Below are 54,461 nucleotides of genomic sequence, written 5' to 3'. Positions count from 1 at the left end.
GCGCCACCTGCAGACGGACCTCGTCGGTCTCCCGCGTACCGCCCCGAGTGCAGGCCCCCTACCCTTCGATCCGGCGGGCCTGGGCCAGGATGCGGTTGACGGCCTTCATGGTGGCCCGGACCACGGCCTCGTGCGGGTCGGCGGTGAACAGCGCGGAACCTAGCAGGTAGTGGGGACCGCCGCCCGGGCGTGCGGCCACCAGCAGGATGTGCACCGCCTCGCCCTGGTCCAGCGGCGTGCGGGAGATCTCCTCCACCGCCACCTCCCACTGCGGAGGCAGCCACTGCCGGGCGGCCGTCACCGTGGCGTCCACCAGCAGGCGCAGGCCGGCGGTGCCCAGGGCGGGCCCGGCGGCCTGCCCGGTGGCGCGGTGGCCATCCCACTCCAGCTCCACCGTGGCGGTCCCCCGCCCCTCCTCCACCCCCAGGTCGATCCGCCGGATCGCCGCCCGCCGCGTCGGACCCGGCCCCGGATGCGGGGCGGCCGGGGGAATCTGCGCCCCGTGGAGGATGCGCTCTTCGGTGCGCTTGGCCAGGGTGGACGCCCGGCTGGCCAGCGTGAGCAGGTCGTCCACGGTGGCTTCGTAGTGGATGTCGTGCCGCTCGGCGGTGCGCTTGCCCCCGGCGATTCCCACCGACGCGCTGATGCTGCCCGGGGGCGCTCCCGGCACGTCCAGCTCGACAATCGCCTCCCGCAGGCGGCGGGCCAGGGCGGTGGCCTCGGCGGCACTGCGGGTGGAGACGATGGCAAACTCGTCGCCGGCGTACCGGCAGACGCTGTCCCGGGCGGGATCGGTATGATCTCGCACCAGGGCCGCCACCGCCTGGATCACCCGGTCTCCGACCACGTGCCCGTACAGTTTGTTCACCAGGCCGAAGTCGTCCAGGTCGATGAACAGCACGGTGATCTCCCGTCCGGCCTTCAGCAGGTCGGCCGCCTGCTGGCGCAGGGTGCCAGACCAGGGCAGGCCCGTGAGGGGGTCGGTGAGGCGGCCCAGCTCGTGGAGCAGGTCTCCCCGGGTCACCACCCCCACCACCCGCCCGGCTTCGTCCACCACCGGCAGCCGCCCCACCCCGTGGCGCTTCATCAGGTCGTAGGCGTCGGTAATCCGCTCCCCCGGCGAGACGGTAATCACCTGGCGGGTCATCACCTCGCGAACCGGCCGGTAGGGAGGCTGGCCCACCAGGTCCCGGAGGGTGACGATGCCCACGATCCGGCCCTCCGGATCCACCACCGGCGCGCCGCCGATCCGGTGCTCCGCCAGCCGCCGGGCGACCGCCGCGACCGTCTCCTCGGGCGAGGCGGTGATCACGGCGCGGGCCATGAATGCGGCGACGGTCCTCACCGTTCACCCTCCCCGGCTTCCCGCAGCACGGCGGCAAACGCCTCGGCCAGGCGGCGGCGGGTGTCCTCCAGGTGCTCGGGAATCACCTTCACATCGCCCAGGACGGGCATGAAGTTGGTGTCGCCCACCCACCGCGGCACCACGTGCACGTGCAGGTGGTCCTCGATGCCCGCCCCGGCGGCCCGGCCCAGGTTCAGGCCGATGTTGTACCCCTCCGGGCGCAGGGCGCGCTCGGCGGCCCGGACGGAGTAGTCGGTATACCGGATCAGTTCAGTCGCCTCGGCATCCTCCAGGTCCGCCAGCCGGCTGCAGTGGCGGTAGGGCACCACCATCACGTGGCCGCTGTTGTAGGGAAAGCGGTTCAGCAGCACGAAGCAGCGCCGCCCCCGGGCCACCACCAGCGCCGCGCGATCGTCGGATCCTTCGGCCGCCGCGCAGAAGATGCACGCTCCCGGCGTTCCCTGTCGGATATACTCCACCCGCCACGGCGCCCACAGCTGTCTCATCGGTGCCCCCGTCCGTGGCGGCGCCGCCGCCGGCGGCGGCCCCCGGAGACCGCCCCGGCCGGTGCCTGGTCGCCGGCCGGGGCGGCCGGGACCTCCTCCGCGGGCTCGGGAGTTCGCTCCCGCAGCGTCAGGCGGCGGAGGGCGTCCCGGGCCGCCGCCTGCTCCGCCTGTTTCTTGCTGGGGCCGCGTCCCTCGCCCAGGATGCGCCCACCGGCCTCCACCGTGGCCACAAAGACCCGGGCGTGGTCCGGGCCTTCCTGGCCCCGGATGCGGTAGCGGGGGATGCGGCGCTCGCGCTGCTGCAGCAACTCCTGCAGCTCGCTCTTGTAGTCTTCGCTGGGCTCCTCCAGGGCGTCGAAGGCGTCCTGCAGCAGCCGGGTGGCCACGGCGTGAGCCACCCCGTAGCCCGAGTCCACGTACACGGCGCCCAGGATCGCCTCCAGCACGTCGGCCAGCAGGGCCGGCCGGGCACGCCCGCCGGCCTTTTCCTCTCCCTTGCCCAGCAGGATGTACCGGCCCAGGTCCAGGGACGAGGCGACGCGGGCCAGCCACGGCTCGCTGACGATGCGGGCCCGCAGCTTGGCCAGGTCCCCCTCGGAGGCTTCCGGATAGCGGTGGTAGAGGTGGTCGCAGACCACCAGGTTGAGGACCGCGTCGCCCAGCAGCTCGAGCCGCTCGTAGCTCTGCCGGGGCTCGCCGGGCACCACGGGACCGTACGACCCGTGGCGCAGGGCCAGGTCCAGCAACCGCCGGTCCCGGAAGCGTACGTCCAGCCGGGCCTCCAGCTCGGCCAGCCGGGCGTCCCGATCGGGGGGCACGGCGGTGGGCGTCGGCGCGGCCGTGTGCTCAGCGCCCGTCATACCGACGGACCACCAGGGTGGCGTTGTGCCCGCCGAACCCGAACGCATTGGACATGGCCACCCGCACCTCGGCGGGCCGCGCCCGGTTGGGCACGTAGTCCAGGTCGCAGTCCGGATCCGGCACCTCGTAGTTGATGGTGGGCGGCAGGATCTGGCGCTCGATGGCCAGCGCGCACGCGATCAGCTCCACACCTCCCGCGGCGCCCAGCAGGTGACCCGTCATGGACTTGGTGGAACTCACCGCCACCCGCCGGGCGTGGGGACCCAGCACCCGCTTGATGGCCAGGGTCTCGGTGCGGTCGTTGTAAGGGGTGCTGGTGCCGTGGGCGTTGATGTAGTCCACCTCTGCGGGATCGATGCCGGCATCCCGGAGGGCGTTGGCCATGCTGCGGGTCGCGCCCTCGGCCTCCGGATCCGGCTGGGTGATGTGGTAGGCGTCGGCGCTCATCCCGTACCCCACCAGTTCGCAGTAGATGCGGGCCTCCCGCCGCAGGGCGTGCCCCAGGTCCTCCAGCAGGACCACCCCCGCCCCCTCCCCCATCACAAACCCGTCCCTCCCGGCGTCGAAGGGGCGGCAGGCCCGGTGGGGCTCGTCGTTGCGGGTGGACATCGCCTTCATGGAGCAGAAGCCGGCGACGCTGAGGGGGGTGATGGCCGCCTCCGTCCCCCCGGCCAGCATCGCCGTCGCCTCGCCCCGCTGGATGATGCGCATCGCGTCCCCGATGGCGTGGCCGCCGGTGGCGCAGGCGGTGACCACCGCGCTATTGGGTCCCCGGGCGCCGGTGAGGATGCTCACGATCCCCGAGGCCATGTTGATGATGATCATGGGGATGAAGAAGGGGCTCACCCGGCCGGGCCCGCGCTCCAGCAGGGTCTGGTGCTGGTTTTCCCACGTCTCCGCCCCGCCGATGCCCGACCCGATGAGGACCCCCACCTCGCCGGCATTGCGGGGGGTGATGGTGAATCCCGCGTCGTCCAGAGCCATCCGCGCCGCGGCATAGGCAAACTGGACGAAGCGGTCGTTGCGGCGGACGTCCTTGCGGTCCATGAAGGCGGTGGGGTCGAAGTCCAGGACTTCGGCGGCGATCTGGGTGTCGAACGCCGACGGGTCGAACCGGCTGATGCGGCGCACGCCGCTGCGCCCGGCCACCAGCGACGCCCAGAAGGCCTCCTTCCCGATGCCGATGGGGGTCACCACCCCCACCCCGGTCACCACCACCCGCCTCTGGGCCATCCCCCGCTCCCCGCCAGCCTACTCGGTGGCGTGCTCGCTCAGGTGGGCCTCGATGTACTTGACGGCCTCCCCCACGGTGGCGATCTTCTCGGCCTCCTCGTCGGGGATCTCCACCCCGAACTCCTCTTCCAGGGCCATCACCAGCTCCACCACGTCCAGGGAGTCCGCCCCCAGGTCGTCGACGAACGACGACTCGGGGGACACCTCGTCGGCCGACACGCCCAGCTGCTCCACCACGATGTTCTTGACGCGCTCAAACACCGTTGCCATCGGATGCCCCACCCCCATCTAGTGTACCTGCCCCGGTCGGCCCCGCCAGCCCCAGGCCGCGGGTCACCGCATGACCAGCCCCCCGTCCACGTTGAGGACCTGGCCGGTGATGTAGGCGGCGTCGTCCGAGGCCAGAAAGACCACAGCCGCGGCCACTTCCTCAGGTTTCCCTGCCCTCCCCAGGGGAACCTGCTCCAGGAGGGCCGCCATCTGCTCCTCGCGCAGGGATTCGGTCATCCCCGCCTGGATGTACCCGGGGGCCACGGCGTTTACCGTGATGCCCCGGGAGGCCACCTCCCGGGCCACGGCCTTGGTCAGGCCGATGAGGCCGGCCTTGGCCGCCACGTAGTTGGCCTGCCCGGGATTGCCCACCTCGGCGACCACCGAGGCGATGTTGATGATCCGCCCCCGGTGCTGGCGAACGAACTCCCGCAGCACGGCCTTGGTGCACAAGAACGCCCCGGTGAGGTTGACGTCCAGGACCGAGCGCCAGTCCTCCTCGCTCATCCGCAGGACCAGGGTATCCCGCAGAGCGCCGGCGTTGTTGACCAGGATGTCCACCCGGCCGAACTCCCGCAGGGCCGCGGCCACCACCGCCCGCGCGCCTTCCGCCGTGGCGACGTCGGCCTGCACCACCACCGCGCGCCCGCCCCGGGAGACGATCGCCTCCCGCACGGCCTCGGCGCTGCCCCGGCGGGTGGCGTAGTGCACCACCACCGCCGCCCCCGCCTCGGCCAGCGCCAGGGCGATGGCCCGCCCGATGCCGCCCGACGCGCCGGTGACGATGGCCACCCGCCCGTCCAGCCTACCCATGAGGGCCTCCCTCGGCCGCCGGCTCCCGGGCCAGGGCCGCGAGCGCCTCCTCCAGGGAGGCCGGATCTTCCACGTGCAGGGTCCGGGCGTGGGGAACCGTCTTCCGCACCATGCCCGACAGGCTCGTGCCCGGCCCGACTTCCACGAAAGTGGTCACCCCCGCGTGGGCCAGGGTCCGCACCGACATCTCCCACCGCACGGGGGACGCCACCTGCTCCACCAGCAGGCGGCGGATCTCCTCGGCCCGCCGGACGGGCGCCGCCGTCACGTTGCTCACCACCAGGATGCGGGGATCCCGCAGAGGGATGCCCGCCAGGACCTCGGCCAGCCGGTGGGCCGCCGGCCGCATCAGGCTGGTATGGAACGGCGCGCTGACGGCCAGCCGTACCGCCCGCCGGGCGCCGGCCGCCCGGGCCCGGGCGATCCCCTCCTCCACGGCCTGGTCATCGCCGGCGATGACCACCTGCCCGGGGCTGTTGAAGTTGGCCGGCTCCACCACCCCGCGCACCGAGGCCTCAGCGCACACCCGCTCCACCGCCGCCGGGTCCAGTCCCAGGATGGCGGCCATGGCCGTCTGCCGCCCCGCAGCCGCCTCCTGCATGAAGATCCCCCGCAGCCGGACCACCCGCAGGGCGTCCTCGGGATCCAGGACGCCGGCGGACACCAGGGCGGCGTACTCCCCCAGGCTGAGGCCCGCCGCGGCCTGGGGCCTGATCCCCCGGGCCTGCAGGACGGCCAGGCACGCCAGGCTGGTCGCCAGGATGGCCGGCTGGGTGTTGGGGGTCAGGCCCAGGTCCTCCTCCGGACCCTCCCAGCACAGGCGCGACAGGTCAAAGCCCAGGACGGCGTCGGCGCGGGCGAAGATCTCGCGGGCTTCGGGAAAGGCGTCGGCCATCGCCCGTCCCATGCCGGCGTACTGGGCACCCTGACCCGGAAAGACGAATGCGATCATCGGCGCGCCGATCCGGCCTACCCCCGGGCCGCCCCCATCGTCCACCGCAGCGCGCACGACGCCCAGGTCAGGCCGCCCCCGAACGCCACCAGGACCGCCACGTCGCCGGGCCGGATCCGCCCCTCCCGCACGGCCTCATAGAGGGCCACCGGCACCGAGGCCGAGGAGGTATTGCCGTAGCGATCGACGTTGATGAAGAACTTCTCCCGGGGCTGGCCCAGGCGCTCGGCGGCGGCGTCGATGATCCGGATGTTGGCCTGGTGGGGAATGAACCAGGTCACGTCCTCCAGCCGCAGGCCCGCCCGCTGCACCGCCTCCTCAATCGCCCGGGGGATGCAGCGGACGGCAAACTTGAACACCTCCCGGCCGTTCATCTGCAGGTAGTGCAGGTTGCGCTCCACCGACTCGAAACTGCTGGGGATGCGGGACCCGCCGGCCGGCAGCTGGATCAGCGGCCCTCCGGAGCCGTCGGCGCCCAGGTAGAAGGACAGAAACCCCTGCCCCGGCGGACAGGGCTGCATCACCACCGCCCCGGCCGAGTCGCCGAACAGGACGCAGGTGTTCCGGTCCTTCCAGTTGGTGATCTTGGAGAGGGTCTCCGACCCGACCACCAGCACGGTGTCGGCCAGCCCGCTGGCGATGTATCCGTGGGCCACCGCCGCCGCGTACACCCAGCTGCTGCAGGCCGCCGACAGGTCAAAGGCTCCGGCCCGGCGCGCCCCCAGGCGATCCTGGAGGATGCAGGCGGTGGCGGGAAACAGCATGTCGGGCGTGGCCGTGCCGACGATGATCAGGTCCACCTGCTCGGGCCGCACCCCGGCCGCGGCCAGCGCCTCCCGGGACGCCTCCAGGGCCAGGTCGGAGGTGGCCTCCTCGGGGGCCGCGATGCGGCGCTCCCGGATCCCGGTCCGGGTGACGATCCACTCGTCGGTGGTGTCCACCATGGCCTCCAGGTCCTTGTTGGTCAGGACCCGGGCGGGAACGTAGCGGCCGATACCGGTGATGGTGGATCCGCGCATGGAGCCTCCTACGAGTCGCGCGAGCGCGCGCCGTCCCCGCCCGGCGGCGACACCGGCGCCATCAGCTGGGGCAGCTGGGCCTGCAGGGTGTCGGTGACCCGCGACGCCACCGCCTCGGCCGCCACCCGGATGGCATTGCGGATGGCGCGGGCGTTGCTGCTGCCGTGGGCGACGATGCACACACCGGCGATGCCCAGCAGCGGCGCGCCGCCGTACTCCCGGTAGTCGATGCGCCGGTACATGCGCCGCACCCGGCCCGCCAGGGGGGCCAGGTAGGCTCGCAGGAGCGCGCCCCGCAGGCCGCGCAGCTCGGCCTTGACGATGTCGCGGATGGCCAGGGCCAGACCCTCGCCGAACTTCAGGACCACGTTGCCCACAAAACCGTCGCAGACCACCACGTGGGCCACGCCCGACAAGACGTCGCGGGATTCCACGTTGCCCACAAAGGGCAGCCCGGACGCCCGCAGCAGGGACGCCGTCCGCAGGGTGAGCTCGGATCCCTTGCTCTCCTCGGTGCCGTTGCTGAGCACGCCCACCCGCGGCTCGCCCACGCCCAGGACCTGCCGGGCGTACACGCTGCCCATCAGCGCGAACTGCACCAGGTGGTGCGGCCGGCAGTCCACATTCGCGCCCACGTCCAGGAGGACCACCGGGTGAGCGGCCAGGGTGGGCAGGACCGCGGCGAGGGCTGGCCGGTCCACCCCCGGGACCCGCCCCAGGCGCAGCAGGGCCGCCCCCATGACGGCGCCGGTGTGGCCGGCGCTGACCATCCCGTCCGCGTACCCCTCGCGCACCTGCTCTACCGCCACCACGATGGACGACCGCCGCTTGCGCCGGACCGCCAGCGCCGGGGACTCATGCATTTCCACCACTTCGGGGGCGTCCACGACGTGCACCCCGGGCGGCAGCGGCCGGTGCCGCGCCAGTTCCGCCTCCACCACCGCCTGGGGTCCCACCAGCGTGACCTCCACCCCGAGGTCGCGGCAGGCCGCCACCGCGCCGGCGACCGCGGCCGCCGGCGCATGGTCGCCCCCCATGGCGTCCACCGCGATCCGCACGGGGGATCCGGCCCCGGGCACCCTACTCCGCCTCCGCTTCCCGGACGGGGCGCACCTGCCGCCCGGCGTAGGTGCCGCACGACGGGCAGACCCGGTGCGGACGCATCGGCTGGCGGCATGTGGGGCACGGCACCAGGCTGACGGCGCGCACTGTCCAGTGCGCCCGCCGCTGCCGCCCGTGCATCCGGGACCGGCGTCGTTTCTGAATCCCCACGGCTGTTCCTCCCCTCGCGTCGCTGACCCGCCGGCGCGCGTCAGGGCGGCAGGACCACGTCATCCGCCTCCGGCGCGCACCCGCAGGTCCCCTCATTCCGATTGGCCCCGCAGCGCGGGCACAGCCCGCGACAGTCGGGGCGGCACAGCGGCACCATGGGCAACGCCAGCAGCAGGTACTGGCGCACCACATCGGTCACGTCCAGGATCATGTCCGGACCCAGGGGGAACTGGAAGTCCTCCGGCCCCAGCTCCCCGCCGGTGCGCACGGTGCCTCCGATCAGGAACTCCTCGTCCACCGTCGCCCGCAGCTCGGACCGGAAGGTCGTCAGGCACCGGCCGCACACCATCGGGGCGGTGGTGCGCACCTCTCCGCGCAAGTGCACCGTGCGCGAGGTGCGCTCCACCTCCACCTCGCCCACCACGGGCTCGTCGAACACCACGTCGTCGGCGCGGCTGTCCACCCGTTCGTGGAACGCCGCCCGCAGGACCTGCCCCCGCTCCAGCTCTGCGACGTTGACGCGCATGCCACGCCGCCCGCCTCGTGGCGGGCGGGACGAAGACTCTTTGAAGTATAGGCCTACCCGCCCGGCTCTTTCAATAAGCCCTCGCCGGCTCCGCGGCGGCCGAATCGGGCCCGCAGGCGGTCCTCCACAGCGGGGGGCACGAGCCCGCTCACGGCGCCGCCCAGCCGCGCCACCTCCCGGATGAGGGTGGAGCTGAGAAAGTAATAGGGTGGCGCCGTCATGAAGAACACGGTGTCCAGCTCCGGCGCCAGGCGCTGATTCATCGCCGCCTGCTTGAGTTCGTACTCGAAGTCCACCACCGCCCGCAGACCCTTCACCAGCACGTGGGCGCCCACGGTGCGGGCGAAGGCCACCGTCAGCCCCTCGAAGCTGTCCACCCGCACGTTGGGAAGGTGGGCGGTGGCCGCCCGCAGCATCTCCACCCGCTCGGCCACCGGGAACAGCGGAGCCTTGTCGGCACTGTGGGCCACCGCCACCACCACCTGGTCGAACACCCGTGCCGCGCGGGCAATCACGTCCAGGTGACCGTTGTGGACGGGATCAAAGCTTCCCGGATACACCGCCACCGTCATCGCCGCCACCCTCCGCCTGCCGGAAGTACCAGACCCGGGTCTCCCCGTACCGGGCCTCCCGGGTGCACCGCAGGCCGCGCACCTCGGCCGGCCGGTCCCGCCAGTGGCCTTCGGCCACCACCACGCCGCCCGGCGCCAGGATCCCCGCCTCCGCCACCGCCTGGAGCGTCGGCTGCAGCAGGCCGCGGCCGTAGGGCGGGTCCATCACCACCACCTCGAACCGTTCGCCGCGGTCGCCCAGACGGCGGACGGCCGCCACCGCGTCGGCCTGCCACACCTCCGCCCGCGACTGCCACCCTTCCTGGCGGATCCGCCGCCGCAGCCGGGCCGCCAGGCGGCGGTCACGCTCCACCAGGACCGCCCGGGACGCCCCGCGGCTCAACGCCCCCAGGCCCAGCGCACCGCTGCCGGCATACAGGTCCAGCACCCGGGCGCCGGGCAGGAGCGGGGCCAGGGCGTTGAACAGCGCGTCCCGCACCCGGGCCAGGGTCGGGCGCACGGCAGAGCGCGCGGCACCCCGGCGGGAGCGGCCGCCCGGGCCACCCACCGACTACTCCACTCCTGCGGGGGCTGCCGCACACATCCGACGTACCTGCTCGGCCAGCGCGGCGTGGGCGGGGGCCTGGAGGTCGGGATCGGCCTGCAGGATCGCCTGGGCCTCCGCGCGCGCCATTTCCAGGATGTCCTCGTCGGTGAGCAGGTCGGCCATCTTCAGATCGGGCAGCCCGTGCTGGCGGGTCCCCAGCACCTCCCCGGGCCCCCGCAGTTCCAGGTCCCGGCGGGCGATCTCGAAGCCGTCCCGCGTCTGCTCCATGATCTGCAGCCGCGCTGCCGCCGCCGGCGAGGGGGAACCGGCCAGCAGAATGCAGTAGGACGTCTCGCCGCCCCGGCCCACCCGGCCCCGCAACTGGTGCAGTTGAGCCAGCCCGAAGCGGTCGGCGTCCTCCACGACCATGATGGTGGCCCGGGGCACGTCCACCCCCACCTCGATCACCGGGGTGGCGACCAGCACCGCCACCTCGCCCCGGCGGAACCGGTCCATCACCTCCTCCTTCTCCTCCGGACGCATCCGGCCGTGCAGCACGCCCACCACCCGGTCGGTGAACACCTCCTGCTGCAGCCGGGCGGCCAGGCGCACCGCCGCCTCGGCCTGCAGGCTGTCGGACTCCTCGATCAGGGGGCAGACCACGTAGGCCTGGCGGCCGGCCCGGACCTGGTCGCGCACCCAGGCATACACCTGGGCCCGCCTGTCCGGCCCGCGCACGTAGGTGCGCACCTCCCCGCGCCCGGGCGGGAGTTCGTCGAGGATCGAGACGTCCAGGTCCCCGTAGACGGTCAGGGACAGGGTCCGCGGAATCGGGGTGGCGGTCATCACCAGGACGTCCACCGCCGGCCCCTTGCCCCGCAGCGCCGCCCGCTGGGCCACGCCGAACTTGTGCTGCTCGTCCACCACCACCAGCGCCAGGCGGGCGAAGACCACGTCCTCCTCCAGGAGGGCGTGGGTGCCCACGGCCACCTGGGCGTCTCCGCGGGCCAGCAGCTCGCGCACGGCGGCCCGCTCCCGGCCCGAGGCGGCGCCGGTGACCAGGACGACCCGCACCCCCAGGGGGTCCAGCAGCCTCCGCAGGGTCCGGAAGTGCTGCTCGGCCAGGATCTCGGTGGGAGCCATCAGCGCGCCCTGGAAACCTCCGGCGGCGCACAGCCACAGGGCCGCGGCGGCCACCACGGTCTTGCCGGACCCCACGTCCCCCTGCAGCAGCCGGTGCATCGGCACGGGCCGGCGCAGGTCGGCGGCGATCTCCTCGATGGCGCGGCGCTGGGCGGCCGTGAGGGGAAACGGGAGGGCGGCCACAAAGCGGTCCAGCAGGCCCGGGTCGGCGTAGCGCGCTTTCGCATCCGCCCCCCGCCGCGCCCGCCGCCGCAGCAACACCCCCAGCTGCAGAACCAGCAGCTCGTCAAACGCGAGACGCCGGCGCGCCGCCTCGGCGTCGGCCAGGGAGGCGGGAAAGTGCAGCGCGCGCACCGCCCAGCGGCGGTCCGGCAGTCCGAGGCGCCGGCGGATCTCCTCGGGCACCAGCTCGGGCACGTCGTCCAGATACTGAGCCAGGGCGCGGTCCACGATGGTCCGGAGGGCTCGCGGGCTCAGGCCCTCGGTGGCGGGGTGCACGGGCACGATCCGGCCGGTGTGCAGCGTGTCCTCCTCGTCGCCGGTGAGGACCTCGAAGTCGTCCACCACCATCTGGAGGCCGCCCGCCCGCTCCACGCGGCCGTAGACGATCACACGCATTCCCCGTCGGATCGTCCGCCGCAGGTGGCGCTGGCCGAACCAGATGGCCCGCAGCACCCCCGTGTCGTCGGCGAGGGCGGCCATGAACTGGTAGGTACCGCGCCGCTTCTCACTCAGCGCCAGCACCACCCCCTGGGTGGTCTGGCGCTGACCGGGGATGAGGTCGGCGATGCGCGCCAGACGGCTGCGGTCCTCGTACCGGTGGGGCCGGTGGAACAGGACGTCCTCGACCGTCCGCAGCCCCCGTCGGGCCAGCAGGGCGGCGCGGGCGGGGCCGACACCCTTGATGTATTGGGCCGGCGCATCCAGGCGGGAAGGAGACACCGCAGGTGAGGGCGGATCCGCGGCGGCAGGCGGGCGCATCGCAACCATTCGCCGCTGTGTTCTACGCCCTCCCGGGGTTTCCTTGCCCCGGGGGACGTGGTACAATCCCCCTCGGCCCGGAGGCCCGGCCTCCGGGCGCGTCCTGGTGGAGGGATCTATGGCCCGGCAGTGCGCCATCTGCGGGAAGCGACCGGCATTCGGCCACTCGGTCAGTCACTCCGAGCACCGGACCCGGCGGGTATTCGCGCCAAACCTGCAGCGGGTGCGCGTGCTGGTCGACGGCACGCCCCGCCGCCTGCGGGTCTGCACCACCTGCCTGGCCTCCGGGCGGGTCCGCCGGCCTCCCCAGGGACGGCAGAGCACCCCGCCAGCCTAGAGCGCCCTGCCGACGCCGCCCGGAGTCGTCTTCCCGGCCAGCGGAAGCTCGGTTCATTCCGCCGCCCGGCGGTCAGGCAGGTCGGCTCCGGCCCGGGGCGGGGCGCCGGGCCGGAGCCGGATCAGGTCCTCCACATCGTCCTCGTCGAACAGGTAGCGGGCTCCGCAGAAGTGGCACCGCACCTCCACGTGACCCCGCTCGGCCACAAGGTCGCGCAGGTCGTCGGGAGCGAGGCTGGCCAGAACGTGGCGCACCCGCGCCCGGGAGCACCGGCACCTGAAGCGCACCACGCCCCGCTCCACCACCCGGGCGGCCAGGTCGCCCAGGGCCACCCGCACCATCTCCTCCGGCGTGCGCCCCCGGGAGATCATGGACGTCACCGCCGGCAGGACGCGCGCCCGCTCTTCCAGGTAGGAGATCACCCGGTCGTCGGCGCCGGGCAGGACCTGGACGATCAGGCCGCCGGCGGCCACCACCCGCCCCGTGGGTGAGACCATCACCCCCAGGGCGACCACTGACGGGATCTGGTGCGAGATGACCAGGTAGGACGCCAGGTCCTCGGCGATCTCCCCGGAGACCAGCGGCACGCTGCCGTGGTAGGGCATCCGCAGGCCGAGGTCCAGGGTGACGTGCAGGGTTCCCCGCCCCACCGCTCCGCCCACGTCCAGCTTGCCGGTGGGGGTCAGGGGCAGGTGCACGTCCGGATTGCCCACGTACCCCCGCACGGCGCCCGCCCAGTCGCCCGCCGCCAGGACCCCGCCCAGGGGGCCGTCCCCCAGGATGCGCACCATCACGGTCTGGCCGGTCCGCAGGGCGACCCCCAGCAGCCCGGCGGCGGTGAGGGCGCGCCCCAGGGCGGCCGTGGCTGTGGGGGCGGTGCCGTGGCGGCGGCGGGCGGTTTCCACGGTGGCGGTGGTGACCGCCGCCATGGCGCGCACGCTGCCGTCGTCGGTCACCGAGCGGATCCAGTAGTCGGTCTGCCGCGCGGCGGCCATCGTGCCCTCATTATACACGGGAGCCCGCAGACGCCCTCCCGGCATCCGCCGGCCGGCGCCGGTGCGTGACGACCACCAGCAGCCGTCCCCGCCGCACCGTCACCGCGGCCGGGGGCCGCACCACCACGTTGCTGACTCCCCGCGTGGACCCGGCAGACAGGCGGCCGCCCCGCAATCCGTACCGCAGGCCGCGGGTGGTGATTCCCGACGCGGGGCCGAACAGCGGGAGCAGCGACACGAGGTCGCCGGCCCGCCCGGGGATCGGGGTGGCGCCCCGGGCCAGGAACACCTCCGTCCGCTCCCGCACCAGTCGGGCGCGACAGCGGCGGCGGGCGGCCACCAGGAGCAGGCCCACGTTGGCCAGCGCGTGATCCACCCGGCCGTCCAGCGCGCCGAGGATGTCCACTCGCCGCGCCCCCGCCGCCAGGGCATGCGCCAGGGCCAGCTCGGTGTCGGTGGCGTCCTTGTCCCGCGGATACCGCACCAGACGCGCTCCCCGGCGGCGGGCCCAGGCCAGGGCCCCGGAGGACGCCGAGTCGAAGTCTCCGATCACGAGGTGGGGCACGCGGCCCCGCGCGCGCGCCGCGTCCACCCCCCCATCGGCGCAGATGACCAGATCTGCGCGGTCGACCAGGGAGGGCCACCAGGCCGGGCCGTCCGGCCCGCCGGCCACCACCACCGCATACGCGGGACGGCGGGCGCGGGAACGCGGCGCGCGTTCGACGGGGTCTCCGGCACGTCGCCGCACGACCGGGGGCGCCTCAGGCTGCCGCCTGCGGGGACAGCCGGGACAGGCGCTCCCAGACCAGCAGGGTGAGCAGGATGGCCACGGCGAAGTCCGGCCCCAGGTAGGTGGCGTTGTACCCCAGCGAGTACAGCCACACCGGCTGCCCCTGCGGAGCGTACTGGGCGAAGAAGACGACCCCCGAGACCACGTGGGACGCGTAGCGCGCCAGGGCGCCCAGCGTCACCCCGAAGGCGGGGTAGCGGGGGAAGAACCCGGCCAGGGCCAGCACGCCGAACGCCAGCGGGTAGTCCAGGATCACCTGCACGGGATGGTAGAAGAACCGCCCGCCGCTGATGATCCACCCCTCCAGCAGCCCGTAGACGGCACCGGTCACGGCACCCACCACCGGGCCACGCCGCAGCGAGATGAGGAACAGGGGCACCATCGTCCCCAGAGTGATCGATCCCCCCTGGGGCATCTCCCACAGCTTCACCAGGTGCAGAACCGCAGCCAGGGCGACGGCGATTCCCATCTCCGCCACCAGCCGGGGCGACCACGTGCGACTCCCTGTCATGACCTCTCCCTCCCCGCCGGGGGAGCCCGGAAAACGATAACCGCCAGCCGAACCAGGCTGGCGGCCCGTTCTCCCTGTGTCCCCACGCCAGTATTACCTGGATCGGGTCCGACGGGTCAACGCCGGGGCCGGTCCCGCACCGTCGTCGGCCGGCGCGGACCCGGCAGGGCGTACTCTCAGCCCGGTTACCCCCGAGCTCCCCCAAGACTATGTGGTTCCGCAGTCCATGCTAGACGGCCCGGCCGTCCGGCGCAAGGGCGGCTCAGGCCCCCGCAGGAGGTTCAAAGACCCTGTAGATCTCATCGCGCTCGGGAGGCACCAGGGGCCGGGCGCGGCCGCCGCGCACCACCACCCGATCACCGTCGGTGATGACCCCCACCTCGGCGGCGGGGATGCCCTCCTCGGCCAGGGCGCGGAGCATCCCGCGGGGGTCGGAGGTGCAGATGAGCATCGCCCCGCTGCCGATCAGCGCCAGGGGGTCGAGATCCAGGGCGTGGCAGATGGCCTGGGTCTCCGGCAGGACCGGCACGTCATCCGCCCGCAGGACGATCCCCCGCCCGCTGGCCTCGGCCAGCTCCCACGCGCCCGCCAGCACTCCGCCTTCGGTCACGTCGTGCAGGGCGGAGGCTCCGGCGCGCGCGGCGATGAGGCCCTCGGGCACCACACTGATGCGCTCGATGAACGCTCGGGCCCGGGCCAGACCCTCCTCGCCCAGGACCGGGCGCAGGCGCTCGGCCAGGTCCGCGGCGAGGATGGCGGTCCCCTCGATGGCGGCGCCTTTGGTCAGGATGACCGCGTCGTGCGGCCGGGCCCCTGCTGCCAGCACCGCCCCGCGTGGGGCCCGGCCGAGTGCGGTGACCACGGCCAGGGTGCGGTCGATGCCGGGTGTCACCTCGGTGTGGCCCCCGACGATCTCCACCCCGAGAGTCGCCGCCGTCCGGCCGGCCTCGGCGACGATGGCCTCCAGATCCTCGGGCGTGGTCCCCTCGCGCAGGAGCAGGGTCAGCAGCAGGGCCACCGGCTCGGCTCCGGTGGTGGCGAGGTCGTTGCAGGCCACGTGCACCGCCAGCCGGCCCAGGTGATGGGAGGCGGCGGTGATGGGATCGCAGGTCACCACGCAGGCCGCCTCGCCGAGATCCACCGCGGCGCAGTCGCGGCCGATGCCGGCCCGCACCAGAACCTCGGGCCGGCGGGCGCCCAGGTGGGCGAAGACCACCCGTTGCAGCAGGTCGGGAGGGATCTTGCCCGGCCGCAGCGGGGCGGCGCCCGACTCCCGCCGGGCGTCGTCCGGAGGTGGAGGTGCCATCCCGAGGGGTCTCAGGGCGTGGAGGTGACCAGCCGGCGCAGGGCCACCGACACCGGCAGGGCCGCCACCAGACCGCCGACCACCTGGAAGACGTTGCCCGGGACCTCCGCGGCGGCGGCAGCGGAGCCCAGGCCCATCACATACGCCTCCGTCACGAAATACCCCGCGACCATCAGCGTCCCGCCCGCCACCACGGCGGCCGCGGCGCCGGCCAGGTCGGCGGCGGACGCCAGCCGGCCCGCCAGACGCCGGGCCAGCCAGCCCACCACCAGGCCTTCCAGGCCCTTGATGACCAGCGTGAAGGGGGCGAAGCGGACGTAGCCTCCGATCACGTCGGCCAGCGCCGAGCCCACCCCGCCGGCCAGCGCCCCCGCCAGCGGTCCGAACAGCAGGGCCGACACGTACACCATGGAGTCTCCCAGGTTGATGTAGCCCTGCGTGGCGGGCACGGGGATGCGGACGGCCAGCGTCGCGGCCGCCACCAGGGCAATGAGCAGCGCCCCACGCGCAATCTGGCGGGTGGACATCTTTTTCCCCTCCCTGGTATGGCGCCCAAATCAAAAGGACGCCCCGAACGCGGGCGTCCTGGGGGCACTCAGGCGCCGGATCCCGCAGCCTTCACCTCATACGGACTGTACCGTCGGCCCCGGAATTTCACCGGGCCACGGCGCGGCCGGAGCCGCGCCTCACGGGCTGTCACCGCCGATCGGGAATTCCCCGCCGCCGGCCAGGCCGACCGCGGAGTCACCCTGCCCCGTAAGGCTGCGGGACTTCGGTGCTTCCGCGCCCATGCTACTCCCCCGCGGCCGGGGTGTCAACGGCGCAGGAGAGGTCCCCGCGCCGTCCGAACACAGTGGCCGTGGCCGAAGTCGCCTTCCTGCTCATCGCCCTGGACCGCAGCACCCCCGCGGCGGTGGCCCGCCAGGTCCGCACCGTCCCCGGCGTGGTGGAGGCCCACGTCACCATGGGAGAGTTCGACGTGATCGCGGTGGCCGAACAGGAGGAGACCCGGGGGTTCCCTGCGGTGGCCGCGGCGGTCCAGCGGATCGAGGGCGTGCGCCGGGTGGTGACCTGCGTGGTGGTCCATCCGTAGGGGCCATGTCCCTGCCCGACGCCCCGGCGCCCGATCACCCCACCACGGCAACCCGCACCTGCCGCTGCCGAGGCCCGTCCAGTTCCACGAACAGGATGCGCTGCCAGCGCCCCAGCTGCAGCCCGCCGTCCACCGGCACACACACGCAGTGGCCCAGCAGGAGGGCCCGCAGGTGTGCGTCGGCGTTGTCGTCGATGCGGTTGTGGGCGTACTCGGCTGCGGCGGGCACCATCCGCTCCAGCCATCGCTCCAGGTCGGCCAGCAGGTGCGGTTCGGCCTCGTTCACGCAGACGGCCGCGGTGGTGTGCGGGCAGACCACCACGGCCAGACCCGACGCCCCGGCGCCGCACGCCGCGGCCACGGCCTCGGTGATGTCGATGACCTCCACCCGGCGGCGGGATCGGACGGAAACGGTGTGCCAGGTCACGGATGTGGGCGACGCGGGCCGGCAGGCCGGGACCGCCCGGCCTACACCCGGACGGGGGCGGTCACGGTGGTCATCTGGGCCAGCAGCGCCAGCGCCACCTCCAGGGCCTGCCGGCCGTCTTCGCCGGTGACCAGAGGCTGCTCCCGGCCCGCCACGCACGCCACAAAGTGCGCCAGCTCCGCGCGCAGCGGCTCCTCCCCGTGCAGCTCCTCGTGCTCCTCCACCTCGCCGGTGAACCGGTGCACGGACAGGCGCTGCCGCAGGTAGTCCAGGCGCACCACCCGGTCGGGGGTGACCACCTCGATCTCGGACGCCTTGTGGGCCGAGACCCGGCTGGCCATCAACCACACCCGGCAGCCTGAGGCCAGGGTCAGGTGGGCCACCGCCAGGTCTTCGTGGCTGTTGTGCACCCGCACGGCCAGGCCGCCCAGCTGCACGGGGCGGCTGCCGGCCAGCGCCAGGGCGATGTCGATGTCGTGAATCATCAGGTCCATGACCACGCCCACGTCCATGGTCCGGGACCGATCGTAGGGGCGGACCCGCCGGGCCTGGATGAACAGCGGCTCCCGCGCCAGGTCGGCCAGGCGGCGGACCGCGGGCTTGAAGCGTTCCACGTGGCCCACGGCCAGAAGGCGCCCCGTGCGCCGGGCCAGATCCACCAGCGCGGTGGCCTCCGGGAGGGTGCCGGTCATGGGCTTCTCGACGAGGACGTGGGCGCCCGACTCCAGAAACGCCCGCGCCACCTCGTAGTGGAGGTGGGTGGGCACCACCACGCTGACGGCGTCCACCCGGCCCAGGACGTCGCGATAGTCGGTGTAGCCGGCCGTGCGGTAGCGCTGGGCCACGGCGCGCATCTCCCCAGCGTTCACGTCCACCACGGCCGCCAGCTCCGCCTCGGGCAGCCCGGCGTAGATGCGGGCGTGGTGGCGTCCCCACTGGCCCAGCCCCACCACGGCCACCCGAATCCGACGGCTCACGCCCGGTCCCTCCTCACGGCCGCACCCCGGTCACCACCGCGATGACCCGCTCCACATCGTCGGGCTCCAGTGCCGGGTGCACCGGCAGCGACAGCACCTCGCCCGTCAGCCGCTCGGCCGCGGGGAACTCCCCGCCCAGTCCCAGCCGCCGGTAGGCCGGCGAGTGGGGGATCAGCGACGGGTAGTAGACCCGGCAGGCAATCTGGGCCGCCCGCAGGGCGTCCATCAGGCGCGGGCGGTCGCGCGGCACGCGCACCGTGTAGGTGTTATACGCGGGCACGACCTCCGGCGGCTCCGGGGGAGGCACCACCCATTCCAGGGACGCAAACGCGGCCGTGTAGCGGCGGGCGTGCTCCCGGCGGCGCGCGTTCCACGCGTCCAGGTGCTGCAGCTGCCCGATGCCCAGCGCGGCGGCGATGTCGGTCATGCGGAAGTTGTGCCCGACTTCCTCGTAGACGTAGTCGTGTCCGGGCCGCTGGCCCACGTTGACCAGCAGCCGCGCCCGGGCGGCCACCCGGGGGTCGTCGGTCACCACCATCCCGCCCTCGCCGGTGGTCATGTTCTTGCTGGGGTAGAAACTGAAGATCGCCGCGGCCCCAAAGGTTCCCACCGGGCGTCCCCGGTAGCGGGCCCCGTGGGCCTGGGCGCAGTCCTCCACCAGCAGGGCGCCATGGCGGGCGGCGACCTCCACCAGGGCGTCCATCTCGCAGGGCATCCCGTACAGGTGCACGCACAGGATGGCCCGGGCCCGGTGGCGTCGCACCGCCTCCTCCACGGCCTGAGGGTCCAGGTTGCCCGTGCAAGCGTCCACGTCCGCGAACACGGGCCGGGCGCCCGCGTGCAGGACGGCGTTGCTGGTGGCGGCAAAGGTGAAGGGGGTGGTGACCACCACGTCCCCCGGGCCGATGCCGCACGCCTGCAGCGCCACCTGCAGGGCCGCCGTGCCCGAGGAGGTGGCCACCGCCTCCCGGACCCCCAGGTAGCGGGCGAAGGCCTGCTCGAATTCGGCCACCTGGCGTCCGGCCACCAGCTGACCCGACTCCAGCACCTCCAGGACCCGACGGCGATCCTCCTCGGAGATCAGCGGGCGGGCCAGCGGGATGGTCCGGGCGCGCGTCGATGATGGCTGCATCGTATCTCCTATAGTGTCCGCCGTGAGTCCGTCGGCTTCTCCCCCGGACATTCTGCCCGCCCGCGGGCACGCAAAGGCCTTAGGGAGGGCCGCTCCCTAAGGCCTGGGCGCCGCTACCGGACGACGACCTGCCGGCCGGTGACCAGCAGCCAGATGAGGAAGATGATCAGCAGGACGACGATCACGTCCTGCCCGCGCTCGTCGCGCAGGCGAGCGCGGACAGCCGCGGCCAGTCGGTCCATCCCAGCGCGCATCATCCACCTCCCGGGGAGCGTGATGTGGGCGCCCCGCGGGCGCCTCCTTCCAGGCGGAGCCGGAGGGCCTCCAGCATGCTCTCCACGTTTTTCCGCACCAGCACCCGCAGCAGAGTGGACAGCAGCGGGCCGGCCAGGGGGAGGTCCAGTTCGAAGTCCACCGTCAGCGTGGTCTGCGTGCCCTCGGGCACGGCCGCGAACGTCCACACGCCCTCATAGCGCGTGAAATCCCCTTCCCGCTGGCGGAAGGTGCACCGGTGGGCGTCGTCATCCCAGGTATCCTCTTCCACCCACCGCACCCGCCGGCCCTGAACCGTCCCCACCCATTCGGTCACCGTCCGGGGCCCGTCCCGCTCCAGGACCCGCACCGACTGCAGGTCGGGCATGAAGGACGGGAACGCCTCCACGTCCTGGGCCTGGCGGTACACGTCGGGCAGGGGAGCCCGGATCACCGTCGTGGCCGTCACCTGCGCCACCGCCATCACCCCGCGCGCTCCGACGTACTATACCCGCGGCGGCCGCCGCTGTCAAACCCCGCACGCTGCCGTCCCGCCGGGCCATCCCGCCGCGTGCCGGGGCGTCCGGGCGGGCGGGCGGCCGCCCCGCGGGTTATCCCTTGAGGGCGCCGGCGGTCAGGCCGGCGATGAAGCGGTCGATGAACAGGTTGTAGATCACCGCCAGGGGCACGCTGGTGATCAGGCAGGCCGCCATCAGCGATCCCCAGTAGAAGACGTCGCCCCGCACCAGGGCCACGGGCACGCCCAGGCTGACGGTCATGCGGCCCACGGAACTGATGAAGGTCAGCGCGTAGACGAAGTCCTGCATCACCAGGGTGAAGGCGAAGATGATCACCGTCAGGATGCCCGACACCGCCAGGGGGAGAACCACCCGCCGGATCACGCCCGCCCGGCTGTAGCCGTCCACCATCCCCTGCTCCTCGATGTCCCGCGGCACCGACCGGAAGAACCCCATCATCAGCCAGGTACAGAAGGGGATGGTGAAGGTGGGATACACCAGGACCAGGGCCCACAGGGAGTTCTGCAGCCCCAGCACCGCGATCACCCGGCTGAAGGGGATGAACAGCAGGGTGGGCGGGATCAGGTAGGTGAGGAAGATGGCAATCCCCAGCCGCTCCCCCCACCGCCCCGACAGCCGGGCCAGGCTGTAGCCGGCCGGCACGGCGGTCACCAGGGTGATGGCCACCACCAGGCCCCCCACCAGGGCCGTGTTCTTGACCCAGATCAGGTACGGCGTCTGGGCGAGCAGCAGCCGGATGTGGTCCAGGGTCGGGCGCTCGTTGAAGATCCAGGGGATGTGGGAGAGGTCGGTGGCGCCCACGTAGAGGTCGCGGTTGGTCTTGAACGCCGTCAGGAGCATCCAGTAGAAGGGGAAAACGGCAAACACCGTGAAGGCCAGCGCCGCCCCGTACAGGGCCACCCGCTGGACCACCCGCAGCACGCGCCGGCGACGCGCCCTCATCCTCCCACCTCCGCCCGGCGGGCCACCCGCAGCATCGCCGCCGCCACCACCACCAGCACCGGCAGCAGGAACAGCGCCACGGCCGCCCCCTGTCCCAGGCTGGCGCCCAGGATTCCCCGCTGGAAGGCCAGGGTGGACAGGACGTGGGTGCTGTTGTAGGGACCTCCCCGGGTCAGCAGCCACACCACGCCCAGATCGGTGGAGGTGAACACCACACCGAACAGGACCGACACGGTCACGATGGGCAGCAGCAACGGCAGCTGGACCTGGACCAGGCGCCGGAAGAACCCGGCCCCGTCGATGACGGCCGCCTCCCGGACATCCTGGGGGATGGCGCTCATCCCGGCCAGCACCACCACGGTGGCGAAGGGGAACATGCGCCAGACGTGCACCGTGATGATGGCGATCATGGCCAGGGTGGGATCCCCGAACCAGTACAGCCAGCCGCGGAGCAGCCCGGCCACCTTCAGGGTCCAGTTGATGACGCTGAAGGTGGAGTCGAAGATCCACGTCCAGGCCATAGCCGCCAGGGAGACGGGGGCCGCCCAGGGCAGCAGGAGCAGAAAGCGCACCACCCGGCGGCCCACAAATGCCGCCTCCAGCACGTGGGCGGCGGTCACCGCCAGGACGATCACCAGGGCCTGGGAGACCAGGGTGAACACCACGGTGTTGCGCAGGGCCAGCTGGAACTGGCTGTCCCGGACCAGCTGGGAGAAGTTGCGCAGCCCCACCCAGGTGAAGGTCAGGCTGCCCGCCGTGGCCGAGGTGAAGCTCAGCAGCACGGCCAGGATCAGGGGCGCGCCCACCAGGAGGACCACGTACACCAGGGCCGGCGCCAGCATCAGCCGGGCCAGCAGGTCCTCCCGGTCTCCCGCCGTCCGGCGGCGGACGGCCACCGCCGCCGGGGGCACCGCGGCCTCCCTACGCAGGGCCATGGCGACGCAGCCCGGTGCGGGCGTCGAAGTACCGCAGGGCGGCGCGGCGGACGGCGAACTCGTAGACCTCCCCCTCGGCGATGGGGGTCGTCACCGTCACCGGCAGGTCGGCGATCACCGGCTGGTCCGACCGGGCGCGCTCCTCCAGCGTCCCGTACACCAGGCGGCTGGCGCCCAGATGCTCCACCTCCCGCACCCGCAGGCGCAGGGAGAGCACGTCCTCGTCGGGACCGAAGACCGCCCGCGGCTGGAACGATTCGGGGCGGAAGCCCAACAGCGTGTCGGTGCCCCACTCGACCAGGTTCATGGGCGGCGACCCCAGGAAGGTGGCCACGAAGGTGTCGGCCGGGTTGTCGTAGACCTCCCGGGGGGTCCCCACCTGGCGGACTTTGCCACGGTCCATGACCGCGATGCGGTCGCCCAGCCCCATGGCTTCCACCTGGTCGTGGGTCACATAGATGGTGGTGGTCCCGATCTGGCGCTGGAACTGCTTGAGCTCGAAGCGGGCGACGGCCCGCAGCTTGGCGTCCAGGTTACTGAGCGGTTCGTCGAACAGAAAGACCCGGGGGGAACGCACCACCGCCCGGGCCAGGGCCACCCGCTGGCGCTCCCCGCCCGAGAGCTGCCGCGGCCGGCGGCCCAGCAGGTGGCCGATGCCGAACATGCCGGCGGCCTTGCGCACCGCGTCGCCGATGGCCGCGGGCGGGTGGCCCAGGGCTTCCAGGGGGAAGGCGATGTTGCCGTAGGCGGTCTTGTGGGGGTACAGGGCGTAGCTCTGGAACACCATGGCCACCCCCCGGGCCCGGGGGGGGACATCGGCGTCCACCCGCTCGCCGGCGATGTAGATCTCCCCCGCGGTGGGCTGCTCCAGCCCCGCGATCATCCGCATCAGGGTGGTCTTCCCGCATCCCGAGGGCCCCAGCAGGACCAGCAGTTCCCCTTCCCGGACGGCCAGGTCCACACCGTCCACGGCGCGGACCTCGCCGAAGTGCTTGTGCAGGTTGCGCGTCTCCACGTAGCCCATCATCGTTCCTCCCCGGAGGGACGGGGGCGGGGGAACGCGGGAGTGCGCCCCGACCGGGCGCTCCCGCATCCCCCCGCCGCCCGCGGACGAGCCTGTCACTCCCTACCGGTCTCCGCTGCCTCCTCCCACCAGGCCCAGCCGGCGCCACTTGGCGAAGATGTCCTTCACCCGGCGGTGGGTCTCCTCCACCGCCTGCTTGGGCGTCATCTGTCCGGTCGCGGCCTTGGCGAACATGTCCGGGATGAGGTAGGTGTCGAAGATCTCCCCGATCGCCGGGTTGGCCGGCCCCGGGTGTCCGGGGTTGGTGGACCACTGCTCGGCGTCGGCCAGGACCGCCAGCTTGTTGCGCGGGGTGCTGCCAAACGGGTCGTTGAGGACCGCGGCGCGCACCCACTTGCGCCCCTCGTCGGGCTTCTGGGCCACCGGCACGCTGCGGGCCGCCACCGAGCCCATGAAGGACGGGAAGTTGTACAGCTTGCTGTTGAGCACCGCCTCCCGGTAGTTGTCCACCAGGTCCAGCAGGAACGCCTTGGCGTTGTCGGGGTTGCGGGCAAACCGCCAGATGACCCACACCCCCATGACGTGCTCGCTGGCCCACCGGGCCCGGGGGCCCCGCAGGGCGGGCACGAAGTGGATGTCGTCCGCCACCGGCAGCCGGTTGTCCTGGGCGGTGCGGTAGGCCGAGATGGAGTTGAGGATGTAGGCGGTCTGCCGGGCGTTGAGCGCCTGGTTGTTGCTGGCGGCGTTCCAGCTGAGCACCGCCGGGTTCATCACCTCCCGGAACAGCCGCACCCCGAACTCCACCGCCCGCACCGTCTCCTCGGAGTTGAGGACCACGTTCTCGTTGGCGTCCTGCTCCGAGGCCCCGAACGACCACAGGATGGCGTGGGTGGCCATGTTGGAGTCGATGTCCTGGGAGAACCCGATGCCGATGGGGATCTGGATTTCCGGAAACCGCCGCTTGATCTCCCGCCCGGCGGTGATCAGGTCGTCCCACGTGGACGGTCCGTTGGGAAACCCCACCGCGGTCCACACGCTCTTGAGGTAGTCGCCCGGATCGGGCACCCAGTTGTCCGAGAAGCCGAAGTACTTGCGGGTGTTGGCGTTGTAGACGCTCTTGCGCACCAGGGGCACCATGGGCCCGTAGCGGCGCTCGGCTTCCTGGTTGAGGTCGGTGAGGTCCAGGACCTGCTGCTCGAATGCCGACGGCGGGGACAGGAAGAAGAACAGGTCGTGGCCCTGCTGGGCGGCCACCTCGGCGTTCGCCCGGGGGACGATGTCCGCAAAGGAGACGTGGTCCACCGTCACCCGGATGCCCTTGCTCTGTCCCCACCGCTGGGCCCAGGGGTCGAACCACTCGTCGAACGCCGGGACGAAGTGGCTCCAGGTCAGGATCCGCAGCTCCCGCTGCTGGGCCCGGACGATGGTGGTCAGCAGGGATCCGAATCCGCTGGCAGCCAGTCCCGCCCCCGCGGCCCCCGCCGCGGTGAGCTTGAGGAACTCCCGGCGGGACATCCGCCGCCACCGGTTGTCGGCGACGCGGACCCACCGGTCCTGCCGGTCCTCTGCCATGCCTGCCACCTCCTGCCGTCGCGGCCGTTCCGTGTCGGCCGTAGCCTTATGAATGTTGGCGGCCCCGGACCCCACCTCCTCCTCGTCGCGCTGCGGGAGGGCCGCCACCAACGGGTCGGCCAGGGTCGTGTCGCCCGGCACGCGGCCCCCGGCGATGCCGGATTTAGATCAGGGCGATGCTGGCGAAGGTCACCAGGCCGCCGGCAGGGTCGGGGGCCTGCCCGTACCCCAGGACCCGTCCGCGGCAGGGAGACAGCAGGCGCAGGGCGAGGTAGACCGGCCAGACCGCATCCACCCGGCGGGGGTTCCCGTCGCGGGAGACCTCCGCCCAGAAGGCGTCGGCGTCTCCGGCGCAGATGGCCCCCAGCACCACGCGGTCTGCGGCTGCGGTCCGGACGGCCAGGGCGTGGTCCGCGGGCTCGGGATCCCCGAAGCGGGGGCCCACGTGGCTGAAGTCCACGCTGGCGAGGATCGCCAGGTCCCGGGCCCGCATCGCCTCGCGGACGGCGCCGACAAAACCCTCCACCGCGTCCAGCGCGCGGGGGGAGGAGACGTCCGTCCCCAGGGCGCACAGGACCGGCACGATGGCGGGCGGATCCGGGAACAGGTGCTGCAGGAACACCACCTGGAACTCGATGGAGTGCTCCGCCCGGTGGGCAAACTCGCCGGCGCAGAGGTCCCCCAGACGGTCTTCCAGCAGGTCGGCCAGGTCCCGGTCCACCGGCACCGTCCCGAGGGGCGTCTGGAAGGCCTTGCGGGTCAGGATGAATGGAGACGTCCCCCCGCCGTGGGCCACCCCCAGGATCAGCACCCGCCGGGGGGAAGCGGCGGCCAGGGCCCGGTGTGCCCGCCCGTAGCACCACCCGCCGCGGCTGAAGTCGATGTGGGGGGCGATGACACCCCGGGCCACCACATGCGCCAGCTCATCCGCGCGCACCGCGGCCAGGTAGCCGTCCAGCTCCGCCCGCAGGGCCTGCGGGTCGGCCGGATACGATCGGCCGGCAAAGTGCGCCGGGCGCACCGCCGATGCCCGGAACCGGGCTTCCAGGTCCTGGCGGCGGCGGCGGAAGCCTTCGGAGTCCAGCAGGCCCAGCCGGTCCAGCTCCTCCACCACCCGGACCACCTCGTCGGACAGCAGGAGCTCGCCGCCGGTGTGGCGGGCGAACGCCGCCTGCACGTCCACCACATCGGCACGCCCGTCCAGCAGGGAGGCGATGAGAAAGGCCCGGGGCGGCAGGAAGACCGGCTCGTCGAGGACGCCGTCGAGGTCCCGCAGGCAGATCAGAGGGCGGCCGTGGATGCGGACGGGATACGCCTCAGCCGGACGCAGCCGCGGCAACGGCATAACCACGCGCTGGTCGGGCCGGCCGGACTTGAACCGGCGACCTCTTCCACCCCAAGGAAGCGCGCTACCATCTGCGCCACGGCCCGACAGGATTGATTATAGCCGGGTCGGCCGGGCCGGGGAATGGGCGGATCAGGACGGAGGAAGGTGGGTGGGCGCCAGCGATCCGGAGGGCAGCCGGGCCGCCCGCAGGGCACCTTCCAGGGCCCGCTCGGCCTTCTCCCACGCCTCCGGTTCCTCGGGAGTCCAGGTGGCCATCCCCACCCGGCACGTCAACCACCGGTCCGGGCCGCCCCGGGGGCGATGCCGGAACGACCGGTCGATGCGGGCCAGGACGATGCGGGCGTCCTCTTCCCACGTTTCCGGCAGGACGACAGCGAACCGGCCGGCGGCCACCCGGCCGATGTAGTCGCTGCCGCGCAGGTTCTCCCGCAGCCACCGGGCCGCCGCCACCTCGGCGTCGGCGGGCAGCGGGCGGGCCGGGCCATCCTCGTCCCGCAGCGCCACCAGGGCCACCGAGAAGGGGACCCCGGTGCGCTCCGCGCGGAGGAGTTCGGCCTGGTACACCTCCCGCATGAAGTCCGCCGTGTAGGCGCCGGTGAGGGGGTCGCGCAGCGCGCGGTCGGACGTGCGCCGGAGCAGAATCCGGCGCAGCACGAACACGGCCACCAGCAGCAACAGAGCCGCCAGGGCCAGCAGTTGCACCCGCAGGTCGGGAATCGTCATCTCGCTCACATCCTCACCTATGCCCCTCACGCGCGCCCGCCAGTCGGCGGCCGGCCGGTCAGGGTCAGTTCGGTTCCCGCCCGCAGGCGCGCGAGGTTGGACCGGTGGCGCCACAGAGCCAGGACTGCCAGGAGGACCCCCGCGGCCAGGTGGGCGGGCGGCTCGCGGCGGGCCAGCAGGGTGACCGACGCCGCGGCCAGGGCCAGCAGGGAACCGGCAGACGCGTAGCGGGTGGCGGCCACCACCGCCGCCCACACCCCCGCGGCCACCGCCGCCGCCACGGGCGAAAGGGCCAGAAGGACCCCCACAGAGGTCGCCACGCCTTTGCCCCCGCCCAGGCGCAGGAAGATCGACCAGTCGTGGCCGACCACCGCGGCCACGCCCGCCGCCGCCTGCACCGGTGCCGGCTGTCCGGCCGCGCGGGCCGCCAGGACGACCAGCGCCCCCTTGGCCACGTCCGCGGCCAGAACCAGGGCGCCGGCCGCCGGGCCGGCCACCCGCAGGACGTTCACGGTTCCGATGTTGCCGCTGCCGGATCGGCGGACGTCGGCCCCCGTCAGCGCCCGCACCACCAGGAGGCCGGTGGGGACTGCCCCCACCACATACCCCAGCAGCACCACCGCCGCCCCGATCATCGGCGCGCCGTCGCCCGCTCCCGGGCCCGGAACACCAGGCGCAGGGGCGTACCCCGGAAGTCAAACGCCGCCCTCAGCCGGGCGTCCAGGTACCGGCGGTAGTCCTCGGTCACCAGGTCGGGGTCGTTGACGAACAGGACGATGGTGGGCGGGCGGACGGCGGGCTGCGTCGCATAGTAGATCTTCAGCTGGCGCCCGGCGCCGTCGGCGGGAGGCGGATGGGCCTCTTCGGCCTCCATGAGCACCCGGTTGAGGGGCCCCGTGGGCACCCTGCGGGCGTGGGCATCCGCCGCCTCCCCCACCCGCTCCACCAGCGCAGCGATCCCCCACCGGCGCACCGCCGAGGTCACCACCACGGGCGCGTAGGACACAAACCGCATCGCGGCCCGCACCGGCGCCAGGATCGCCTCCCGGGGCTCGGGAGACGGGCTGACCAGGTCCCACTTGGTCACCGCCAGAACCAGCGCCCGGCCGCGCTCCACGGTCAGCCGGGCGATCTCCTGGTCCTGGTCGGCCGGGGGCTGGGTGGCGTCCAGGACCAGGACGACAACGTGAGCCCGGTCCACCGCGGCCAGGGTGCGCGTCACGCTGTAGCGCTCCACCACATCGCTGACCCGGGCCCGCCGCCGCAGCCCGGCGGTATCGATGAGCACGACCCGGCGATCTCCCCACCGGAACACGGTGTCCACGGCGTCCCGCGTGGTGCCGGGAGCGGCGTCCACGATGACCCGGTCCTCCCCCAGGATCGCGTTGACCAGGGAGGACTTGCCCACATTCGGACGGCCGACCACCGCCACCGGGATGGCCGGACCCGCCTCCTCCGGCTCGCCCGCCGGCAGCATCTCCGCCACCCGGTCCAGCAGGTCGGAGATCCCCAGGCCGTGCAGGGCGGACACCGGCACGGGGTCTCCCACCCCCAGTTCGTACATCTCGTAGATCCCGGGATGGCCCGGCCGGTCGGCCTTGTTGGCGACCAGCAGCACGGGCCGGCGGCTCTCCCGCAGGCGCTGGGCGATCTCCCGGTCCTCGGGGAGGACGCCGGAGCGGACGTCCACCACCAACAGGACCAGATCGGCCTCCTCCAGCGCCCGGGCGACCTGGCGCTGAACCTGCTCCTGAAGGGGCTCGGTGGGGTGGGAGATGAGGCCCCCGGTGTCGACCACCTCAAACTCCCGGCCGCGCCAGACAACCCGGCCGTACAGGCGGTCCCGGGTGATGCCGGGGATGTCTTCGACGATGGCCGCCCGCCGGCCCACCAGGCGGTTGAAGAGGGCCGACTTGCCCACATTGGGGCGGCCGACGATCACCACGACCGGCACGGGCATGCGGGATCCGGAGGACCGGCTGACGGTCCCGCCCGCGGCTCACCCTCCACGGCGCCCCCGGGGTGTCAGGTCGCCGCGGGCGCGGGCAGGCGGGCAGCAATCTCCTCCAGCCGCGCCAGCACCTCGGAGATGATCCACTCCGGCGTGCTGGCTCCCGACATCACCCCCACCCGCCGGACGCCGGCAAACCACTCGGGGCGGAGCTCGTCGGCCACCTCGATGTGATAGGTCGGCCGGCCGTGAGCCTGCCCGATCTCCCACAGGCGGGTGGTGTTGGCGCTGTGGTGGCCTCCCACCACCACCAGGGCGTCCACCTCCTCCACCAGGCGCTCGGCCTCTTCCTGCCGGACGGTGATGGCCGGGCAGAGGGTGTTGACAACCCGCAGTTCCCGGGCGCGCAGGCTGAGGTCTCCCACGATCTGGCGGAAGTTCTCCCGGGCCTGGGTGGTCTGCGACATGACCGCCACCTTGCCGCGCAGCGGCACCCGGGCAGCCTCCTCCCGGGTGTGCACGACCGTCACCCGGTCGCCCAGCGCCTCCTTGAGGGTGACCATCTCCGGGTGGCCGTGGTCGCCCACCACGATGAGCTGGTAGCCTTCCTCCACCAGCCGCACGGCCAGCGAGTGCGCCCGGATGACGACCGGACACGTGGCGTCCACGATGCGCATCCCCCGCGCCCGGGCGGCACCGAGAACGGCCTGCTCCACCCCGTAGGCGGAGACGACGAACGCCTCGCCGGACAGCTGCTCCAGCGCGGTGGCCACCTCCACACCTTCCTGGCGCAGGCGGGAGACGACCTGGGGATTGTGGATCAGCGGACCCCAGGTGAACACGGGCCCGGTGGCGGATTCTGCGGTGGCTCGGGCCATCTCCACCGCCCGGCGCACGCCGCCGCAGAACCCCATGTGCCTGGCCACCACGATCTCCATCGCCCCTAGCATACACCGGGGCGGGGGGGTGTCAACGCCGGGGACAGGAGGACCGCAGGCGGGCGCCGTATACGGCATGCGTGTCGTCCCGCCCGCCTGCAGGGTCCGGCCGGGCCCTGGTCGTGATCAACCCGTTCGCGGCCCGGGGCCGGGCCCGCCGCACCTGGCCTCGGGTCCGCACGGTCCTGCAGCAGGCCGGATGGACGCTGGAGGAGGTCGTCACCGGCTCGCCCCAGGAGGCCGAGGCGCGGGCCCGGGCGGCCGGCGGCGCCTGGGACGTGGTGGTGGCCGTGGGGGGCGACGGCACCAGCCACTGGGTGATCAACGGGCTGCTGCGCGCCGATTCCCCTCCCCCCCTGGCCCTGATTCCCGAGGGCACCGCCAACGACTTTGCCCGCAGCCTGGGCATCCCCCTCTCCCCGATCGCGGCCGCCCGGGCTCTGGTGGGAGCCGTGCGGAGACGGGTGGACGTGGGCGAGGTCAACGGCAGGTACTACGCCACCATCTCGGGCGTGGGATTCGACGCCGAGGTGGCGCGGCGGGTCAACCGGTGGCCCCGGTGGATCCGCGGGACGGCCGTGTACGTGGCCGGCATTCTGATCACCCTGGCGACCTACCGCCCGGTGGAGGTCACGCTGGTCGTGGACGGCTCCTCCCGGCGCGTCCGGCTCTATCTGCTGGCGGCGGCCAACACCAACTGGTACGGCGGCGGCATGTACATGGCCCCCCACGCCCGCATCGATGACGGCCTGCTGGCCGTCGTCTACGCCACCGACCTCACGCCCCTGCAGACCCTGCGGGTCCTGCCCTCGGTCTTCTCGGGGCGCCACCTGCTGCACCCCAAGGTGGCCCACACCACCGCCCGGACGGTACAGGTGGACAGCGCCACCCCGCTGGCCATCCACGCCGACGGCGAAGTGGTGGGGACGGTGCCGGCGTCGTTCCGCGTCATCCCGCAGGCCCTGGATGTCCTGGTGCCGGCGCCCTCCGCTGGCGACGCCCCCTGACCGCGCTGCGCGCCCCCCGGATCCGGGCAGGTCATGGCGCGTCCAGGGGCTGCTGGTCGGGCGGCAACAACGCCCGCACCGCCTCCCGCAGGCGCGCCGTCCACTCCGCCACCGCTTCCCGGACAGCCCCCTCCGCCCGCGGGACCAGGGGTGGACCGATCCGGATGGTCGCGTCGACGTTGCGGGGCAGCCGCCAGCCCGCGACCCGCACCCGATGGCTGCCCGCGATGGCCACGGGCAGCACGGGAACGCCGGCCTTGAGCGCCACATAGGCGGCCCCTTCGTGGAACGGCCCCAGCCGCCCGTCCCGGCTGCGGGTGCCCTCGGCGAACATGCACACCGCCCACCCGCGCCGCAGCATTCGCAGGGCCTCCCGCACCGCGTCCCGGTCGGGGACGCCCCGGCGCACGAAAAAGCTCCCGCATCCGCGCACCCACCACGCCACCGGAGGCAGGCGGCGCAGCTCGTCCTTGGCCATGAACGCGACCCGCGCGCGCAGGGACAGGCCCACCAGGGGGATGTCGGCCTCGCTGGCGTGGTTGGCCACGATCAGGTACGGCGGCCGGGGTTCGTACTCGCGTCCCTCTACCCGCCGGCGGATGCCCAACAGGCGGAACAGGAGCGCGAACGCGATCCAGCTCAGGCGGTACAGCACAGTGGCGCTCACGGCACGGCGCGTCGGCACAGCGCGAGGATGGATCCGACCACCTCGTCCACCGGGACGCCGGTGGTGTCCATCACGACGGCGTCGGGGGCCGGCTGCAGGGGAGAGTGAGACCGGGTGCGGTCGCGCCGGTCCCGCTCCTCCTCGGCCCGGCGGACCTCGTCCAGGCTGATCGCCACGCCCCGGGCGCGCAGTTCCCGGTACCGGCGGCGGGCCCGCTCCTCCACCGACGCGGTGAGAAAGACCTTGACCTCGGCGTCCGGGAACACCACCGTCCCGATGTCGCGGCCCTCCACGACCACTCCGCCGTCGGCGCCCAGGCGCCGCTGGGCGGCCACCATGGCCTCCCGCACTCCCGGGTAGGTGCTCACCACCGACGCCGCCTCGCTCACCGCCGGGTCGCGGATCGCCTCGGTGACGTCCCGCCCGTCCACCCAGACCCGCTGCCCGTCGGGGGTGTCCTCCAGGCGGATCTCCAGGGACCGGGCGAGGGCCGTGAGGGCCGCCTCGTCGGACAGGTCCACGCCCCGGCTGAGGGCGGCCCACGCCACCGACCGGTACATGGCCCCGGTGTCCACGTGGCGGAATCCCAGCGCGCGGGCCACCGCCCGCGCCACGGTGGTCTTGCCCGCCCCCACCGGGCCATCGATGGCGACGATCGGTCGGCGCCGGGCGCTCATGCCGGGGGGCCGCCCCCGGCACATCTGCCGCCGGCATGAGGGGCGCCCGAGGGCGGCGAACAGCCACGTCGGCGCACGCGACCTGCGGCGGCCGCGCCTCGGCGGCCGCCCCTGCCCGGGGAGGTGGCCATGGCGCGCATCAGCTGGGAGGATTTCGAAAAGGTGGAGATGCGGGTGGGCCTCATCCGCTCGGTGGAGGAGTTCCCCAGGGCCCGCAAGCCCTCCTACCGCCTGACCATCGACTTCGGCCCCTACGGCGTCCGGCGGTCGTCGGCCGCCATCCGCCCGTACTACCGGCCGGAGGATCTGGTGGGTCGCCAGGTGATCTGCGTGGTCAATCTCCCGCCCAAACAGGTGGCCGACTTCATCTCCGAGGTCCTCACCCTCGGCGTGGTCGAGCACGGCGGACGCATCGTGCTGCTCCAGCCCGACCGCCCCGCCGAGGTGGGCGCCCGCATCGGCTGACTCCCGGCCCTCCCCCCGGGGTCAGCGCCGCCGCGGCCAGAACAGCAGGACCAGCAGTCCCCCCGCCACCAGTACCACCCCGGCCCAGGGCTGGCGGAACAGGACGGCAAAGAGGGGGGTCTGCTGGGCCAGCAGGTAGGCGCCCACCAGGACCAGCAGGGCTCCCAGGGTGCGCACCCGCCGCTGAGATTCGTCCTCCGCCGGCGGGACGACTCCCGTGACCACCTCGGGGATCGGTTCGTCGGGCACCAGCAGAACCAGCAGCAGGTACAGGATCACGCCCAGACCGTTCCAGAAGGCCAGCAGGACGAATGCCAGGCGCACGGCGGAGACGTCCACGTCCAGGTAGGCGGCCAGACCTCCGCAGACGCCGGCAATCCAGCGGTCGGTGCGCGACCGGTACAGGCGCTTCATCGCCCTCGGCCGCTCGGGGTGCGGGCGAACCCGTAGTCCAGCAGCGCCATCGCCTGCTCGTACAGCGGGGTCGCGTTCAGCAGCACCACCACCAGCCGCCGGCCGCCCCGCCTCGCCGACCCGACCAGGCAGGGGCCGGACTCCGCCACCCACCCTGTCTTCACCCCATCGGCACCCGGGTACAGCCACAGCAGCCGGTTGGTGTTGACCAGCGTCTGGGTCGTTCCCTCGGGGCGCGCGAGGACGAGAGTGCGGGCCCGCACCACGGCCGCCAGCCGCTCGTTCTCCAGCAGGCGCCTCGCCAGGATCGCCAGATCCCTGGCCGTGCTGTAGTGGCCGGGCCGGGGCCACCCGTGCGGTGTCACGAAGTGGGAGCCGGTCAGGCCCCACTGCCGCGCCCGGGCATTCATGCGGGCGACAAACGCCTCCACCGACCCGTCCGCTCCTTCCGCCAGGGCCACGGCGGCGTCGTTGGCGGAGATCAGCAGCAGGGCGGCCAGCAGGTCCCGGACCCGCCACCGCTGACCGGCCCGCAGGCCCACCCTCGCTCCCACCTGTTCCCTCCCGGCCCGGGGGCTGATGGTCACCACGGCGTCGTCTCCGAGCACCTCGGCCGCCAGGAGGGCGGTCAGTATCTTGGTGGTGCTGGCGGGCGGCCAGCGGCGGTCGGGGTGGTGGGCATAGAGGACCTCGCCGCTGTCTGCGTCCACGAGCGCCGCGGCGGCCGCCTGAATTGCCGGGGCGGGAACCGCGGCGGCGGCTGCCACGAGCGCGGCCAGGATCCCGGCGCGGGGCGGGCGAAACGCCTCAGTCGTCCCGGCCGGAGGCGGCGGAGAGTCCGTCCAGGGCCGCGCGGAGGTCATGATCTCCCAGGGGCGGAAGGTCGTCCAGGCTGCCCAGACCGAAGTAGCGCAGGAACCCCTCGGTGGTCCCGTACAGGATCGGGCGCCCCACCGCCTGCTTGCGCCCCACCTCGCGGATCAGGCGGCGCTCCAGCAGCCGCTCCAGCACGTGATCCGACCGCACTCCGCGGATCGCCTCGATCTCCGCCCGGGTGACCGGCTGGCGGTATGCCACGATGGCCAGGGTTTCCAGGGCGGCCTGGGACAGCGGCTGCCGGAAGTCGAGCCCCAGGTAGCGCTGGACGTAGCCCGCCAGCTCCGGCCGGGTACAGAGCTGGAACCCTCCCGCGACGGCCTGCACCTGCAGCCCGCGTCCCCGGTAGTCCTGCTGCAGCTCCCACAGCAGCGCGTGCACCGTCTGCACGGGTGCCTGCAGGACCTCGCTGAGCTGCTCGACCGTGACCGGCCCCCCGCTCACCAGCAGGATGCACTCCGCCGCCCGTTTGAGCTCGTCCAGGTCCAGATCGTCGGGGGGCGGGGCCAGTCCGTCGGGCAGCGTCATGGCGCGGATGCCCGGTACAGCCGGATGGGCCCGAACCGTTCCTCCTGCCGCACGCGGACCTGTCGGGTGCGGATGAGCTCCAGCAGGGCCAGGAATGTGACGATCACCACCAGGGCGGTCACCGCGCCGCTGAACAGCGCGTCGAACTCCACACCCTTAGGATGCGCCTCCAGCAGGGCCACAATCGCGGCCATGCGGTCGGCCACCCGGACTTCCTCCCCCGCCACCTCGCGCACCGGGCGGGCCGCCCGCTGCAGAACCTGCTGGAAGGCCCGGAACAGGTCGTCCAGGGTGACCCCCTCCAGCAGAACCGCCGCCGGGTCCTCGGCCCGGGACCGCGCGAACACCCGCGCCTGGTAGTCCTCCAGGGCCCGCAGGGCGGTGGCCGCCTCCTTGAAGGCCCGGTACTCCCGCAGGTGTTCGTCCAGCCGCTCCTGCAGGTCCGACGGCTCCTCGGCGGCGACGGCCTCGTCGTCGGGCGGAGCCGGCCGGGGCAGCATCTGCCGCGACTTCAGTTCGACCAGAGCCGCCAGCGTCCACAGCACCTCGGTGGCCTCCTCCAGGTCCACCCCCGAGGCGGTGGCGGCCAGGTATTCCTCGGCCAGGCGCCCGACCTCCACGTCCCGGAGATCCACCTGTCCCTGCTGGGCCAGGCTCAGCAGCAGGTCCAGCGGGCCCTCAAACTGCGGCGTCTTCACCGTGTACCGGATGGCCCGTCCCTCCCCCTCTGCTGCTCAGAACAGCGCCGACCCTGTGGCCTGGACCGTCAGCCAGCGCATGGGGGGCACCAGGGTCGCCGACAGGGCCCGGCTGAAGACCAGCGCCAGGAGGACCCACGTCCCGTACGGCCGCAGCCGGGCGTATGCGGGGACCATCCTCGGCGGCAGCAGGCCCTCCAGGATCCGGGATCCGTCCAGCGGCGGGATGGGCATCAGGTTGAACGTGGCCAGCATGGCGTTGACCCTGAGGGACACGGCCAGCACCCTCTGCAGGGACAGCGCGTCCGCCCACGGGGCGGCCTCCAGCACGCCCAGCTTGTACGGCGCCCCCAGCGCGAACAGCACCGTCAGATTGGCCAGCGGGCCGGCGGCGGCCACGAGCATCAGATCCCGCCGGGGACGGGACAGCAGGGCCGGGGTGACGGGCACCGGACGCGCCCACCCGAATCCCGCCACAAGAATCAGCAGGGATCCCACCGGGTCCAGGTGGGCCAGGGGGTTCAGGGTCAGGCGACCCTGCCGGCGCGGGGTCGGGTCCCCGCGCCGGTCGGCCACGTAGGCGTGGGCGTACTCATGCACCGTGGCGGCGACCACCAGCGCCACGGCCACCACCAGGAGCCCGGCAGGATCACCCCACACGCCCGGTCTCCTCCCCGGACCTCACCGCACCCGCCGCGCGCCGCACACCCAGGGAAGTTCGCGGATCAGAGGGGAACGTCCTTGCGGATCAGGTCGTCGTAGGACTCGCGCTCGACCACCACCCGCGCCCGGCCGTCTCCGGCCAGGACCACCGCCGGGCGGGGGAAGCGGTTGTAGTTGCTGGCCATGGAGTAGGTGTACGCGCCGGTGGAGAAGACCGCCACCACGTCTCCGCTGCGCACCGGGGGCAGGGCGGCCTCCCAGATGAGCACGTCCCCCGACTCGCAGCACCGGCCGGCCAGGGAGACCGTCTGCGCGGCAGGGGCCAGGGGCCGGTCCGCCACCACCGCCTCGTAGCGGGCGCCGTACAGCGCCGGACGGGGGTTCTCGTACATCCCGCCGTCCACCGACACGTAGGTGCGCACCCCGGGGATGACCTTGACGGCGCCCACGGTGTACAGGGTGACCCCCGCGTCGCCCACGATGGAGCGCCCGGGCTCCAGGTACAGCCGGGGCCGGGGCAGCCCGCGCCGGCGGGCGGCCGAACCCACGGCGCCCGCCACCGCGTCCACGTACGCCTCGATGGACGGGGGGCTGTCGGAGGACAGGTAGCGGATGGCCAGCCCGCCGCCCATGTTCACCTCTTCCACCACCGCGCCGTGCGCCTCCCGCACCTCCGCGGCGAACTCCACCACGGCCTCGGCCGCCGCGCAGAACGGCTCCAGGTCGGCGATCTGCGACCCGATGTGGGTGTGCACTCCCCACAAGCGCAGGCGGGCACTGCGCAGCACCCGCGCCACCGCCCGATGGGCCGATCCGGTGGCCAGGGGGAATCCGAACTTGCTGTCCACCCCTCCGGTGCGGATGGCCCGGTGGGTGTGCGGCTCGACTCCCGGCGTCACCCGCAGCAGGACGTCGGCCGTGGTGTCCAGGCGGGCGGCGAGCTCCTCCAGCAGGTCCAGCTCGTGGTCGTTGTCCACCACAAAACGGCCCACGCCCGCCCGCAGGCCCTCGGCCACCTCCTGGGCCGTCTTGTTGCTGCCGTGGAACACCACGTCCGCGGGCGGCACGCCGGCCCGCAGCGCGGTGTGCAGCTCGCCCCCCGAGGCCACGTCCACCCCCAGTCCCTCCTGGACGGCGATCTGGCAGGTGGCCAGGATGCAGCAGGCCTTGCTGGCATACACCACCCGGCCTTCGCCGTACGACCGGGCCAGGGCGGACCGGTACCGGCGGCAGTTGTCCCGCAGCCGGTCCTCGTCCAGCACGTGCAGGGGCGTGCCGAACTGCCGGGCCAGGTCCAGGGCGTCCACCCCGCCGATCTCCAGATGGCCGCGGCCGTTGACCGAATACCCGTGGGGGCCGACGGTGACCGAGCGCATGACGTTCACCGGAGTCACGCGAAATGTTGCTGCGAGTCTAGCACAGAATCCGGCGGCGGGGGAAGATCCCGCGTTGCCCCGCCGCATCCGGCGGGGGTAGACTGGATGCGAACGACGGGCCGGGAGTGACCATCCATGGGCGACATCGTGATCCTCAGCGCAGCGCGCACCCCCATCGGGAGGTTCCTGGGCGGACTGGCGGCGGTGCCGGCCCCGCGGCTGGGGGCGGTGGCCATCGCCGAGGCCCTGCGTCGGGCCCGGGTGGCGCCCGAGAGGGTGGACGAGGTGATCATGGGCCAGGTCCTGACCTCCGGCGTGGGCCAGGCTCCGGCCCGGCAGGCGGCCCTGTACGCCGGCCTGCCCTCCTCGGTGCCCGCGACCACCGTCAACAAGATGTGCGGCTCGGGCCTGAAGGCGGTGATGCTGGGCGCCCAGGCGATCGCCGCCGGCGACGCGCAGGTGGTCGTGGCGGGCGGCATGGAGAACATGAGCGCCGTCCCCTACCTCCTGCCCCGCGCCCGGACGGGACTGCGCCTGGGCGACGCAACCCTGGTGGATGCCCTCCTCCAGGACGGGCTGGTGGACGCCTACCGGCGCCTGCACATGGGCAACTGCGCCGAACTGCTGGCGCGGGAATACCGGATCAGCCGGGAGGAGCAGGACGACTTCGCCCGCCGCAGTTATACCCGGGCCCTGGAAGCCCTGGACACCGGCCTGTTCGCCGCCGAGATCGCCCCGGTCCCGGTGCCCTCCGACGGCGGCACCCGGCTCGTGGCCGAGGACGAGGAGCCCCGGCGGGTAGACTTCGCGCGGATCCCCGCCCTCCGGCCGGCCTTCGAGGAGGGGGGCACCGTCACGGCGGCCAACGCCAGCAGCATCAGCGACGGCGCCGCGGCGGTGGTCCTGGCCTCCGCGGACGCCGCCCGGCGCATGGACGTCCAGCCCCTGGCGCGCGTGGTGGGGCAGGCCACCGCCGCCCTGGAACCCGAGTGGTTCACCATCGCCCCCGCCCGCGCCATCCGCCTCCTGCTGGACAAGGTGGGCTGGCGTCTGGAGGATGTGGACCTGTTCGAGATCAACGAAGCCTTCGCCGCCGTCGTCCTCGGCGTCTGCCGCGACCTGGGACTGTCCCTGGACCGGGTGAACGTGCACGGCGGGGCGGTGGCCCTGGGGCACCCCATCGGGTGCAGCGGCGCCCGCATCCTCACCACGTTGCTGCACGCCCTGCCCCGCCACGGAGCGCGCCGGGGCGTGGCCGCCGTCTGCCTGGCCGGAGGCGAAGCCGTCGCGGTGGCCGTGGAAGCCCTGTAGCCTGTGCCCGTCTCCGCCGTCCTCACCCTGGCCATCCTGACCGGCGCCGCGGCCGTCCTGATCTGGGGGCGGTGGCCACCGGAGGTGGTGGCGCTGGCCGCGACCCTGCTGCTCGTCCTCGGCGGCGTCCTCGACGTGCCGGCGGCGATGGCGGGGTTCGGATCTCCGGCGCTGGCCGCGATCGCGGCAGTGTACGTCATCAGCGCCGGCCTGGAGAGGGCCGGCGTCGCCTCCGCCCTCGCCCGGGGGATCCTGCGGGCCACCGGCAACCACGAGGTCCGCCTGATCCTGCTGTTCTGCGGAGCGGCGGGCCTGCTGTCGGGCGTCATGAACAGCGTCGGCGCGATGGCCGTCCTGCTGCCGGCAGCTGTGGCGGCGGCCCGGCAGGCCGGCATCAGCCCCTCGCGGCTGCTGCTGCCCCTGGCCCTGGGCACGCGCCTGGGCGGCAACCTCACCCTCATTTCCGGACCCAGCAACCTGCTGGCCAGCCAGCTGCTGTCCGACGCGGGGCACCGCCCCCTGGGGCTGTTCGAGTTCCTTCCGCTGGGCACGGCGTTTCTGGTCACCGGTGTGGCCTATCTGGCCCTGGTGGGGCGGCGCTGGCTGCCGGATCGCGGGCCCTCGCCCGGGGAGGAAGCCCGGCTGGCCGACGTCTACAGGCTGGCGGAGCGGCTGCACGCCCTGCGCATCTCGCCTGCCTCACCCCTGGTCGGCCGCACCCTGGGCGACAGCGATCTGGGTCGCCGCATGGGGCTGACGGTCCTGGCGATCGTCAGGGGCGGTCGGCGGATCGCCGCTCCCTCCCGGGATGAGCGGCTGGAGGCGGGCGACATCCTGGTGGTGGCCGGCCGGCTGGACGATCCGAGCCAGACCGACGCCCTCCGGGCCGCCGGCCTGGAGGTGCTGGACGACCTGCCCGAAGGCGCCCTGGACGGGGCGGACGCGCAGCTGGCCGAGCTGGTCCTGGCCCCGCGGTCCGCGCTGGAGGGGCGGACGGTGCGCGAGGTCGGTTTCCGGGAGCGGTACGGCCTGACGGTGGTGGCCGTCTGGCAGGAGGGCCGGCCCCGGCGCAGCGGCCTGGCGGACCGTCCCCTCCGCGTCGGCGACGCGCTGCTGGTCCAGGGCCGGCGGGACCGGATCGCCCAGCTGCGCCGCGATCCCGACTTCCTGGTCCTGGGCTCCCAGAGGGCCGACGTCCGCCCGGACCGGGCGCCGTGGGCGCTGGCGTCTCTGGCGGTCCTCGCGGTGGCGGCGACGGCCGGCCTGCCCATCGTGGTGGCCACCTGGCTGGCGGCCGCCCTCATCGTGCTGAGCGGCTGCCTGTCCGCCGACGACCTCCTGCAGGCGGTGGACTGGCGCGTGGTGGTCTTCACCGGGGCGCTGCTGCCCGTGGGCACGGCCCTGCAGGCGACCGGAGCCGCCCGCGCGCTGGCCGGGGCAGCCCTGGGGGTGGCCGGAGGCGGCGCGCTGGCGGCTCTGGCGACGGTCGTGGTCGTGTCGGTGATCCTCAACCAGGTGATGCCCAGCGTGGCGGCCACCGCGGTCCTGGTCCCGGTGGCGCTGCAGGTGGCGGGGGCGCTCGCGCTCTCCCCCCATGCCCTCGCCATGGCGGTCATCGCGGGGACCGGCACCACCGTCACACCCCTGGGCAACCCCGTGAACCTGATGGTCATGGGCCCGGGCGGCTACCGCATGGCCGACTACCTGAGGGTGGGGCTGCCCCTCGCGGCGGTGCTGACGGTGGTGAGCCTGGCGGTCATCCCGCTGGCCTGGCCCCTGCGCTGAGCCGGGGACGGACGGCGGCGGAGGTCTAGACAGACAGAGGTTCCAGGACCCGTCGGGCGGTGGTGATGAAGGCCGTGTGGGCCACCATGCGGTGGGCCGGGCGCACGCTGGGGCCGGCGATCTCCCAGGGCCGCACCAGGGTCTCGAAGGTCTCGATCAGCGCGAACTGGCCGCAGCGCTGTAGCTCGTCCACCGTGCGCGCCGTCTGGGGAACCGTGGGAACGTAGGAGACCAGGATGCCTCCCGGCCGCAGCGCGGCGGCGGCGTGGGGCACCACCCGCCAGGGCTCGGGCACGTCCAGGATCACGCGGTCCAGCGGCGCGTCGGGGATGCCCGCGTACACGTCCTGCTGCCGCAGCACCAGGTGGTCCTGCGGACCGAGGTAGGCGGCGATGTTCTGGGCGGCCCGGCGGGCAAACTCAGGGCGCACCTCGTAGGAATACACCCGGCCTGCCGGCCCCACGGCCCGCAGCAGCGTCATGGTCAGGGCGCCGGAGCCGGTGCCCGCCTCCAGGACCGACGCTCCGGGGTAGATGTCGGCCGCCAGGAGGATCGCGCTGAGGTCCTTGGGGTAGATGATCTGGGCGCCCCGGGGCATCTCCAGGACGAACTCGGCCAGGGTGGGACGCACCAGCAGGAACGCCTCTCCCCGGGTCGAGCGCACCACGCGGCCCTCGGAGGTGCCGATGAGGTGATCGTGGTGCAGTTTTCCCCCGCGCAGGTCCGAGGTGGCGCCCCGGCGCAGGGTGATGAGGTACCGGCGCGCCTTGCGGTCCACCAGCAGGACCGGCTCGCCCTCCTGCAGGGGTCCCGTGCGCACCGCTCAGGCGGCCACGCCGCGGGGCCGGACGTGGGTGGCCACCCACTGGACGATGGACTGCAGGGACGTGCCGGGCAGGAACACCTCGCGGATGCCCGCCGCCCGCAGCGCGGGGATGTCCTCCTCCGGGATGATCCCGCCGGCGAACACGACGATGTCGTCGGCTCCCCGCTCCCGGAGCAGCTCCACCACCCGGGGCAGCAGGGTCATGTGGGCGCCGGACAGGATGGACAACCCGATGGCGTCCACGTCCTCCTGGATGGCGGCGTTGACGATCATCTCCGGGGTCTGGTGCAGCCCGGTGTAGATCACCTCGTACCCGGCGTCCCGCAACGCCCGGGCCACCACCTTCGCCCCGCGGTCGTGCCCGTCCAGGCCCGGCTTGGCGATGAGGATCCTCACGGTGGATGCCGCCATGGCACCCTCTATCTTACTACGGGATCCGGGATCGGGGCCCGGCCGATCCCCGATCCCGATCGCTGACGGCTGATCGCGTCCGGGTCCTAGATGATCGCCGGCTCCCTGTACTCCCCGTACACGGCCCGGAAGACGTCGCAGATCTCCCCCAGGGTGCAGTGGGCCCGGACGCACTCCACCACGGCCTCCATGGTGTTCCCCGACCCCTCCGCCGCCCGCGCCAGGGCGTCCAGGGCCGCGCGGGCCCGCCGGGCGTCCCTCTCGGCCCGGACCCGGCGGAGGCGCTCGATCTGCCGGCGCTCCACCTCGGGGTCGATCCGCAGGATGGGAATGGGCCGCTCCTCCGGCACCACGAACTCGTTCACCCCGACGATGATGCGCTCCTTGCGCTCCAGCTGCTGCTGGTAGCGGTAGCTGGCCTCGGCGATTTCCCGCTGGGGGAAGCCCAGCTCCACCGCGCGCACCATCCCGCCCATCTCGTCGATGGTGCGGATGTAGGCCTCGGCCTCGGCCTCCATGCGGTTGGTGAGGGCCTCCACATAGTAGGACCCGCCCAGGGGATCCACCGTGTGGGTGACGCCGCTCTCGTAGGCGATGATCTGCTGGGTGCGCAAGGCCACCGTCACCGCCTCCTCGGTGGGCAGCGCATAGGTCTCGTCCATGGAGTTCGTGTGCAGGGACTGGGTGCCGCCCAGGACCGCCGCCAGCGCCTGCAGGGCCACCCGCACGATGTTGTTCAGGGGCTGCTGGGCCGTCAGCGACACCCCGGCGGTCTGGGTGTGGAAGCGCAGCCACCACGAGCGCGGGTGGCGGGCCCGGAAGCGCTCCCGCATGATCCGCGCCCACAGGCGCCGGGCAGCCCGGAACTTGGCGATCTCCTCGAAGAAGTCGTTGTGGCAGTCGAAGAAGAACGACAGCCGCGGCGCGAAGGCGTCCACGTCCAGCCCCGCTTCGATGCCGGCCTGCACGTAGGCGATGCCGTCGGCCAGGGTGAACGCCAGCTCCTGCACGGCGGTGGCGCCGGCCTCCCGCATGTGGTAGCCGCTGATGCTCAGCACGTTCCACCGGGGCAGGTGGCGGGTGCCGAACACCAGCATGTCCTGGATCAGCCGCATCGACGGCCGGGGGGGCACGATCCACTCCTTCTGGGCGATGAACTCCTTGAGGATATCGGTCTGGGTGGTCCCACCCAGCTGGTCCCACCGGTACCCCGCCCGCTCGGCGGCCACGATGTACATGGCCAGCAGCACGTTGGCCGGCGCGTTGATGGTCATGGAGGTGGTGACCCGGTCCAGGGGCAGATCCCGGAGCAGGATCTCCATGTCCAGCACCGTGTCCACCGCCACCCCTTCCCGGCCCACCTCCCCCCGAGCCCGGGGATGGTCGGAGTCGTAGCCCATCAGGGTGGGCATGTCAAACGCCACCGACAGGCCGGTCTGGCCCTGGGCCAGCAGATAGTGGAAGCGCCGGTTGCTGTCCTCGGCCGACCCGAATCCGGCGAACTGGCGCATGGTCCACAGCCGGCCCCGGTACATGGTGGGATGGATGCCGCGGGTAAACGGATATTCCCCGGGAAAGCCCAGGTCGCGCAGGTAGTCGAAACCCGGCAGGTCCTCGGGCGTGTACAGGCGGGCCACCTCGGCCTCCGACAGGGTGGCAAAGCGCACCGGCCGCTCGGGCTGCCGCGCCAGGGACTCGGCCAGGGTAGTCTCCTCCCACCGCCGGCGCTCCCGGGCCAGCCGGGCGATCTCCTCGGATGTCGACACAGCCACCACCTCCGTCCCCGGCGTGAGGCCGGCGCGGACGCCGGTCAGGCCGACGCCTTGGCGGCCCGCACGGCCTCGGTGAGCCGGGGGACGATGTCAAACAGGTCGCCCACCACGCCCAGGTCCGCCACCTGGAAGATGGGCGCGTTGGGGTCCTTGTTGATGGCGATGATGAACTTCGACCCGGACATCCCCGCCAGGTGCTGGGGGGCTCCCGAGATGCCGCAGGCGATGTACACCTGGGGGCTCACGGTCTTGCCCGTCTGCCCGATCTCGTAGTCGTGGGGCACCCATCCCGAGTCCACCGGGGGCCGCGACGACCCCACCGCCCCTCCCAGCTCGCGGGCCAGGGCCTCCAGCAGGGCAAAGTTCTCCGGCCCCCGCATGCCGCGGCCCCCGCTGACCACCACGTCCGCTTCCGCCAGCGGCACCGTGTCCCTGCTGAGGGCGCGGATCTCCTTCACCCGGGTCCGCAGGGACGATGCCTCCAGGCGCACGGGCCAGGGGCGCACCTCGCCGGGCCGGTCCGCGGGCGGTGCCACCGGGTACATCGCCGGCAGGACCACGGCAATCCGCGGTCCGGCCCCCTCCACCCGCACCGTCGCGATGGCCTTGCGGGTGTACATGGGACGGGTGGCCACCAGGGCGCCATCCCGCACGGCCACCGACGTGCAGTCGGTGACGACGCCCGCCTGCACCCGCGCCGCCAGCCGGGGGGCCAGGTCCCGGCCCTGGGCCGTGCTGCCCACCAGGAGGACGGCGGGATCCTGTTCCCGCACCGCCTCGGCCAGCACCGCGGCGTAGGCGTCGGTGGTGTAGGGCTCCAGCACGGGGTGGTCGGCGCTCAGGACCAGATCGGCGCCCCGCTCGGCCACCACCCGCGACGCATCTTCCACCCTGTGCCCGGGTACCACGGCCACCAGGCGCCCTCCCGTCTCCCGCGCCAGCCCGCGGCCACAGGTCAGCAGTTCCAGGCTGAGGCGCGTGGGCCGCCCCTGGCTGTGCTCGACCAGTACCCACACGTCCGCACCCATGGCCCCCTCCTCAGAGGACTTTCGCCTGCTCCCGCAGGAACCGCACGATCTCCCGCACGACCTCGTCAGGCTCACCCTGGAGGATCCGCCCCGCCCGGCGGGCCGGCGGGGGCTCCAGGCGGGTCAGGACTGTCCGGGCGGCCGGCGCGTCCAGGCCCAGGTCTGCCAGGGTCAGGGTGCGGATGGGGGTGCGCTTGGCCTTCATGATGCCCGGCAGCGACGGATAGCGCGGCTCGTTGAGGCTGCGCTCCACCGTCAGGACCGCCGGCAGCGGCACCTCCAGGACCTCCACGCCTCCTTCCACCTCGCGGTGGACCTCCGCCCGGGAGCCCGAGGCATCCACCTCCAGGCGGGCGATGGCCGTCGCCTGGGGGACCCCCAGGTACTCGGCCAGGGCGGGCCCCACGATCCCGGCGTTGTCGTCGGTGCTGATCTTGCCGCAGATCACCACATCCCAGGAAAGGGTGCGGATCACTGCCGCCAGCACCCGCGCCACCCCCAGGTGGTCGGCCGCGTCCAGGCGCGGATCGCAGACCAGGATGGCCTCGTCGGCGCCCATGGCCAGCCCCGTGCGCAGGGCGTCCCGGGCCCGCTCGGGTCCCACGCTCACCAGGGTCACGGTGCCTCCGAACTGCTCCCGCAGCCGCAGGCCGGCCTCGGTGGCGTGCTCGTCGTAGTAGTTCATCACGAAAGACAGCCCCGACTCGTCGATCCCGGCACCGTCGGGGCGGATGCGGATGGGCGCCTCGGTGTCCGGCACCTGCTTGATGCAGACGACGACGCGCACGGCGGGCCTCCCCCTCCCTTACGGGTTCTGCAGCAGGTGGCGGGCAATCACCAGCCGCTGGATCTCCGACGTCCCCTCGTAGATCTCGGTGATCTTGGCGTCCCGGAAGTACCGCTCCACCGGATAGTCCCGCACGTACCCGTACCCGCCGAAGATCTGGACCGCCCGGTGGGCCGCCCACATGGCGGTCTCCGAGGCGTACAGCTTGGCCATGGAGGCCTCCCGGGTGTGGCGGAGCCCCTGCTGGCGCAGGTAGGCTGCCCGGTACAGGAGCAGCCGGGCGGCCTCGATGCGGGTGGCCATGTCGGCCAGCGCGAACTGGATGGCCTGGAACTCGGCGATGGGTCGGCCGAACTGGCGCCGGGTGGCGGCGTAGGCGGTGGCTTCCTCCAGGGCGGCCCGGGCGATCCCCACCGCCTGCGCGGCGATGCCCAGGCGTCCCCCATCCAGGGTGCTCAGGGCGATGCGCCCGCCCATCCCCACCTCCCCCAGGAGGCTGTCGGCGGGCACCCGGCAGTCGTCCAGGACGATCTCGGCCGTGGACGAGCAGGTGATCCCCAGCTTCTTCTCCACCTTGCCCACGGCGATGCCCGGGGCGCCCTTCTCCACGATGAACGCCGACAGGCCCCGCCCGCCCGGCTCGGGGCCGGTGCGGGCGTACACGATGCACACGTCGGCCTCCACCCCGTTGGTGACGAACACCTTGGTGCCCCGCAGGACCCAGGTGTCGCCGTCGCGGCGGGCGGTGGTCTGCAGGGCCATGGCGTCCGAACCCGCCGCGGGCTCGGTGAGGCAGTAGCATCCCAGGGACGCCCCCGAGCACAGCCGCGGCAGGTACCGGCGTTTCTGCTCCTCGGTGCCAAAGCGGACCAGGGGGTCGCACACCAGGGAGTTGTTCACGGTGATGATGGTCTGCAGGCCGGCGGACGCCCGCGCCAGCTCTTCCTGGGCGATCACGTAGCTGATGGCGTCCAACCCGGCGCCGCCGTACTCCTCCGGCACGGTCATGCCCATCAGACCCAGGCTGGCGGCGCGGCGGATCAGGTCGGCGGGAAATGCACCGGTCTGGTCCAGCTCGGCGGCCCGGGGCAGGACGTCCCGGGTGGCGAACTCCCGCACCGCAGCCTGGACCATCCGGTGTTCGTCGGTCAGCCGGAAGTCCATAGGCGGAGGGTCCATCCCCTACTTCGTGTGCCGACGGACCGTTCCCTCCGCTACCCGCCCTTCCCTTTTCCCTCTTCCTTCTTCCCTCTTCCCTCTTCCCTTCCGAGCAGGAGTCGCGCCCGCCGGCCGGGTAATCTCCCTCGGTGGGCGCCGTGGCGGAGGACTGGCGGTGACCGACCGCGTGGCCATCGTGGGCGTGGGGGCCACGCCGCCGCGTCCCGTCTCGGCGGACCGGTCCTACCGCGAGATGGTCTTTGAGGCGGCCTCCCGGGCGTATGCCGACGCCGGGCTGACCGCCGCCGACGTCGACAGCGTCGTCAGCGTCGCCGAAGACTTCCACGAAGGTACCAGCATCACCGACGAGTACGTCCCCGACCAGCTCGGCGCGGTGCTGCGCCCGGTGCACACCGTGGCCGCCGACGGCCTGGGGGGAGTGGCGGCGGCGGTGGCCCTCATCCGCAGCGGGATCGCCGACCGGGTGGTGGTGGAGGCGCACGCCAAGGCCAGCAACGTCCGCCGTCCCGGGCAGGTCCTGGCCCTGGCCCTGGACCCCATCTACGAGCGCCTCCCGGGCATCAGCCCCCACTACGTGGCCGGAATGGAGATGCGCCGCTACCTGCACGAGACCGGCACCCCCGAGCAGGCCGTGGCGATGGTGGTCGTGAAGAACCGGCGGCACGCCCTGGCCCATCCCGCCGCGGCGTTCGGCGCGCTGCTGGACCCCGAGGCGGTGCGGGCGTCGCTGCCGGTGTGCGAGCCGCTGCGCGAGATGCACATCAGCCCGGCGGCGGACGGGGCGGTGGTCCTGGTCCTGGCGTCGGCCGAGGCGGCTGCCCACAGCCCCCGCCCCGTGTGGATCCGCGGCATCGGGTGGGCCTCGGACACGCCCTGGCTGGCCACCCGCGGCTGGGCACAGGCATCCTACGCCGCGCTGGCTGCCGAGATGGCCTACCGGATGGCGGGCATGTCCGACCCCGCCCGCGAGATCCGCTTCGCGGAAGTGGACGACACCTACGCCTACAAGGAGCTCCAGCACCTGGAAGCCGTCCGCCTGGCCGCCCCGGGAGAGGCGGCGCGGATGGTGCTGGAGGGGGAGACCCGCCGCGGGGGGCGGCTGCCGGTCAACCCCTCCGGGGGCAGCCTGGGCCTGGGACACTGCTACGATGCCTCGGCCCTGTACCGGGTGGTCGAGGCCGTCCGCCAGATCCGGGGAGAGGCCGGACCGGTGCAGGTGGCGGGTGCCACCGTGGGGCTTGTGGTCTCCTGGCGGGGGATCCCCACCCAGAGCGGCGGGGTGCTGGTCCTGGGAGCGGCGTAGGGGAACGGAGGTCGGGCGTGGACGGGACCATGGGGCGCAGGCCGCGGCGGCGGGTGGCGGTGGTGGGGGCGGGTATGACTCTGTTCATGCGCCGCGCTCTGGAGACCGGCAAGGAACTGGCCTACTACGCCGCCTCGCAGGCTCTGGAGTCGGCCGGCGTCCGGCTCCGGGACGTCCAGGCCGTGGTGATGGCCACGGCGCCCGACGCCTTCGACGGGGTGCACATGAAGGGCGAGTGGCTGCTGGACGGCGCCGGGGGGGTCCGCAGGCCCTACCTGCGCGCGTACGTGGGCGGGGGATCCGGGGTCTTCAGCATCATCAGCGGCTGGTCGCTGGTGGCCTCGGGCCTGTGCGACCTGGCGCTGGTGGTGGCCGAGGAGAAGATGAGCAGCTGCCAGCCCCACCCCCAGGCGGCCTTCCTGACCATCTTCGACCACATCCTGGAACGCCCCCTGGGTCCCAACCTGCTGTGGATCTTCGCCCTCGAGCAGCAGCGCTACATGGCCGCCTACGGCATCCGCAACGAGGACATCGCCCTGGTCTCGGTCAAGAACAAGCGCAACGCCCTGGCCCACCCCTGCGCCCAGGTGGCGGCGGACCTGACGGTGCGGGACGTCCTGGCCTCGGAGGTGGTGGCGTGGCCGGTCCACCGCCTGATGGTCAGCCCGGTCAGCGACGGCGCCGCCGCGGTGGTCCTGGCCGCCGAGGACCTGGCCCCGCGCCTGACCGACCGCCCGGTGTGGATCCAGGGCGTGGGGTGGTCGCTGGACACGTCGTATTGGGGCAACCGGGACCTCGCCTACCCCCGCTACGTGGAGCGGGCCGCCCGGATGGCCTACGCGATGGCGGGGATCACCGAACCGCGCCGCCAGATCCACATCGCCGAGCCCTACGACCCGTTTGCCTACAAGGAACTGCACCACCTGGAGGGGCTTCTGCTGGCGGACCGGGGCAAGGCCCCCGAGGACCTGGCGGCCGGCCGTTTCGACCGCACCGGCGAGCTGCCGTCCTGCCCGTCCGGGGGCCTGATGGGTGTGGGCAACCCCATCGCTGCCGCGGGGCTGATGAAGGTCTGCGAACTGTTCTGGCAGCTCCGCCAGGAGGCGGGCGCCCGGCAGGTCCCCGGCAACCCGGAGCGCGGGGTGGCGCAGGCGTGGGGGGACTTGATGCAGATCGGCACCGTGGTCGTCCTGGGGGTGCGCTGATGGCCCGGCCCCGCCTGTCCCGCGAGACGCCGGCGGCGCCTCCCCGCGCTCCCCGGGGCACGCCCCTCAGCGACGAGGAGATGGCGCGGGCGTCGGTGGCGAGCTGGACGCCGGCCCTGGAGTACGCGTGGGATGCGGGGGAGGCGATCTCGCGCTTTCTGGCGGGCCTGCGGGACGGGCGGATCCTGGGGGTCCGCTGCCGGGCGTGCGGGCGCACGGTCACCCCGCCCCGGGTATTCTGCGAGCTGGACTTCCGCCCCATGGACGAGTGGGTGGAGTTGCCCGACACCGGGACCATCAACACCTTCTCCATCTGCTACATCACCTGGGACATGAAGCCGCTGCGCCGCCCGCAGATTCCGGCGGTCATCGAGATTGACGGCACCTCCCCCCGCGGGGGATTCCTGCACCTGATCGGGGGTGTGCGGGGACGCACGGTGGAGGAGATCCGCCGCCAGATCGCGGTGGGCACGCCGGTGCGGGCGGTGTGGAAGCCGGCCGCGCGGCGCACCGGCGCCATCACCGACATCCTGCACTTCGCCCCGGTGAAAAGCCATGTCCGCCCCTGAGCGCCGCCGACAGGCAGCCGGCTCCCCCGGCGCGGAGCGCTATCGGGTGTGGCCGGGGACGATGCCGGTCAGCTACCGGTACACCGCGGGGGTGGCCGGACAGCGGTTCTTGTCCACCCTGAAGGACCGGGGGCGGCTGGCCGTCACCCGGTGCGCCGCGTGCGGCCTGACGTACCTGCCTCCCCGCCTGTACTGCGAGCGCTGCTTTTCCGATCTGTCCCAGGCCTGGTCCGAAGTCGAGCCGACGGGGCGGGTGCACACCTTCGCCGTCGTCCACGCCGACCTCGACGGCCATCGCCTGCCTCACCCCGAGGTGGTGGCTCTGGTCCGCATCGACGGCACCGACGGCGGCTTGGTGAGCCGGCTGGTGCAGGTGTCGGCCTCCGACGTCTTCATCGACATGCCCGTGCGGGCCGTACTCCGCCCCCCGCGACGCCGGACTGGCACCCTGGCCGACATCGTCGGGTTCGCGCCGCGCGGGTAACGCCGTGGACGGCTGGCTGGCGGGGGCGGCGGGGACGTTGCTGGCGGCCGCCGCGGCGACTGCCGCCTGGCGGGGATGGGAGCGGTTCCGGGCGGAGGTGCGGTCGGCCCTGGACCAGACCCCCGACATCGCCTGCCGGCGCCAGACCCACCGGGGCATGATCTGCAGCGTCTGGGGCTACGAGCTGGAGGTGGACCTTCAGGTGGCCTACCTGGACGCGTGCCTGCGGCGGCTGCCGGCGGCGCGCGTGGCCGACGCGCTGGCCCGCGCGCTGCGCCGCCGGATTCCCCCCGTCGCCCCGCCCCCATGGGCGCTGGTGGCGGGCCGCCTGTTCCCCCTGCTGCGCCGGCAGGACCGCCTCCCCCCCTCCGACGACTACCCCCCGGAGACGCGGCTGGCGCGGCGGAGCGTGGACGCCGAGGTGGCGGTGATCTACGTCATCGAAGGCTACCACCAGGTGACGTACGTGACCGAGGGCATGGTGCGCGCCTGGGGCATGGGCCTGGACGGACTGCACGCCCGGGCGTGCGACAACCTGCGGGAGCGCACCCGGCACATCCTGCGGGAGATCGGCGGGCCCCGGACCGACTACGTGGCCCTGGACGGCTACGACGCCGCCCGGCTGCTGGTGGGCGACCTGCTGGTCCCCGCGGGGATGGACGACCCGCTGCTGGCCGTCCCCCACGAGCACGCCTGCCTGCTGGCGCCGGCGCGGCAGCGGGACGCGCTGGCGGCGCAGGCGGCTGCCCTGTTCGCCCGCGCCGCGGCGCCCCTCACCCGACGCCTGTACCGCCTGGGGCCGGCCGGTCCCCTGCCCCAGGCGTAGGGCGGTGGGGGACGCCCGCACCACCCCGGGGTGACGATGGGCCGTCAGCCGCCCCCCTCGTAGTCGTAAAACCCTTTGCCGGACTTTCGGCCCAGACGGCCAGCCGCCACCATCTGCTTGAGCAGCGGAGGAGCGGCATAGCGGGGATCCTTGAACTCGGCAAACATCGCCTCGGCGATGTGGTAGGTGGTATCCAGGCCCACATGGTCCAGCAGCCGCAGAGGGCCCATGGGGTGGGCCAGCCCCAGCACCACCGCCGTGTCGATGTCGTCCCGGGAGGCAATCCCCCGCTCCAGGGCCCGCACCGCGTCCAGCAGGTAGGGCACCAGCAGGAAGTTGACGATGAACCCCGGGCTGTCCCGACACTCCACGACGGTCTTGCCCAGGGACTCGGCAAACCGGCGGCCGATGGCCGCCGTCTGGGGCGAGGTCTGCAGGCCCCGGATCAGTTCCACCAGCTTCATCACGGGCACGGGGTTGAAGAAGTGCAGCCCCAGGACCCGGTCAGCCCGCGCGGTGGCCGACGCCAGCTCGGTGATCGACAGGGACGAGGTGTTGCTGGCGAACAGGGTGTACGGCGGACACACCGTGTCCAGCCGGGCGAAGACCTCCTTCTTGGCGTCCATGCGCTCGACCACGGCCTCGATGACCAGGTCGGCGCCGGCCAGGTCCTCCAGGCGGGTGGTGCCGCGGATGCGCTCCCGGGCGGCCGCCATCTCGTCCGCGGTGATCTTCCCGCGCTCCACCGCCCGCCTCATCGACTCCTCGACCCGCCGCAGCCCCCGGGCCAGCAGGTCGTCGGTGACCTCCACCACCGTCACCTCGTAGCCGCCGCGGGCGCACACCTCCGCGATGCCGGCGCCCATCACCCCGCATCCCACCACCCCGACGCGTCGGATCTCCATCGTCCCCCTCCTCTCCCCGGACGCCCGCCCTCGGATCCGCACGGACCGGCCACCTAGCCGTCGGCGGGTTCCGGCGCTGCCTCGCGGGCGCGCGCGGCGGACGGGACCAGCTCCACCCGACAGCTGCGGACGTCGTCTTCGCCCAGGACCACCACCTGGTCGAACCCCTCGCCAGGCACGCTGCGCAGCGCCTGCTGGAATCGCTCCCACTGCCGGTGGATCACCGGGCGTCCCACCCGGCGAGGGCGGGACGCATCCCACCGCACGCACGTCTCTTCCGGGACGTCGAACAGGATGGCCACCGCCGGCACCTCGTAGCGGCGGGCCAGCTGGCGCAGGGCCCGGCGCACGTCGGGCTGCAGGGCGGTACTGTCGGCCACCGCCAGGCGACGGTGGCGCAGGCGCAGCTCGATGATGTGGAAGAAGAGCTCGAACGCGTCCCGGGAGACGCGGATGTTGGCCTCGTCGTCGGCGATCATGGCCCGACAGCGGTCCGTGGACACCACCGCCGTGGGGAGAAAGTGCCGGCGGGCAAAGGTGGACTTGCCGCTGGCGGCCGGCCCGCACAGCACCACCAGGGAGGGGTCGGGGATGCGCACGATCACCCGCCCACCACCTCCCAGATCAGCGGGCGGGCGGGCGGCGCGGCCGGGCCGATCCGGTACGCGCGCTGCACCCGCGCCACGGCCTCCTCCGCGCGAGCGCGGTCCCGGGCGTGCACCCTGGCCAGGGGGTCACCGCGCCCCACCGTCTGTCCCACCTTGCGCTCCAGGACGATGCCCACCGCGGGATCGATGACATCGGTGGTGGTGGCCCGGCCCGCCCCCAGGGCCATCGCCGCCAGCCCGATGGCCTGGGCGTCCACAGCCTCCACCACACCGCCGGCAGGAGCGGGAACAGGCACGACCACCGGCGCCCGGGGCAGGAGGGACGGGTCGTCGGCCACCCGCGGGTCGCCCCCCTGGGCGGACACCATCCGGGCAAACCTCTCCAGCGCCTGCCCGCTGTCCAGAGCCCGCTGCAGCATCTCCCGCGCCTGCGGGGGGGCGGAGGCCCGACCGGCCAGGACCACCATGTGGGCCCCCAGGGTCAGGCACAGGTCCCGCAGGTCGGACGGCCCGTCTCCCCGCAACGTCTGCAGGGCTTCCTCCACCTCGAGGGCGTTGCCCACCGCCCGGCCCAGGGGCTGGTCCATGTCGCTGATCACCGCCACCGTCCGGCGGCCGACCTGGGCGCCGATGTCCACCATGACGCGGGCCAGCTGCCGGGCGCCGTCCAGGGTCTTCATGAAAGCGCCGCTGCCGGTCTTGACGTCCAGGACGATGGCGTCGGCGCCTCCGGCGATCTTCTTGCTCATGATGCTGCTGGCGATCAGCGGGATGCTGTCCACGGTGGCGGTGACGTCGCGGAGGGCGTACAGCTTCTTGTCCGCGGGCACCAGGTCGGCGGTGGTGGCGACGATGGCGCAGCCGATCCGGATGACCTGGGCCACGAACTCCCGGAGGTCCATCTCGGTCCGGAACCCCGGAATGGATTCCAGCTTGTCGATGGTGCCGCCGGTGTGGCCCAGCCCCCGCCCGGACAGCTTGGCCACGGGCGCGCCGGCCGCGGCCACCAGGGGGATCAGGACCAGGGAGGTCTTGTCGCCCACGCCCCCCGTGCTGTGCTTGTCCACCTTCACGCCGGGAATGGCGCTGAGGTCCACGGTGCGGCCCGAGCGGACCATGGCCAGGGTGAACTCGGCCGTCTCCCGGGCGGTCATCCCCCGGAAGTACACGGCCATCAGGAAAGCGCTCATCTGGTAGTCGGGGATCTGCCCGGACAGGTAGCCCGACAGGAGGTCGGCGACCTCCTGGGGGGTCAGTTCCCCGCCGTCGCGCTTTTTCTGGATGAGCTCGTAGGCGCGCGCCACCGTCTTACCACCCCAGGGCCCGCCGCACCGCCAGCCCCGCCAAAATGGCCAGGGCCATGCTGGTCAGGGTCCCCACCAGGAAGTAGTCGCCGAACTCCTTCTCTTCCTCGATCCTGCGGTAGCGGGCGATGGACTTGGCGGCCAGGACAAAACCTGCGGCTCCATACTGGTTCGGCGCCACCAGCGTGGTCACCATCAGGCGTTCGACAACACCGACGAACGCCCCCGCGCCTGCGGGAAGCCTCCGGCCGTCGGAGGCGGGAGGGCGGAAGACGTCCGTCACCAGCCGCACGAGGACGGCGCCCCCGAACAGGGTGGCCACGTATACGATGGCGACGACGACGGACGCCGGCGCCAGGCTGGCCGCCAAAGCCGGCCAGGCCCAGCCGATGCCATCGTACCCGAACGCGGCAGCGCAGAGGACCATGACCGCCAGGTGCAGGGCCTGGTCGCCCAGGAACGTGGCCACCGGCCAGTACCCCTCAGAGTGACCGCGGTCCATCCGGATCTTCGCCGCATCCACCGCCAGGGTGCGCGATCGCCAGGGTTGCCGCCAGGACCAGGCACCGGGCGGACCAGTATCCCACGTCCACCGCTGCCGTGAGGGCGAGGTGGATCACCCCGTGGACCAGCAGACCGGCGGATGCACGTGACTTCCAGGACACCAGGCGTGGCGGCTGGAAGACGAAATCCGCCAGAAGACTGGCCAGGATCAGTCTGGTGAGGATCACGCTATCCGTCCCATCCGCCAGCTTCCCTGCCCGACCGGTCAATACGGAAGCATTGACGTCACACAACGTCAATACGTACATATTGACACGGTGCCTATTGACCGGCAAACGTGTCAATACGCTTATATTGACCGGTGGATGCCAGTAGCCGTGTCATCCCCGCTCCTTCGGGCCGGCGGATGCCTGTGCAGGACCCGGCAGGCCCAGCAAGGAGGCCACGATCTCCGGAAGCCGCTGCTCGACCT

At 73.1% G+C, this 54,461-nt stretch carries 63 protein-coding genes, 1 tRNA gene and 1 riboswitch; of the genes, 11 read left to right on the top strand and 53 right to left on the bottom strand.

Annotated features, from left to right (window positions below; all coding sequences use genetic code 11):
• Positions 1-58 precede the first annotated feature (58 nt).
• The 14 genes from RB150_03155 to recG all read right to left on the bottom strand — a co-directional run bounded on the left by RB150_03155 (position 59) and on the right by recG (position 12,019).
• Positions 59-1,345, bottom strand: a complete 1,287-nt coding sequence (locus tag RB150_03155; GenBank protein MDQ7819539.1) for a CBS domain-containing protein — start codon at positions 1,343-1,345, stop codon at positions 59-61.
• A complete protein-coding gene (locus RB150_03150; protein MDQ7819538.1) occupies positions 1,342-1,851 on the bottom strand; it encodes an HIT domain-containing protein in 510 nt (169 codons plus the stop codon). The genes RB150_03155 and RB150_03150 overlap by 4 nt, the downstream gene beginning before the upstream one ends.
• The gene (gene rnc / locus RB150_03145; GenBank protein ID MDQ7819537.1) at positions 1,848-2,711 is read right to left on the bottom strand and encodes a ribonuclease III; all 864 of its coding nucleotides are present in this window, start codon (positions 2,709-2,711) and stop codon (positions 1,848-1,850) included. Before rnc ends, RB150_03150 begins: the two co-directional genes overlap by 4 nt.
• On the bottom strand, positions 2,698-3,945 hold the full coding sequence (gene fabF / locus RB150_03140) for a beta-ketoacyl-ACP synthase II (GenBank protein ID MDQ7819536.1): 1,248 nt from the start codon (positions 3,943-3,945) through the stop codon (positions 2,698-2,700). Before fabF ends, rnc begins: the two co-directional genes overlap by 14 nt.
• 18 nt (positions 3,946-3,963) lie before the next feature.
• Positions 3,964-4,215, bottom strand: coding sequence for an acyl carrier protein (gene acpP / locus RB150_03135; protein ID MDQ7819535.1), 252 nt, complete (start codon positions 4,213-4,215; stop codon positions 3,964-3,966).
• A gap of 63 nt (positions 4,216-4,278) precedes the next feature.
• Complete coding sequence (fabG, locus tag RB150_03130) at positions 4,279-5,028, bottom strand: 3-oxoacyl-[acyl-carrier-protein] reductase (GenBank protein ID MDQ7819534.1); 750 nt, start codon at positions 5,026-5,028, stop codon at positions 4,279-4,281.
• Positions 5,021-5,980 carry an ACP S-malonyltransferase gene (gene fabD, locus RB150_03125; protein ID MDQ7819533.1) on the bottom strand — a complete coding sequence of 320 codons (960 nt, stop codon included), beginning with the start codon at positions 5,978-5,980 and terminating at the stop codon, positions 5,021-5,023. Before fabD ends, fabG begins: the two co-directional genes overlap by 8 nt.
• 17 nt (positions 5,981-5,997) lie before the next feature.
• Complete coding sequence (locus tag RB150_03120) at positions 5,998-6,999, bottom strand: beta-ketoacyl-ACP synthase III (protein ID MDQ7819532.1); 1,002 nt, start codon at positions 6,997-6,999, stop codon at positions 5,998-6,000.
• Positions 7,000-7,007: 8 nt separating this feature from the next.
• A complete protein-coding gene (gene plsX / locus RB150_03115) occupies positions 7,008-8,078 on the bottom strand; it encodes a phosphate acyltransferase PlsX (GenBank protein MDQ7819531.1) in 1,071 nt (356 codons plus the stop codon).
• Between the two features lies 1 nt (position 8,079).
• The gene (gene rpmF / locus RB150_03110; protein ID MDQ7819530.1) at positions 8,080-8,334 is read right to left on the bottom strand and encodes a 50S ribosomal protein L32; all 255 of its coding nucleotides are present in this window, start codon (positions 8,332-8,334) and stop codon (positions 8,080-8,082) included.
• A complete protein-coding gene (locus RB150_03105) occupies positions 8,312-8,797 on the bottom strand; it encodes a DUF177 domain-containing protein (protein ID MDQ7819529.1) in 486 nt (161 codons plus the stop codon). Before RB150_03105 ends, rpmF begins: the two co-directional genes overlap by 23 nt.
• 53 nt (positions 8,798-8,850) lie before the next feature.
• Positions 8,851-9,369: a pantetheine-phosphate adenylyltransferase gene (gene coaD / locus RB150_03100; protein MDQ7819528.1), complete on the bottom strand. Its 519-nt coding sequence runs from the start codon at positions 9,367-9,369 to the stop codon at positions 8,851-8,853.
• Positions 9,338-9,916 (bottom strand): 16S rRNA (guanine(966)-N(2))-methyltransferase RsmD, encoded by a 579-nt coding sequence (gene rsmD, locus RB150_03095; protein ID MDQ7819527.1) that lies wholly within the window; start codon positions 9,914-9,916, stop codon positions 9,338-9,340. The genes coaD and rsmD overlap by 32 nt, the downstream gene beginning before the upstream one ends.
• Before the next feature lie 3 nt (positions 9,917-9,919).
• Positions 9,920-12,019 carry an ATP-dependent DNA helicase RecG gene (recG, locus tag RB150_03090; protein MDQ7819526.1) on the bottom strand — a complete coding sequence of 700 codons (2,100 nt, stop codon included), beginning with the start codon at positions 12,017-12,019 and terminating at the stop codon, positions 9,920-9,922.
• A 118-nt stretch (positions 12,020-12,137) separates the two neighbouring features.
• On the opposite strand from recG, the gene rpmB reads away from it, so the two are divergent.
• Positions 12,138-12,356: a 50S ribosomal protein L28 gene (gene rpmB, locus RB150_03085; protein ID MDQ7819525.1), complete on the top strand. Its 219-nt coding sequence runs from the start codon at positions 12,138-12,140 to the stop codon at positions 12,354-12,356.
• 53 nt (positions 12,357-12,409) lie between these two features.
• Here the strand turns inward: rpmB and hslO are convergent, their stop codons facing one another.
• The 5 genes from hslO to RB150_03060 all read right to left on the bottom strand — a co-directional run bounded on the left by hslO (position 12,410) and on the right by RB150_03060 (position 16,485).
• Positions 12,410-13,351: an Hsp33 family molecular chaperone HslO gene (hslO, locus tag RB150_03080; GenBank protein MDQ7819524.1), complete on the bottom strand. Its 942-nt coding sequence runs from the start codon at positions 13,349-13,351 to the stop codon at positions 12,410-12,412.
• Between the two features lie 10 nt (positions 13,352-13,361).
• Positions 13,362-14,099 carry a thiamine diphosphokinase gene (locus RB150_03075; GenBank protein ID MDQ7819523.1) on the bottom strand — a complete coding sequence of 246 codons (738 nt, stop codon included), beginning with the start codon at positions 14,097-14,099 and terminating at the stop codon, positions 13,362-13,364.
• A 13-nt stretch (positions 14,100-14,112) separates the two neighbouring features.
• Positions 14,113-14,652: an energy-coupled thiamine transporter ThiT gene (thiT, locus tag RB150_03070; GenBank protein ID MDQ7819522.1), complete on the bottom strand. Its 540-nt coding sequence runs from the start codon at positions 14,650-14,652 to the stop codon at positions 14,113-14,115.
• A gap of 62 nt (positions 14,653-14,714) precedes the next feature.
• A riboswitch (TPP riboswitch) is annotated at positions 14,715-14,865 on the bottom strand.
• A gap of 49 nt (positions 14,866-14,914) precedes the next feature.
• Positions 14,915-15,958, bottom strand: coding sequence for an AIR synthase family protein (locus tag RB150_03065; protein MDQ7819521.1), 1,044 nt, complete (start codon positions 15,956-15,958; stop codon positions 14,915-14,917).
• An 11-nt stretch (positions 15,959-15,969) separates the two neighbouring features.
• The gene (locus RB150_03060) at positions 15,970-16,485 is read right to left on the bottom strand and encodes an ECF transporter S component (GenBank protein ID MDQ7819520.1); all 516 of its coding nucleotides are present in this window, start codon (positions 16,483-16,485) and stop codon (positions 15,970-15,972) included.
• 332 nt (positions 16,486-16,817) lie between these two features.
• Between RB150_03060 and RB150_03055 the strand changes: the two genes are divergently transcribed.
• Positions 16,818-17,051, top strand: coding sequence for an Lrp/AsnC ligand binding domain-containing protein (locus tag RB150_03055; protein ID MDQ7819519.1), 234 nt, complete (start codon positions 16,818-16,820; stop codon positions 17,049-17,051).
• A gap of 34 nt (positions 17,052-17,085) precedes the next feature.
• Here the strand turns inward: RB150_03055 and RB150_03050 are convergent, their stop codons facing one another.
• The 15 genes from RB150_03050 to ispH all read right to left on the bottom strand — a co-directional run bounded on the left by RB150_03050 (position 17,086) and on the right by ispH (position 29,823).
• Positions 17,086-17,478, bottom strand: coding sequence for a secondary thiamine-phosphate synthase enzyme YjbQ (locus RB150_03050; GenBank protein MDQ7819518.1), 393 nt, complete (start codon positions 17,476-17,478; stop codon positions 17,086-17,088).
• 41 nt (positions 17,479-17,519) lie between these two features.
• Positions 17,520-18,455, bottom strand: coding sequence for a Gfo/Idh/MocA family oxidoreductase (locus RB150_03045; GenBank protein ID MDQ7819517.1), 936 nt, complete (start codon positions 18,453-18,455; stop codon positions 17,520-17,522).
• Between the two features lie 13 nt (positions 18,456-18,468).
• On the bottom strand, positions 18,469-19,587 hold the full coding sequence (locus RB150_03040; protein ID MDQ7819516.1) for a DegT/DnrJ/EryC1/StrS family aminotransferase: 1,119 nt from the start codon (positions 19,585-19,587) through the stop codon (positions 18,469-18,471).
• A gap of 113 nt (positions 19,588-19,700) precedes the next feature.
• Entirely contained in the window at positions 19,701-19,829 is a 129-nt protein-coding gene (locus RB150_03035) for a hypothetical protein (GenBank protein ID MDQ7819515.1), read from the bottom strand.
• Positions 19,830-19,840: 11 nt separating this feature from the next.
• The gene (locus RB150_03030) at positions 19,841-20,323 is read right to left on the bottom strand and encodes an SRPBCC family protein (GenBank protein MDQ7819514.1); all 483 of its coding nucleotides are present in this window, start codon (positions 20,321-20,323) and stop codon (positions 19,841-19,843) included.
• Positions 20,324-20,450: 127 nt separating this feature from the next.
• Positions 20,451-21,320, bottom strand: a complete 870-nt coding sequence (locus tag RB150_03025; protein ID MDQ7819513.1) for a carbohydrate ABC transporter permease — start codon at positions 21,318-21,320, stop codon at positions 20,451-20,453.
• Positions 21,317-22,255 (bottom strand): sugar ABC transporter permease, encoded by a 939-nt coding sequence (locus RB150_03020; GenBank protein ID MDQ7819512.1) that lies wholly within the window; start codon positions 22,253-22,255, stop codon positions 21,317-21,319. Before RB150_03020 ends, RB150_03025 begins: the two co-directional genes overlap by 4 nt.
• Complete coding sequence (locus RB150_03015) at positions 22,242-23,279, bottom strand: ABC transporter ATP-binding protein (GenBank protein MDQ7819511.1); 1,038 nt, start codon at positions 23,277-23,279, stop codon at positions 22,242-22,244. The genes RB150_03020 and RB150_03015 overlap by 14 nt, the downstream gene beginning before the upstream one ends.
• Before the next feature lie 102 nt (positions 23,280-23,381).
• A complete protein-coding gene (locus tag RB150_03010; protein MDQ7819510.1) occupies positions 23,382-24,851 on the bottom strand; it encodes an ABC transporter substrate-binding protein in 1,470 nt (489 codons plus the stop codon).
• A 163-nt stretch (positions 24,852-25,014) separates the two neighbouring features.
• Positions 25,015-26,196 (bottom strand): AmmeMemoRadiSam system protein B, encoded by a 1,182-nt coding sequence (gene amrB / locus RB150_03005; protein MDQ7819509.1) that lies wholly within the window; start codon positions 26,194-26,196, stop codon positions 25,015-25,017.
• 10 nt (positions 26,197-26,206) lie between these two features.
• Positions 26,207-26,282 (bottom strand) — tRNA-Pro (locus RB150_03000).
• A 46-nt stretch (positions 26,283-26,328) separates the two neighbouring features.
• Positions 26,329-26,922, bottom strand: coding sequence for a GGDEF domain-containing protein (locus RB150_02995; GenBank protein ID MDQ7819508.1), 594 nt, complete (start codon positions 26,920-26,922; stop codon positions 26,329-26,331).
• Positions 26,923-26,948: 26 nt separating this feature from the next.
• The gene (gene plsY / locus RB150_02990; protein MDQ7819507.1) at positions 26,949-27,554 is read right to left on the bottom strand and encodes a glycerol-3-phosphate 1-O-acyltransferase PlsY; all 606 of its coding nucleotides are present in this window, start codon (positions 27,552-27,554) and stop codon (positions 26,949-26,951) included.
• Entirely contained in the window at positions 27,554-28,882 is a 1,329-nt protein-coding gene (gene der / locus RB150_02985) for a ribosome biogenesis GTPase Der (GenBank protein ID MDQ7819506.1), read from the bottom strand. The genes plsY and der overlap by 1 nt, the downstream gene beginning before the upstream one ends.
• Positions 28,883-28,947: 65 nt before the next feature.
• Entirely contained in the window at positions 28,948-29,823 is an 876-nt protein-coding gene (gene ispH, locus RB150_02980) for a 4-hydroxy-3-methylbut-2-enyl diphosphate reductase (GenBank protein ID MDQ7819505.1), read from the bottom strand.
• Positions 29,824-29,933: 110 nt separating this feature from the next.
• Here ispH and RB150_02975 point away from each other — a divergent pair, with 110 nt between their 5' ends.
• The gene (locus tag RB150_02975; protein MDQ7819504.1) at positions 29,934-30,818 is read left to right on the top strand and encodes a diacylglycerol kinase family lipid kinase; all 885 of its coding nucleotides are present in this window, start codon (positions 29,934-29,936) and stop codon (positions 30,816-30,818) included.
• A gap of 31 nt (positions 30,819-30,849) precedes the next feature.
• Here RB150_02975 and RB150_02970 read toward each other — a convergent pair whose 3' ends face one another.
• On the bottom strand, positions 30,850-31,485 hold the full coding sequence (locus tag RB150_02970; GenBank protein ID MDQ7819503.1) for a lysophospholipid acyltransferase family protein: 636 nt from the start codon (positions 31,483-31,485) through the stop codon (positions 30,850-30,852).
• Complete coding sequence (gene cmk, locus RB150_02965; GenBank protein MDQ7819502.1) at positions 31,482-32,162, bottom strand: (d)CMP kinase; 681 nt, start codon at positions 32,160-32,162, stop codon at positions 31,482-31,484. Before cmk ends, RB150_02970 begins: the two co-directional genes overlap by 4 nt.
• A 129-nt stretch (positions 32,163-32,291) precedes the next feature.
• Between cmk and RB150_02960 the strand changes: the two genes are divergently transcribed.
• On the top strand, positions 32,292-32,627 hold the full coding sequence (locus RB150_02960) for a tRNA-binding protein (protein MDQ7819501.1): 336 nt from the start codon (positions 32,292-32,294) through the stop codon (positions 32,625-32,627).
• 21 nt (positions 32,628-32,648) lie between these two features.
• On the opposite strand, the gene RB150_02955 is transcribed toward RB150_02960, so the two are convergent.
• The 6 genes from RB150_02955 to lysA form a co-directional block, all read right to left on the bottom strand.
• Positions 32,649-33,041, bottom strand: coding sequence for a PspC domain-containing protein (locus RB150_02955; protein ID MDQ7819500.1), 393 nt, complete (start codon positions 33,039-33,041; stop codon positions 32,649-32,651).
• On the bottom strand, positions 33,038-33,904 hold the full coding sequence (locus RB150_02950) for a D-alanyl-D-alanine carboxypeptidase family protein (GenBank protein ID MDQ7819499.1): 867 nt from the start codon (positions 33,902-33,904) through the stop codon (positions 33,038-33,040). The genes RB150_02955 and RB150_02950 overlap by 4 nt, the downstream gene beginning before the upstream one ends.
• Positions 33,849-34,445 carry an SMC-Scp complex subunit ScpB gene (gene scpB, locus RB150_02945; GenBank protein ID MDQ7819498.1) on the bottom strand — a complete coding sequence of 199 codons (597 nt, stop codon included), beginning with the start codon at positions 34,443-34,445 and terminating at the stop codon, positions 33,849-33,851. Before scpB ends, RB150_02950 begins: the two co-directional genes overlap by 56 nt.
• Complete coding sequence (locus RB150_02940; GenBank protein MDQ7819497.1) at positions 34,442-35,143, bottom strand: segregation/condensation protein A; 702 nt, start codon at positions 35,141-35,143, stop codon at positions 34,442-34,444. The genes scpB and RB150_02940 overlap by 4 nt, the downstream gene beginning before the upstream one ends.
• A gap of 36 nt (positions 35,144-35,179) precedes the next feature.
• A complete protein-coding gene (locus RB150_02935) occupies positions 35,180-35,803 on the bottom strand; it encodes a site-2 protease family protein (protein ID MDQ7819496.1) in 624 nt (207 codons plus the stop codon).
• Positions 35,804-35,868: 65 nt separating this feature from the next.
• Entirely contained in the window at positions 35,869-37,182 is a 1,314-nt protein-coding gene (gene lysA / locus RB150_02930) for a diaminopimelate decarboxylase (protein ID MDQ7819495.1), read from the bottom strand.
• 135 nt (positions 37,183-37,317) lie between these two features.
• On the opposite strand from lysA, the gene RB150_02925 reads away from it, so the two are divergent.
• Entirely contained in the window at positions 37,318-38,493 is a 1,176-nt protein-coding gene (locus tag RB150_02925; protein MDQ7819494.1) for a thiolase family protein, read from the top strand.
• Between the two features lie 3 nt (positions 38,494-38,496).
• Positions 38,497-40,278 (top strand): SLC13 family permease, encoded by a 1,782-nt coding sequence (locus RB150_02920; GenBank protein MDQ7819493.1) that lies wholly within the window; start codon positions 38,497-38,499, stop codon positions 40,276-40,278.
• A gap of 25 nt (positions 40,279-40,303) precedes the next feature.
• Here RB150_02920 and RB150_02915 read toward each other — a convergent pair whose 3' ends face one another.
• The 6 genes from RB150_02915 to RB150_02890 form a co-directional block, all read right to left on the bottom strand.
• Entirely contained in the window at positions 40,304-41,098 is a 795-nt protein-coding gene (locus RB150_02915; protein ID MDQ7819492.1) for a tRNA (adenine-N1)-methyltransferase, read from the bottom strand.
• A gap of 3 nt (positions 41,099-41,101) precedes the next feature.
• On the bottom strand, positions 41,102-41,515 hold the full coding sequence (locus RB150_02910) for a cobalamin B12-binding domain-containing protein (protein MDQ7819491.1): 414 nt from the start codon (positions 41,513-41,515) through the stop codon (positions 41,102-41,104).
• Positions 41,516-41,601: 86 nt separating this feature from the next.
• A complete protein-coding gene (locus RB150_02905; GenBank protein ID MDQ7819490.1) occupies positions 41,602-43,281 on the bottom strand; it encodes a methylmalonyl-CoA mutase family protein in 1,680 nt (559 codons plus the stop codon).
• 44 nt (positions 43,282-43,325) lie between these two features.
• Positions 43,326-44,315, bottom strand: a complete 990-nt coding sequence (locus RB150_02900) for an electron transfer flavoprotein subunit alpha/FixB family protein (GenBank protein ID MDQ7819489.1) — start codon at positions 44,313-44,315, stop codon at positions 43,326-43,328.
• A gap of 10 nt (positions 44,316-44,325) precedes the next feature.
• Positions 44,326-45,102, bottom strand: coding sequence for an electron transfer flavoprotein subunit beta/FixA family protein (locus tag RB150_02895; protein MDQ7819488.1), 777 nt, complete (start codon positions 45,100-45,102; stop codon positions 44,326-44,328).
• An 18-nt stretch (positions 45,103-45,120) separates the two neighbouring features.
• On the bottom strand, positions 45,121-46,266 hold the full coding sequence (locus RB150_02890; GenBank protein MDQ7819487.1) for an acyl-CoA dehydrogenase: 1,146 nt from the start codon (positions 46,264-46,266) through the stop codon (positions 45,121-45,123).
• A gap of 169 nt (positions 46,267-46,435) precedes the next feature.
• On the opposite strand from RB150_02890, the gene RB150_02885 reads away from it, so the two are divergent.
• From RB150_02885 to RB150_02865, 5 genes are read left to right on the top strand one after another with little or no spacing between them, the layout of a single operon-like run.
• Entirely contained in the window at positions 46,436-47,584 is a 1,149-nt protein-coding gene (locus tag RB150_02885) for an acetyl-CoA acetyltransferase (GenBank protein MDQ7819486.1), read from the top strand.
• Positions 47,585-47,613: 29 nt separating this feature from the next.
• Positions 47,614-48,789, top strand: coding sequence for a thiolase domain-containing protein (locus tag RB150_02880; protein MDQ7819485.1), 1,176 nt, complete (start codon positions 47,614-47,616; stop codon positions 48,787-48,789).
• On the top strand, positions 48,789-49,358 hold the full coding sequence (locus RB150_02875; GenBank protein MDQ7819484.1) for a Zn-ribbon domain-containing OB-fold protein: 570 nt from the start codon (positions 48,789-48,791) through the stop codon (positions 49,356-49,358). The genes RB150_02880 and RB150_02875 overlap by 1 nt, the downstream gene beginning before the upstream one ends.
• Entirely contained in the window at positions 49,345-49,842 is a 498-nt protein-coding gene (locus RB150_02870; GenBank protein MDQ7819483.1) for a Zn-ribbon domain-containing OB-fold protein, read from the top strand. The genes RB150_02875 and RB150_02870 overlap by 14 nt, the downstream gene beginning before the upstream one ends.
• Positions 49,843-49,846: 4 nt before the next feature.
• Positions 49,847-50,668, top strand: a complete 822-nt coding sequence (locus RB150_02865; protein ID MDQ7819482.1) for a hypothetical protein — start codon at positions 49,847-49,849, stop codon at positions 50,666-50,668.
• A 44-nt stretch (positions 50,669-50,712) separates the two neighbouring features.
• Here the strand turns inward: RB150_02865 and RB150_02860 are convergent, their stop codons facing one another.
• Genes RB150_02860 through RB150_02840 form a run of 5 tightly spaced genes read right to left on the bottom strand, consistent with a single transcriptional unit; the run spans position 50,713 to position 54,216 of the window.
• Complete coding sequence (locus RB150_02860) at positions 50,713-51,573, bottom strand: 3-hydroxybutyryl-CoA dehydrogenase (protein ID MDQ7819481.1); 861 nt, start codon at positions 51,571-51,573, stop codon at positions 50,713-50,715.
• A gap of 53 nt (positions 51,574-51,626) precedes the next feature.
• The gene (locus tag RB150_02855) at positions 51,627-52,178 is read right to left on the bottom strand and encodes an AAA family ATPase (protein MDQ7819480.1); all 552 of its coding nucleotides are present in this window, start codon (positions 52,176-52,178) and stop codon (positions 51,627-51,629) included.
• Positions 52,175-53,485, bottom strand: a complete 1,311-nt coding sequence (locus RB150_02850; GenBank protein ID MDQ7819479.1) for a pyrimidine-nucleoside phosphorylase — start codon at positions 53,483-53,485, stop codon at positions 52,175-52,177. The genes RB150_02855 and RB150_02850 overlap by 4 nt, the downstream gene beginning before the upstream one ends.
• Before the next feature lie 4 nt (positions 53,486-53,489).
• Positions 53,490-53,987, bottom strand: coding sequence for a hypothetical protein (locus RB150_02845; protein ID MDQ7819478.1), 498 nt, complete (start codon positions 53,985-53,987; stop codon positions 53,490-53,492).
• Positions 53,968-54,216 (bottom strand): DUF3307 domain-containing protein, encoded by a 249-nt coding sequence (locus tag RB150_02840; protein MDQ7819477.1) that lies wholly within the window; start codon positions 54,214-54,216, stop codon positions 53,968-53,970. The genes RB150_02845 and RB150_02840 overlap by 20 nt, the downstream gene beginning before the upstream one ends.
• Between the last annotated feature and the right edge of the window lie 245 nt (positions 54,217-54,461).

It is taken from the genome of Armatimonadota bacterium, assembly GCA_031081675.1.
Taxonomy (GTDB): domain Bacteria; phylum Sysuimicrobiota; class Sysuimicrobiia; order Sysuimicrobiales; family Kaftiobacteriaceae; genus Calidihabitans; species Calidihabitans tengchongensis.
This window is presented reverse-complemented; position numbering and strand designations above follow the sequence as displayed.

Coding starts and splice junctions, on each gene's coding strand:
- RB150_02875 (MDQ7819484.1), top strand. CDS start 48,789: ATGGCCCGGCCCCGCCTGTCCCGCGAGACGCCGGCGGCGCCTCCCCGC.
- rpmF (MDQ7819530.1), bottom strand. CDS start 8,334: ATGACGTGGTCCTGCCGCCCTGACGCGCGCCGGCGGGTCAGCGACGCG.
- ispH (MDQ7819505.1), bottom strand. CDS start 29,823: ATGCTAGGGGCGATGGAGATCGTGGTGGCCAGGCACATGGGGTTCTGC.
- RB150_03040 (MDQ7819516.1), bottom strand. CDS start 19,587: ATGCAGCCATCATCGACGCGCGCCCGGACCATCCCGCTGGCCCGCCCG.
- RB150_02845 (MDQ7819478.1), bottom strand. CDS start 53,987: ATGGACCGCGGTCACTCTGAGGGGTACTGGCCGGTGGCCACGTTCCTG.
- RB150_02995 (MDQ7819508.1), bottom strand. CDS start 26,922: ATGACGATTCCCGACCTGCGGGTGCAACTGCTGGCCCTGGCGGCTCTG.
- RB150_02900 (MDQ7819489.1), bottom strand. CDS start 44,315: ATGGGTGCGGACGTGTGGGTACTGGTCGAGCACAGCCAGGGGCGGCCC.
- RB150_02950 (MDQ7819499.1), bottom strand. CDS start 33,904: ATGACCTCCGCGCGGCCCTGGACGGACTCTCCGCCGCCTCCGGCCGGG.
- rpmB (MDQ7819525.1), top strand. CDS start 12,138: ATGGCCCGGCAGTGCGCCATCTGCGGGAAGCGACCGGCATTCGGCCAC.
- RB150_02890 (MDQ7819487.1), bottom strand. CDS start 46,266: ATGGACTTCCGGCTGACCGACGAACACCGGATGGTCCAGGCTGCGGTG.
- rnc (MDQ7819537.1), bottom strand. CDS start 2,711: ATGACGGGCGCTGAGCACACGGCCGCGCCGACGCCCACCGCCGTGCCC.
- amrB (MDQ7819509.1), bottom strand. CDS start 26,196: ATGCCGTTGCCGCGGCTGCGTCCGGCTGAGGCGTATCCCGTCCGCATC.
- lysA (MDQ7819495.1), bottom strand. CDS start 37,182: ATGCGCTCGGTCACCGTCGGCCCCCACGGGTATTCGGTCAACGGCCGC.
- recG (MDQ7819526.1), bottom strand. CDS start 12,019: ATGCGCCCGCCTGCCGCCGCGGATCCGCCCTCACCTGCGGTGTCTCCT.
- thiT (MDQ7819522.1), bottom strand. CDS start 14,652: ATGACAGGGAGTCGCACGTGGTCGCCCCGGCTGGTGGCGGAGATGGGA.
- coaD (MDQ7819528.1), bottom strand. CDS start 9,369: ATGACGGTGGCGGTGTATCCGGGAAGCTTTGATCCCGTCCACAACGGT.
- hslO (MDQ7819524.1), bottom strand. CDS start 13,351: ATGGCCGCCGCGCGGCAGACCGACTACTGGATCCGCTCGGTGACCGAC.
- RB150_03010 (MDQ7819510.1), bottom strand. CDS start 24,851: ATGGCAGAGGACCGGCAGGACCGGTGGGTCCGCGTCGCCGACAACCGG.
- RB150_03020 (MDQ7819512.1), bottom strand. CDS start 22,255: ATGGCCCTGCGTAGGGAGGCCGCGGTGCCCCCGGCGGCGGTGGCCGTC.
- fabF (MDQ7819536.1), bottom strand. CDS start 3,945: ATGGCCCAGAGGCGGGTGGTGGTGACCGGGGTGGGGGTGGTGACCCCC.
- RB150_02925 (MDQ7819494.1), top strand. CDS start 37,318: ATGGGCGACATCGTGATCCTCAGCGCAGCGCGCACCCCCATCGGGAGG.
- RB150_03060 (MDQ7819520.1), bottom strand. CDS start 16,485: ATGTCCACCCGCCAGATTGCGCGTGGGGCGCTGCTCATTGCCCTGGTG.
- RB150_02910 (MDQ7819491.1), bottom strand. CDS start 41,515: ATGGCGGCATCCACCGTGAGGATCCTCATCGCCAAGCCGGGCCTGGAC.
- RB150_02960 (MDQ7819501.1), top strand. CDS start 32,292: ATGGCGCGCATCAGCTGGGAGGATTTCGAAAAGGTGGAGATGCGGGTG.
- RB150_02860 (MDQ7819481.1), bottom strand. CDS start 51,573: ATGGAGATCCGACGCGTCGGGGTGGTGGGATGCGGGGTGATGGGCGCC.
- fabG (MDQ7819534.1), bottom strand. CDS start 5,028: ATGGGTAGGCTGGACGGGCGGGTGGCCATCGTCACCGGCGCGTCGGGC.
- RB150_02955 (MDQ7819500.1), bottom strand. CDS start 33,041: ATGAAGCGCCTGTACCGGTCGCGCACCGACCGCTGGATTGCCGGCGTC.
- RB150_03015 (MDQ7819511.1), bottom strand. CDS start 23,279: ATGGGCTACGTGGAGACGCGCAACCTGCACAAGCACTTCGGCGAGGTC.
- acpP (MDQ7819535.1), bottom strand. CDS start 4,215: ATGGCAACGGTGTTTGAGCGCGTCAAGAACATCGTGGTGGAGCAGCTG.
- der (MDQ7819506.1), bottom strand. CDS start 28,882: ATGCCCGTGCCGGTCGTGGTGATCGTCGGCCGCCCCAATGTGGGCAAG.
- scpB (MDQ7819498.1), bottom strand. CDS start 34,445: ATGACGCTGCCCGACGGACTGGCCCCGCCCCCCGACGATCTGGACCTG.
- RB150_03065 (MDQ7819521.1), bottom strand. CDS start 15,958: ATGGCACCTCCACCTCCGGACGACGCCCGGCGGGAGTCGGGCGCCGCC.
- RB150_02870 (MDQ7819483.1), top strand. CDS start 49,345: ATGTCCGCCCCTGAGCGCCGCCGACAGGCAGCCGGCTCCCCCGGCGCG.
- fabD (MDQ7819533.1), bottom strand. CDS start 5,980: ATGATCGCATTCGTCTTTCCGGGTCAGGGTGCCCAGTACGCCGGCATG.
- RB150_03035 (MDQ7819515.1), bottom strand. CDS start 19,829: ATGGACCGACTGGCCGCGGCTGTCCGCGCTCGCCTGCGCGACGAGCGC.
- RB150_03030 (MDQ7819514.1), bottom strand. CDS start 20,323: ATGGCGGTGGCGCAGGTGACGGCCACGACGGTGATCCGGGCTCCCCTG.
- RB150_03105 (MDQ7819529.1), bottom strand. CDS start 8,797: ATGCGCGTCAACGTCGCAGAGCTGGAGCGGGGGCAGGTCCTGCGGGCG.
- RB150_03025 (MDQ7819513.1), bottom strand. CDS start 21,320: ATGAGGGCGCGTCGCCGGCGCGTGCTGCGGGTGGTCCAGCGGGTGGCC.
- RB150_03120 (MDQ7819532.1), bottom strand. CDS start 6,999: ATGCGCGGATCCACCATCACCGGTATCGGCCGCTACGTTCCCGCCCGG.
- cmk (MDQ7819502.1), bottom strand. CDS start 32,162: ATGAGCGCCCGGCGCCGACCGATCGTCGCCATCGATGGCCCGGTGGGG.
- RB150_03150 (MDQ7819538.1), bottom strand. CDS start 1,851: ATGAGACAGCTGTGGGCGCCGTGGCGGGTGGAGTATATCCGACAGGGA.
- RB150_02880 (MDQ7819485.1), top strand. CDS start 47,614: ATGGGGCGCAGGCCGCGGCGGCGGGTGGCGGTGGTGGGGGCGGGTATG.